Genomic DNA, 55,715 nt, shown 5'->3' with positions numbered 1-55,715 from the left:
ACGGGCTGGGCCGCCCCATGGACGGCGGCCCGCCGCTGCGAGGCGACCTGGTCAGCGTCGACGCGGCGCCGCCGTCGGCGATGGAACGCCAGCTCGTCGACGCGCCGATGCCGCTGGGCGTACGGGTGCTCGACACCCTCGTACCGTGCGGCCGCGGCCAGCGCATCGGCATCTTCGCCGGGTCCGGCGTCGGCAAGAGCACCCTCCTGTCGATGATCACCCGGGGCACCACCGCGGAACTGAACGTCGTGGCCCTGGTCGGCGAGCGCGGCCGCGAGGTCCGCGAGTTCATCGAGCACGACCTGGGACCGGAGGGCCTGGCCCGCTCGGTGGTGGTGATCGCCACCTCGGACACCCCACCCCTGGTCCGGCTGCGGGCCCCGCTGGTCGCGACCCGCATCGCCGAACACTTCCGCGACGAGGGTCAGGACGTCCTGATGCTGATGGACAGCGTGACCCGGGCGGCGATGGCCCAGCGCGAGGTCGGCCTGTCGGTCGGCGAACCCCCGGCCACCCGCGGCTACCCGCCGTCGGTCTTCGCCATGCTGGCATCGCTGCTGGAACGAGCCGGCCCGGGCGCCCGCGGCAGCATCACCGGCCTCTACACGGTCCTGGTAGAGGGCGACGACCACAACGAACCGATCGCCGACGCCGCCCGCTCGATCCTCGACGGCCACATCGTCCTGGACCGCAAGCTGGCCACGGCCGGGCACTTCCCGAGCATCCAATCCCTCGACTCCATCTCCCGCGTGGCCAACAGGATCACCACCCCGGAGCAGCGCAGCGACGCGACCGAACTGCGCCGCATGATGGCCGCTTACCGCGAGATCCGCGAGCTGGTCGAGATCGGCGCCTATGTGCCGGGCACGAACCCGGATGCGGACCGCGCGACGGCGATCTGGCCGCAGATCACCGCGTTCCTGCGGCAGGGCCTGGATGAGCAGGTCACCGCGGATCAGGCTTGGGCGCAGCTGCGCGAGCTGATCGCGAGTTCCTGACCTTTTCAGGTACGGCCACAGCATAGCCGGCGTGACACAGCGGGCGCCTCGGCAACGAAAAGCATTCCCGTCGCCGTAGGTCACTTCTTTAACGCCGGGCTCACGAGCCCCGACGATGCGAGGACCTGCGGAATCGAGAGCACCGGAGTAAGCGATACGACCACCTTTCGGCGGTAGGATCGGCGGGCGCATCGTTCCGGTACCGAGAGTCGACCTTGGCGGTGAGAGATGGGGATCCGCTTACCTATCCTCTTCCGTGCCTCCCGGTGGCTACGAATTGACGTCAGCAAGGACGATGTCGGGTACCGCCGCTGCGCACGATACGAAGAACTCATCGTCACGCTGGAGGAAATGTACCCAGCGGCCGAGCAGGTTGCATACATAAGAACTCGGTGGGGTGATCGAACTGCCAAGGCAGAGGCGATCGCCAGGAGAAACAAGGCGTGGTACTACTGGCTGCGGGGATCATTCGTCTGCTTCGCGGCCCTTGCGCCTCCCGCGTCCGCCGGGTCCGCGTTCATCGGCGATTACCCGGCCATCGGAGGGTTGGCGGTCTTCATCAGCGTCATGGTCGTCATAATCGCCGCAGCAATAGAGCTTCGCAAGCCCGGTGAGCGATGGCGCTTGTACCAAAGGTTGAGATTCGATTTGGAAGCCGTCGGCTGGGCACTTGCCGAGAGTCGGCCTCCGGCACCGAGAGCTGCCAGTCGACGGAAGTTTCAACGGTTCGTCGATCAAACGGAACACCTGATGAGTCGATTCGGAAAAGACTATATCGCACAAATATCTGTCATCTCCGCGAGCGACTACGAATCGCGACACCAGGACAGGAGTACGCCGGCGATGCGCCGGAGGAGCGATCTCCCAAGTGGCGCATCAGCCAGGCTGGTGGCTCTGATAAGGCGCATCTGAAGACTTTCGCGTGGGTGTCGGCGTCCCGCCGCTCCGAGCCGATGGCGCCCTGCCGGGTGCAGGTCGGGTGCAGGGGCTCAGCGGACTTCCGGACAGGCCGACCGGACCAGTGAGAGTTCTTTTGGGAGGTCCCGTGAATCGCCTGTTCCGGCTCGGCCCCGTGCTGCGCGCCCGCAAGGCTCAGGAGGATGCCGCTCGCGGTGCGGTGAACCAGTCCCGCCAGGAGATCCGGGATGCCCAGGCAATGGTCAAACGCCGGCAGCTCGAGCTGACCGGTGCGGACGCGCCGTCCGAGGGCACCGCGCGGGCCATGGTCGCTTCGCTGGTCGCCCGGCAATCCATGGCCGCCACCCTGTCCGGCGCGCACCGGATGGTCGTCGACGCCGAGGACCGTACCCGCGACAAGGAGGCCGACCTGGCCGTCGCCGCGCGGCGCCGACGGGCGGTGGAGATGCTCGCCGAGCGGCACGCGGAGACCGTACGCCGGCACGACCTTGCCGTGGAGCAGGTGGCCCTGGACGAGATCGCGGTGACGTCGAAGGCCCGCAACGCCGCCCGGGGCGTCGACGCGACCATGGAGGAACGGGCCAGCTCCCTGCGGCACGGCGCCGGCACGATCGCGGACCGCCGCCGGTCCGCCGCCGCGCGGGAGGACGCCGCGCGGGACACCGCGAACTCGGTCGCCGCCCAGCGCCCGCTGATCGAGCTCGCGGACGCCCGGCAGGTCATCGAGGCCGCCCGCGCCCAGTTGTCGCTTGCCGCTAAGCGCTCCCCCGAACCCGCCGAACTCGAGGACGAAAGCAACGCCGACGACGACCACGGGAGCCGCGCATGATGGGTGTTCAGGGTGTTATGTCCCGCATCTCCGAGCTGCAGACGCAGCTGGGAGGCGCCCCTGCCACCACCGCCGCTTCCGGCACAGCGTTCGCCAGCGCCCTCGCCGACGCCACAGGCACCAGCTCCTCGGGCGTCACGGGGCAGGCGGTGGTCGACGCCGCCAAGAAGTACCTCGGCACCAAGTACGTCTTCGGCAGCACCGACCCGGCGAAGGGCCTCGACTGCTCCGCGCTGGTGCAGCGGGCGTACAAGGATCTCGGCATCGATCTGCCCCGGACGTCCGGGGAGCAGGCGCGGGCCGGCACGAAGGTGGACAGCCTCGCCCAGGCCAAGCCGGGTGACATCCTCGCCTTCGACTCACCCGTCGACCACGTCGCCATCTACCTCGGCAACAACAAGATGATCGCGGCGCCGAAGCCCGGCGACCACGTCAAGATCCAGTCGGTGTACGAAACCCCGACGCACATCCGGCGCGTGGTCGGCACAGCCGACGCCACCGCTGCGACCGGCGCGACCGCCGGGACCGCTGGGGCTGCCGCGGTGCGCCCGGCCAGCCTGCAGAGCGGCTCGTCGCTCGCGGGCGTCCCGTACGCGGACATGTTCATGAAGGCCGGCGCCAAGTACGGCGTCTCGCCGAAGCTGCTCGCCGCGGTCGCCAAGGTCGAGTCCGGCTACAACCCGAAGGCGGTCAGCAAGGTGGGCGCGCAGGGGCTCATGCAGCTCATGCCGGCCACTGCCCGCGGGCTCGGCGTGCACAACTCGTTCGACCCGCAGCAGGCCATCAACGGCGCCGCCAAGCTGCTCTCCAGCCACCTGAAGGAGTTCAAGTCGCTGCCGCTGGCGCTCGCGGCGTACAACGCGGGCGGCGGCAACGTGCACAAGTACGGCGGCATCCCGCCGTTCGCCGAGACCCAGGCGTACGTGCCGAAGGTTCAGAAGGCCCTGGCCGGCCTCGGCTGAGGCGGCTCGGCGACGAGGAGGCACCCATGACCAGCTCCGTCACCGGTCCCGACCGCAAACCAGCGGTCGACGCCGGGCGCCGTACGACCACCGGCTCCGACGACGGTGGCGAGGCCTTCGGCTCGGCCCTGTCCGCCGAGCTCGAGCGCGCGCCCGAAGAGCGTTCGCGCAGCGCGTCGGCAGCACGCGAGCGCGCCGTGGACAACCGTGCCGCCGGAACCCGCGAACGCTCCGACCGGGCGCTGGAAACCCGTGACCGCGCCGCGGAGAACCGCGACCGTTTCGCCGAACAGCAGCGCCTGTCGCAGGCCAGGGCCGCCGCACGCCGGACGACGGCCCAGCGGCCCCCGGCGAGCCGCCCCGAGAGCCGCCCCGAGAGCCGCCCGGAGAGCACCCGCCCCGAGGGGAAGAGGCCGGAGACCGGCCGTCCCGAGGTGCGCAAGCCCGGGCCGGCCCGCTCGGCGGCCCGGAGCCCGGAAAGCAGCCAGGCCTCATCGGACGACGCGGCATCGGTGCAGGAGACCGAAACCACCCCGGTCCCGGACGAGCGCGAGGCGCCCACCGCGGCCCCCACGACACCCGTGAACCCCTCCTTCCTCGTCGCCGGCGCGACGACGCCCACGACACCGGCAGCAGGAACGCCCGACACCGCCACCCCGGCGGCGTCCGGCCAGGTCGCCCGGGCGGCGAAGGCGACCACCGCCGTACCCGCAGCACCCGCCGCACCGGTTCCGCCGACGGGTGCCCCGCAGGTAGCGCCCGGGGCGCAGGCAGCCGCTGCGACGCCCGGCATCCCGATCGCGACGGACGGCGCGGCACAGGCACTGGCCCCCGCGGCCGACGCAGCGCCCACGCAGGCACCGCCGGGGCAGCTCCCGCCCGCGACGTCACAGACCACCCCGGCCGGGCAGACCGCCGCCGCGCCGGGCACCGACGCTCCGGCGGCCGGCGCCCCGGCCGGCACGGGCCCCGCCTTGTCAGCGCCTGCCCCGACGCAGCAGCCCACGCAGACTGCGGAAGGAACGAGCCCCGCGACCGCGGCACCGGCTCCCGGCGCACCGGTCGCAACAGCCCCGGCAGCCCCGGCCAGTACGGACACCACAGTGGCCGCAAGCACGGACACCACAGTGGTCGCACCGACCACGGAGGCAACTGCAGCAGCCGCAGCCACTCCCGCAACTGGCGCTGCGGAAGCAGGCGCTACGGCGACGGTCGACCGTACCGATGCACCGGCAGCCGGCACCGACTCAGGTCCCGCCACCACCGATCAGGCCGCGACCACCGGCGCGCAGACCGGCGGGGACACCGCCGACGCCGGCACGGGTGGCCAGGGCGGAAACACCGGCGGCCAGGACGGCACCGGCGCTTTTGCTCCACCTGCGAGCCAGAACCCGACGGCCACCCAGGACGTACCGGCGACCCTCGCCGGCATCGCCCCGGCCGGACCGGTGGGACCCGCCGCACCGGCGGCTCCGGTCGCCAACGCCGCGCCGCCGGCGGCGCCCCCGCTGCCGGGGCCCGTGGCGATGCAGCTCGCCACCCGGATCACGCCGCTGCGCCTGGACGCCGACGGTGTGCACCGGCTCACCATCAACCTGCACCCGGTCGACCTCGGTCCGGTGCAGATCATCGCGGAGATCCGCAACGGCGAGATCAACGTGCAGCTGGCGAGCTCGACCGACGCCGGGCACGAGTCACTGCGGGACGCGATGGACGATCTGCGCCGGGAGTTGCAGCAGTCCGGTTTCGGCAACACCACGCTGGATCTGCGGCAGAGCACGGGCCAGGACCAGGCACGGCAGCAGTTCGCCTTCATGAACGACGGCGGCGGGAACGGCAACGGGGGGAACGGCGACGGGCGGACCGGAAACGGTTCGGCGGCCGAACCGGCCGAGACCGCCCCACCGGTCCCTTCCCGTCCCGCCGACAACAGCCGTTTGGACGTCCAGGCTTAAGCTCCGAAACCTCGAAAATTGGGGCTAAGCGATTCCGCGAGTCCGCCGAACCTGAGTGCGAGGGTCACCCACCGAAGGTTCAGGAGGACCGATCGTATGACTTCCCCGATCAATGGTTTCGTGAGCAACGCGTACGACGACAAGAGCGCCGGCTCGACGTCGATGTACACCAACAAGACCAAGGTCGACGCGGGCAGCAAGTCGGTCGCCGACCAGGACACCTTCATGAAGCTGCTGGTGGCCCAGCTCAAGTACCAGGACCCCTCGAACCCGGCGGACTCCACCCAGTTCCTGGCGCAGACCGCCCAGTTCACCCAGGTCGAGAAGCTCGGCCAGATCGCCGACATGATGCAGGCCCAGCAGTTGATCGGCGCGAGCGCGCTGGTCGGCCGCACGGTCGCGTACCAGGACGCCAACGGCGTCAGCCAGACGGGCGTCGTCACCCGGACGAAGCTCAATGGAGACAGCGAACCGACGCTCGTGGTCGGGAACATGGATGTGCAGCTGTCAAAGGTCACGGAAGTCCAGCAGACGGCGGTCGCGCAGCCCGCGGCCGGCACCGGACAGACCGCTACCGAGAACACCGCCTCCGATTCCGCTACCACGAAGGACAACTGACCTATGCTGCGTTCCCTTTTCTCCGGCATCAGCGGCCTGCGCGCGCACCAGCAGATGATGGACGTGACCGGCAACAACATCGCGAACGTCAACACCACCGGTTACAAGTCGAGCCAGACCGTCTTCCAGGACACCCTGTCGCAGATGGTCAACGCCGCCGGTGCGCCGCAGAACCAGTCCGGTGGTACCAACCCGGCGCAGGTCGGCCTCGGCGTACGGACCGCGAGCGTCAACGCCAACTTCAGCCAGGGCGCCGCGCAGACCACCGGCAAGTCCGGCGACATGATGATCCAGGGCGACGGCTTCTTCATCGCCAAGAGCGGCGGTGAGTCGATCTACACCCGCGCCGGCTCGTTCACGTTCGACGCCAACGGCTCGCTGACCACGCCGAACGGCCAGATCGTGCAGGGCTGGAGCGCCGACGTGAAGGGCCAGGTCAACACGGCCGGCGCGCCGGCCAACATCAAGCTGCCGATCGGCATCAGCCTCGCGCCGGTGGCCACCACGTCCTTCACCCTGACCGGCAACCTCTCATTCGAGGCCGCCGTCGGTGCCACCAGCGCCAAGACGATCCCGATCCCGACGATCGACGCCAACGGGCAGTCGGGCACGCTCGAGGTGGTGCTCACCAAGGCGGCTCCGATCGCGGGCGTCGAGCAGTGGCAGATCAGCATGCCGAAGGTGGTGCCGGCCGTCCCGGCTCAGACGATCCCGTTCCCCGGCGGCAGGGCGCAGGGCACCATGGTCGGCGCGGTGGACACCGGCAAGATCACCATGAACGGCCTGGACATCGACATTCACGACCTCACCACGTACGCCGGCAACACCGAGGCCCGGGTGAGCGCGTCGGACGGTTCGGCGGCGGGCGTCCTGAGCTCGTACACGGTGTCGAACACCGGGCAGATCGTGGGCGTGTTCTCGAACGGCCTGAAGCAGACCCTCGGCCAGCTGGCCCTGGCGAACTTCAACAACGTCAACGGCCTGGAGAAGATCGGCGACTCGATGTTCCGCAGCACGGTGAACTCGGGCCTGGCCCAGGTCGGCTCCGCCGGCTCGGCCGGTCTCGGCCTCATCACCAGCGGCGCGCTGGAGATGTCGAACGTCGACCTGGCGCAGGAGTTCACCAACCTGGTCATCGCCCAGCGCGGCTTCCAGGCGAACAGCCGGATCATCACCACCTCGGACGAGATCCTCCAGGAACTCGTCAACCTCAAGCGCTGATAGCCGTACTGCCGGCGGAAGCCGGGACGGGCCACACGGCCCGCCCCGGCTTCTTCATTTCCGGCCCAGCTCGCACCCGTAAAGGAACCGGAGCGCGCTCATCAGCAACCACCGCTCCGCCGAATGGTCCAGTGACGGGCCACGGATGGCCCCACCAGCCGCTATGACGCCCCAAGGACGGATGTCGTGATCCTCGTAACCCGCCTCAACGGAGCTGTTTTCGCCCTCAACCCGGACCTGGTCGAGCGTGCCGATTGCACGCCCGACACGGTCATCACGCTGGTGGACGGCACCAAGTACGTCATCGCCGAATCCGTGCCCGAGTTCATCGACTCGGTGCGCCACTACCGCGCCTCGCTTATCGCCCAAGCGAGCCGCATCGAGGCCGAGCCGGCCTTCCTGACCCAGACCGAGGACGAGCAGGCGCCGCAGACCTCTGCGACCGTGCTGCCGCTGCACCGGAAGGACCGCTGATGGACCTCGCCACCATCATTGGTGTTGTCGTCGCCCTGGTGATCGTCTTCACCGTGCAGATCCTGGAGGGCGGCAGCCCCGCCTCCATCATCCTGATCCCCTCGATGCTGCTGGTCTTCGGCGGTGCGTTCATGGCCGGCATGGCCGGCGGCGTGATGAAGGACGCGATCGGCGTCGGCAAGCTGTTGCAGAAGGCCTTCCTGGCCAAGGTGACGCCGCCGAACAAGCTCGTCGACGACATCGTCAAGCTGGCCGAGCGGGCCCGTCGCGAGGGCCTGCTGGCGCTCGAGGACGCGGTCAAGACGGTCGAGCACCCGTTCCTGAAGCGCGGCCTGCAGCTCGCGATCGACGGCACGGACCCGGAGGAGCTGCACGACATCCTCCACGCCGAGGTCGCCGCGAAGAAGAAGGCCGACAAGGCCGGCACGAAGATCATCGAGAACATGGGCGGCTACGCGCCGACCATCGGCATCATCGGCACCGTCATGGGCCTCGTGCACGTGCTCGAGAACCTGAACAAGCCCGAGTCGCTCGGCCACTCCATCTCCGCGGCGTTCGTCGCGACGCTCTGGGGCGTTCTCTCCGCCAACCTGCTCTGGCTGCCCTTGGCGGCCCGCCTGGGCCGTCTCTCCGGCATCGAGGCCGAGGAGATGGAGCTGGTCATCGACGGTGTGCTGGCCATCCAGGCCGGCTCGAACCCGCGCCTGGTCGCGCAGAAGCTGCGCAGCCTGCTGCCGCCGGACGCCGCCAAGGCCGCCGAGGCCGCCGCCGCGAACAAGAAGGCTGCCTGATCATGAGTTCCGGGGGAGGATCGCGCCGCAAGAAGGGCGGCCACGAGGAGCACGAGGAGCACGTCAATCACGAGCGCTGGCTCGTGTCGTACGCCGACATGCTCACGCTTCTCTTCGTGCTGTTCGTCGTGCTCTACAGCATGAGCAACATCGACAAGGCCAAGTTCGCCGAGCTGGCCGCCGGCCTGTCCGAGGGCTTCGGCGCGACCAGCGCGGCGTTCCAGGGCAGCCCGGCGACCCTCGACGGCGCGGGCCAGGCGACCACGGTCGTGCCGATCGACCCGGGAATCAACCCGGGCGAGGGTGGCGACGGCACCCAGAACATGACCAAGGAGCAGAAGGAGGCCGTGGCCCGCGCGGTGCAGGCCGAGGACCGCAAGATGGCCTCGGCCAACGCGAAGGCGGCGACCAAGGAGGCGGAGAACCTCAAGGAGATCGAGCACCGGATCGCCGACGCGCTGGCCAAGGCGAAGCTGCTCAACCAGGTCAAGTTCACCATCAACGAACGCGGCCTGGTGGTCACCATCGTCACCAACGAGGTGGTCTTCGCCGGCAACCGCGCCGAGCTCAAGCAGGGCGGCAGGACGATCCTGAACGCGATCGCGCCGACGCTCGCCAAGCTGCCCAACAACATCGAGGTCGACGGCAACACCAACCAGCTCAAGGCGACGGTGACGTACTACCCGAGCGGGTGGGAACTGTCCGCCGCCCGCGCGTCGACCACGGTGCGCTACCTGGTCGGCCACGGCCTCGCCAAGGACCGGATGAGCGCGGTCGGCTTCTCCGACACCCACCCGCTCATCGACCCGAAGGACCCGCGGTCCGTCACGATGAACCGCCGGGTGGACGTCGTCGTCCTGACCACGCTCAACGCGGAGCAGGCGGCGCTGGTCCCGGCCGCCGCCGGCAACGACGCCAAGTTGCACACCGGCGAGACCACGGCCGAGGCCAACGCTAAAGCGAAGGCCGCCACGACCGAATCAAGCACCGGATCCACCCCGACCACCACCAACTGACACGACAGGAGGAGTTCCGATGGCGAAGGAAGACAAGAAGGACGGCGCGGCGGAGGCGCCGAAGAAGTCCAAGAAGCTGCTCATGATCATCGTGCTCGCCGTCGTGCTGCTCGGCGGCGGCGGCGCGGGCGCCTGGTTCATGTTCTTCAAGGGCGAGCCGGCGCAGGCCAAGGAGCCGGTCAAGGGCACGGTCGTGGCGATCGAGAACCCGCTCACGATCAACCTGGCCGACGGCCACTATCTGAAGATGGGCTTCGCCCTGCAGATGACCGAGGAGGCCGGCGAGGAGGAGGTCGACACCTCCGAGGCGCTCAACCTGGCGATCGACCAGTACACCGGCATGGCGATCGGCGAGCTGGAGACCGAGAAGGGCCGCGAGTCCGCGAAGACGGAGCTGCTCGAGAAGGTCGAGAAGGCGTACAACGTCGAGGACAAGCACCTCGTGATGGGCATCTACTTCACCTCGTTCGTCACTCAGTAGTACAGCGATTCCGGTGGGCGGGTCCGCAGCGTGCGGATCCGCCCATCACGCACATCCGGGGGCATAGCACTCCCCACGACTCAGCGGCCGCACAACCGAGCCGATGAGGACGACGTGACCATGTCTCCGACCCGCAAGATGTCCCGCCGTGGCGGGGGCACGGGACCCACGGCGTACGACTTCCGCAAGCCGATCAAGCTGTCCCGCGAGCACATCCGGACGCTGCAGATCTCCTTCGAGACGTTCGCCCGCAGCTGCGGCACCCTGCTGACCACGCGCCTGCGTACGGTCAGCAGCGTCTCGCTGATCTCGATCGAGCAGCTGACCTATGACGAGTACGTCGCCTCGCTGAACAACCCGACCGTGATCGCGGTCGTGGCGCTCGACCCGCTGCCCGGCACGGTGCTGCTGGAGATGGGCTCGTCGGCGGTGATGACCGCTATCGACCACATGCTCGGCGGCCCGGGCGGCCCCCAGCCGGAACGCCCGCTGACCGAGGTGGAGATGCCGCTGCTGCGCGGCCTGCTGGAGCGGATGCTGGGCGAGCTGCGGTACGGCTTCGAGTCGCTGATCGACATTCAGCCCAACCTGCGCGAGATCGAGTACAACGCCCAGTTCCTGCGCGCGCACCAGCCGGGCGATGCGGTGGTGGTCGCCTCGTACGAGATGAAGATCGGCACCGAGGAGTGCGTGGCCAGCATCCTCCTGCCGTTCAACACCATCCTGCCGGTGCTGGAGCGCCAGGATGCGATCGAGCTCACGCCGGCCGAGCGGCAGGTCCGGGCGACCTCGCTGCACCGCCTCACGGTGGGGCTTTCCGCGGCGCCGATTGACGTAGCTGTCCGATTCCAGCCCATCCGGATGCGTACCGATGACATCGTGGATCTACGCCCCGGAGACGTCGTGCCGCTGGGGCACGCGACCAGCGTGCCGCTCGAGGTGACCGTCAACGAGACCGTTTTCGCACATGCAGTCCCCGGTAACCAGGGCGCCCGGCTCGCCTGTCTCGTCGTGCCGCCGCCCAAGGAGGAAAAACGTCGATGACCGCTCCCACGATCACCGAGCCGCAGCTCGCGCTGGTCCGTACCGCCGCGGAGGCGGCGCTGGCGGTGCTCCCCACGAGCCGGGAGCTGACGGTCGGCGCGCCGGTCGCGGCGACCGCCGACATGCTGACCTCCGGCCAGGCGATCACCGCTAAATTCAGCGGTGCGGCCACCGGCGAGGTGGTCGTCGTGGTGGGCCAGGACCTGGCGGACGCACTCAAGGAGAGCCCGCTCGGCGAGCTGGACCTGACCGCGGCCGTACGCCCGGCGCTGGAGGCCGCCGCCCGCGCCTTCGGCCCGGTGGTGCTCGATCCGGGCCAGATCATGGAACCCGGGGTGGCGCTCAGCGCGATCGCCGCCAAGCCGGGCGCGGTCGCCTTGCCACTGCTGGACGGCGGCGATATCGGGGCCGTCCTCGCGATGACGCTCACCCCGTGGCCGGGGCTCCCGGAGCCCGGCGGGGTGGCGCGGCGCAGCGCCTCGGACGCGGCACCGCTGCGCGGCGGCCTGGACATGCTCCACGACGTCGAGATGGAGGTGTCGGCGGAGCTGGGCCGTACCCGGATGAGCGTGCGGGAGCTGCTGTCGCTGATCCCCGGCGCGATCGTCGAACTCGACCGCGCCGCCGGCAGCCCGGCCGACCTGCTGGTCAACGGCCGGCTGATCGCCCGCGGCGAGGTCGTGGTGATCGACGAGAACTTCGGCATCCGGATCACGGAGATCGTCACTCCTGGCAGCGAACGGGAGTAGACGTGTTCGAGCTCGTCCTGCGCATCGGCTTCTCCCTGCTGGTCGTCTTCGGCCTGATGTGGGGACTGGCCCGGGTCGCCCGCCGGGGCGGGATCGGCAAGCGCGGGTCGGGCAGCCTCTCGGTCCTCAACCGGCAGTCGCTCAGCCGCGGCTCGTCGGTGGCGGTCGTCCAGGTGGCGGACCGCGCGCTGATCCTCGGGGTCACCGACACGCAGATCAGCCTGCTCGGCGAGACGGAGCTCGACGCCTTCGCCCACGAACCGCATGTGTTCCCCGCGAAGCGCGACCCGATGGCCGTACCCCCGGACGACGCGCCGCCGGCGGCCCACCCGGTGGTGCTGCCGCACCACGGCGGCCGGCTCGAGGGCTCGGTCCTCTCCCCACGGACATGGACGTCGACCATCGACTTCCTGCGTGACCGGACGACGAGGCGCTGACATGGGGCGGCGTGCATCAGACAGGCCTTCAGTCCGCTTGTGGGCGGCCGCGGGGTGGCTAGCTGGGATCTTGTTTCTGGCGTTGGGCGCGCTTCTGCCCGCGGCGGCGGCCGAGGCCGCGCCTCAGCCCGCCCCGGCGGCGGTGGCGCATTACGCCCTGCCCCAAGCCCCGGGGCCCACGCCGCCCGTGGCACCGACCGTCAAACCGAGCGGCGGCTCGATCAACTTCAACATCAACGGTACGAACCCCGACGGCAGCAAACCGGCCACCTCCCTGGTCATCATGCTGGGCCTCACCCTGCTGTCGGTGGCGCCGGCGGTGCTGCTGCTCTGCACGTGCTTCACCAAGGTGTTCATGGTGCTCGGGGTCACCCGCAACGCGCTGGGGCTGACCAGCATGCCGCCGAACCAGGTCCTGGCCGGGCTGGCGCTGTTCATCAGCCTGTTCATCATGGCGCCGGTGCTCACCCAGGTGAACGAACAGGGCGTGCAGCCCTACCTGGCCGGCGACAAGAGCCAGTCGCAGGCGTTCCGCGACGGCGTGCAACCGCTGCGCGACTTCATGCTCAAGAACACCCGCGAGGACGAGCTGGCCCTGCTGATCAAGGTGTCCGGGCAGCCCAAGCCGGCGACCAAGGACGACGTGGAGCTGACCACGCTGATCCCCTCGTTCGTCCTGTCCGAGCTGCGCGCGGCCTTCATCATCGGGTTCGTCATCTTCATCCCGTTCCTCATCATCGACATGGTGGTCTCCGCGTCGCTGATGTCGCTGGGCATGATGATGTTACCGCCGGTAACAGTGGCGATGCCGTTCAAGCTCCTGCTGTTCGTGCTGGTGAACGGCTGGGGGCTGATCATCACGGCGCTCGTGGGCTCGTACAAATGAACCCCGACGTCGCCATCGGGGAGCTGGTCGCGATCTTCCTCGGCGCGACCCGGGCCGGCGCGTGGCTCTGGCTCTGCCCGCCCTTCAACTCGAAGCTCATCCCCAGCCAGATCAAGGTGCTGCTCTCGGTGGGTATCGCGCTGCCGATGATGCCGCACCTGACCAAGAGCGTGCCGTCCATCGAGACCTCGGCGATCATCGCCGCCGGCGCCCTGCAGATCTTCGTCGGGGCCGCGCTGGGCTTCATCACCTACCTGTTCTTCGCCGCGATCCAGGCGGCCGGCGACATGATCGACGTCTTCGGCGGCTTCACCCTGGCCACCGCGTACGACCCGCTGTCGCAGAACCAGAGCTCGATCTTCGGCCGCTTCTACAACCTCGTCGCGGCGACCCTGCTGTTCGCCAGCGACGGCCACCAGCTGGTGCTCCGCGGTTTCATGGAGTCCTACAAGACGATGCCGCTGAACGCGAGCTTCTCCATGGCGACCTTCAACCGGCTGCTGACCGAGGGCATCGGCGAGATGTTCGTCTCCGCGATCCAGATCGCCGGGCCGCTGATCGCCGTCCTGTTCCTCACCGATGTCGCCTTCGGCCTGCTCAACCGGGTGGCGCCCGCGCTCAACGCGTTCCAGCTGGGCTTCCCGGCGAAGATCTTCCTGGTGCTGACCCTGTCCGGTACGGCGATCGCCATCCTGCCCCGCGCTCTTGACGGCCTGATCGACGAGGCGGTCAGCGCGGTCGTCCACCTCACCGGCGGGGGGTGAGCGGTGTCCGGGGAGAAGACCGAACAACCGACAGCGCAGAAACTGAAGAAGGCCAAGCAGGAGGGCCAGATCGGCCGCAGCCAGGACGTGGGCGCATGGTTCGGGATGCTGGCCGCGAGCGTCATGCTGCCGCGGACGCTGAAGTCGACGATGAGCCACTCCCAGGAGCTGATGACCAAGATCCCGGAGATCATCGCCGACCCGGACCCCCAGATCGCGCTCGGCATCATGAAGGACGGCCTGATGAGCGCGGCCTGGGCGGTCCTCCCCCTGGCCTTGACGATGATGGCGGTCGGGATCGCGGCGGCGGGGGCGCAGGGCGGCATCCGGGTCGCCACCAAGCTCTTCATGCCGAAGTTCAAACGGCTCAACCCGCTGCCCGGCATCAAGAAGATGTTCGGGCCGCAGTCCCTCTGGGAGGGCACCAAGGCGCTGATCAAGACCGCGGTCCTGGGCGGCGTGCTCTACATGACGATGAAGGACATCGTCCCGTTGCTCATGACCGCCGGACGCCTGCAGATCGGCTCGCTGCTCGGGGTGGTGACCGACGCCGCTCTCGCCCTGATCCGGGCCGCGTCCCTCGCCGGGATCATCATGGCCGCGGCCGACTACTTCGTCGTGCGCCGCCGCACGAACAAGCAGCTGCGCATGTCGAAGGAGGAGGTCAAGCAGGAGTACAAGAACTCCGAGGGCGACCCGCACCTCAAGGGCCACATCCGGTCCAAGCAGATGGCGATGGCCCGAAATCGGCAGATGGCCGACGTGCCGACCGCGGACGTGGTGCTGGTGAACCCGACCCACGTGGCGGTGGCCCTGCGCTACGACCCGGAGAAGGGCGCGCCCCGCGTGCTCGCCAAGGGCCGGGGCGCGCTGGCGCAGAAGATCCGTGAGCTGGCCACCGAGCACCGCATTCCGATGGTGCAGGACGTACCGCTGGCCCGGGCGCTCGAGAAGAGCGTGGAGGTGGGGCAGGAGATCCCCGCCGAGTTCTACGGGGCGGTAGCGAAGGTCCTGGCGTTCGTGATGAGCCTGAAGTCTCGTGGGTCGGCCGCAGGTGTGCACCGCAATCCGAACCCTACCCCGGCGGCAGCATAGTCATAATCTGGGAGATTTCCTCACATCAAGGCCGACACTGCGGGACCATCAGCAGGTGGAAGGGGGGCCGTGAGGGACCTGAAGCTGAGCAAGTTCGCCGTGCCCTTCGGGGTCATCGGCATCATCGTCATGATGGTCGTGCCGCTGCCGACCTTCCTGCTCGACCTGCTGATCGCCACGAACATCACCGGCGCCCTGCTGATCCTGATGGTCTCGATGTTCGTCCAGAAGCCCCTGGACTTCTCGGTCTTCCCGGCCCTGCTCCTGGTCATGACGCTGTTCCGGCTGGCCCTCAACATCAGCGCGACCCGCCTGGTGCTGCGCGACGGCGACGCCGGCAAGGTCATCCACGCGTTCGGCGACTTCGTCGTCGGCGGCTCGCTCGTCATCGGCCTCGTGATCTTCCTGATTCTGATCATCGTGCAGATGGTGGTCGTGACCAAGGGTGCCGAGCGCGTCGCCGAGGTCGGCGCCCGATTCACCCTCGACGCCATGCCGGGTAAGCAGATGGCGATCGACGCCGACCTCAACGCCGGCCTCATCAACGAGACCCAGGCGAAGGCGCGCCGGGCCGAGGTGGCGGCGGAGGCCGACTTTTACGGCGCCATGGACGGTGGCTCGAAGTTCGTCAAGGGCGACGCCATGGCCGCCATCATCATCACCGTCATCAACCTGGTCGGTGGCTTCACGGTCGGCATCCTTCAGCAGGGCCTCTCCCCCGCGGACGCGATGAACCAGTACAGCCTGCTGACCGTCGGCGACGGCCTGGTCTCGCAGATCCCCGCCCTGCTGCTCTCGGTGTCCACCGGTCTCATCACCACTCGCTCGGCGACCTCCGGCGACATGGGCAGCAGCGTCACGGCCCAGCTCGGGCAGAACAAGCTCGCGCTGCGGATCGCCGGCGGCGCGGCCCTCGGCCTCTGCGTCATCCCCGGCCTGCCCAAGGTGCCGTTCCTGATCATCGGCGCGACGACGATGTTCATCGCCCAGCGGATTAAGGACCCCGAGCCCGAGGCCGAGGCGGAGGCCGCCGGCGGCGAGGCGGACCGGCCCGCGCCGGACTCCCCCGAGCAGCTGCTCGGCGAGATGCGGGTGGACCCCCTCGAGCTGGCACTCTCGCCCGACCTGGTGGACCTCGTCGACACCAACGGCGGCGATTTGCTCGACCGGGTCCGGGCGCTGCGCCGCAAGATGGCCCTGGAGCTCGGCATCATCATGCCGCCCGTGCGTACCCGGGACGACCTGGACCTGCCGCTGTCGTCGTACGCGATCCGCATCTCCGGGGTCGACGCGGGCGCCGGCCAGGCACCGCCCGGCACCGTCCTGGCGATCGGCGACGGCCTGCAGGCACTGCCCGGCAGGGCGGGTGTCGAGCCGGTGTTCGGCCTCGCCGGCAAGTGGGTGCCGGCCGAGCTGCACTACCAGGCCGAGCTCTCCGGCGCGACGGTGGTGGACCGGGCCTCGGTGATCATCACCCACCTCGCCGAGATCGTCCGGCAGAACGCCAGCCGCCTGCTCGGCCGCGAGGACGTGCGGTCGCTGGCCGAGATGGTCAAGCAAACCCACCCGGTGGTCGTCGAGGAGCTGACCCCGACGCTGCTCAGCCTCGGCCAGATCCAGCGGGTCCTGCAGGCACTGCTCGACGAGGGCGTGCCCGTCCGCGACCTTGTCCGGATCTTCGAGTCGCTGTCCCTGCGCGCCAAGGTCTCGTCCGACCACGACGGCCTGGTCGAGGCCGCGCGCGCCGCGCTGGGCCCGGCCATCGCCGCCCAGTACGCCGCCAACGGCCGCCTCACCGTGATCACCCTCGAGCCGATGCTCGAGCAGGGCCTGCTCGAGTCGCTGCGACCGAGCGACACGGGCGCGTTCATGGCGATCGACGGGATGCGCGCCGAGGCGATCGTGACCGAAGCCGGGCAGCTCGTGGAGACCGCGGAGCAGTCCGGCATTACCCCGGTCCTGGCGTGCTCCCCGCAGCTGCGGCTGCCACTCATGCGTCTCCTGCGCGCCGGCTCACGCCGGGTGCAGGTGCTGTCCTACTCGGAAATCTCAGGTTCCACGGCACAGATAGAAACCATGGGGGTGGTGAACGGTGCCTACGCGGGTGCTGCTTGAGGGTCCGGCCATCGAGCCGTTGCTGGCGCAGGTGCGCGACGAGTACGGCTCCTCGGTGCGGATCATCTCGGCGGACAAGGTCCGGACCGGGGGCTTCGGCGGGTTCTTCGCCAAGCAACACTACGAGCTGTCCGTCGAGGTCCCCGACCCCGACGAACGCAACGACGCACCGGCCCGCCGGCCCATGCCGGCCGACGACGGCCCGCAGACGCTGGAGCAACTGCTGGCCCGGGCCGAGTCACGGGACCGGATCGCGTCCGGGGACCGCCCGGGGGTCGGCGACCGGGTCGCCGGACGCGACGCCGGGATGGGTGACACCGACGCCGCGGTCCTCGGCCGGGGGCTGGAGACGGGTATGCCCGCGGGCGGCCGCGGCCTGTCCGACCCGAGCTCCGCCTTCGCCGAGCTGATGGCCAACCTCGACCGGGCGGAGGCGTTCAACCGCCCGCCGCCGCGGCCGCAGGACGGCGAGCCGGAGCGGCCGGAGAGCCCGACGGTGCGGCCCTTCCGCCCGGCGCAGGCCACCGGCTCACCGGTGAACGGCGGCGCGGCCAGCGCGGCGCCCGGCCCGGTACGGCCGCTGCCGCCCGTACCGTCGCTGGCGGAGTTGATGGGTGGCCTCGGGGTGAACGACGCCCCGGCGTTCCCGACCAGCGCGGCGGCGAACCGCGCCGCGCAGAGTCCGGTGCCGCCGCGCACCGCGGCCGCCGCGGCGGCGTACGGCATCGCGCCGACCTCGCCGGCACCCGCGCCGACCTCGCTGATCGAGTCACTCGGCGGTCTCGGCCTGGGGCCCACGTCCGGGCCGCCGACCGTGGCGCACGTGACCTCCGCGCCGCCGGCACCCATCCGGCCGCACCATTTCGACACCGTGCAGCAGAACCTGATGCGGGTCGGCATGCCGGAGGAGATGGCCTCGCAGATCGTCGGCGGCGACACCTACGCCGGCGTACTCAGCGTGGTGGCCTCCCGTCCCTCGGCACCCGGGGTGCCGGACGCCCCGGGTGAGATCCTGGTCCTCGCGGGCGACCTCGACCACGCCCTGCCGATCGCCCGGCAGCTGTGCGAGCAGGCCGGCCTGGACCAGGCGCACCTGCTGCTGGGCGGGCCGACCGCGGCCGGAACCGGCATGCACTCGTCCCGGGTCCTGGGCGACCCACCGGTCGCCGCCACCAAGGCCGACAAGCTGCAGAGCGCCGACCACGCCTGGATCGTGGTCGTCGACGCGGCAGTCGGGCGTACGGACCCGATCTGGGTGAACGACATGTCCGAGGCGCTCGGGGCCACGGCGCTGTGGGCGGTCGTCGACGCCACCCGCAAGACCAGGGACACCGCCCGGCACCTGCGGGCGCTCGGTGACGTCGAGGCGCTGGTGGTGCACAACGTGGACATCACGTCGGATCCGGCCACCGTGCTGGGCCTGGACGCGCCGATCTACTCGCTCGACGGCAAGCCGGCGACGCCGCACTCCTGGGCGGCACTGCTCTGCGCCCGGATCGCCGCCGACGTGGTGCCCATGGCAGCGCTGCCCCGCCGGCCGGCCCGCCGGGGCTGACCGTGATCCGGCCGTCCGTCATGCTGTTCGCGCTGCTGATGAGCGCGCCGGCGCTGTATCGCTACGTGCTCGACGAGATCGACATCACCGAGGTGCTGATCCGGTTCCTCATCGCCGTGCCGATCGCCGCGATACTGCTCGCCGCGCTGCGCTTCGTCACGGCGGGGTACGGCCGGGCGACGCAGCCGGGCACCCCGGTGACGCCCACCCCCGACAAGCGGGAGGCCGGTTCCGACACGCCTTGATACTTCTTTAACATTTGCCTGTTTTGCCAGTATGTTACCTCCGGTGAGCGACTGCCCACCGGAGGTGAACGGTGCCCACTGACCGTCCGATCATCGTCGTCGGCTGCCCGCGTTCGGGCACCACGATGCTGCAGCTGATGCTGCATGCCCATCCACGGATAGCCATCCCGCCCGAGACCCGGTTCGTACTGGCCGCGTACCGCGAATACCGCGAGTTCGGCGACCTGCGCCTGCCGGAGAACCGGCGCGCGCTGGCCCGGCGCATCGTGGACCGGGTCGAGACCCGCTTCTGCGACCTCGGCCTCGACCCCGAGGAGACCGTCGAGCGCATCGCCGCAGGGCCGGGCACGCTGGGCTCGGTGCTCGCCACGATCTTCCAGTCGTACGCGGCCCGCTTCGGCAAGCCCCGCTGGGGCGACAAGCGGCCGGCGTACCTGCACAACGTCGACATCCTGGTGCGCCTCTTCCCGGACGCCCAGTTCATCAACATCGTCCGCGACGGGCGGGACTGCGTCGCGTCACTGAAGGAGATGTCCTGGCACCGCAAGGACATCTACGCCACGGTGGCCGCCTGGGCCCGCGCGGTGGACGACGCTCGCCGTGCGGCCCGCAGCCTCGGCGGATCCCAGTGGTACGAGCTGCGCTACGAGGACCTGGTCGCCGACCCGCACGCGCGACTCACCGAGCTGTGCTCGTACCTCGGCGAGGAGTACCACCCAGCGATGGCCGAGCCCTCGGCGGTCGCGGAGGTGGCGGTGCCGTCGTTCAAGACCTGGCATGCGCGTACGCACACACCGGTCACCACCCAGCGGGTGCAGAGCTGGCAGACCCGGCTGACCGCGGAGGAGATCGCGCTCTGCGAAGCGGCCCTGGGCAGTCGCCTGGTGGCGAACGGCTACGAGCTGTCAGGAGCGGGCCGGCCGGCGTCCGCAGAGCTGATCCGCTACCGATGGACGGCGACGCCGCAGCAGTTCTTCCCCGCGCGCCGAGGGCTGAGCCGGGCGGCCGGCCGCCTGCGCCGCGACCCCGAGATCGCGCACCAGCCGACCACCGTGCTGGCTCAGCGTACGGCCTCGAGCACCGGCGAGGCGGACCGGCGGATCGACGCCGGCCAGGCCTGACGCCGGCGGCGCCGCATACAGTCGTGCCCTGGCCTCCGCATCGCGGGCCAGGGCATGACTTCGGGTCTCAGACCAGCGACAAAGAGAACTTGCCCTTGCCGTAGCGGGCGACCTCGACGAGCAGGTCCAGCCGCTTGCCGAGCGCCAGCAGCTGCGCCCGCGCGTCGTTGGGCAGTTCCGTTCCGGGGTAGATGACCTGGTAGAGCTTCACGTGCGGCGCCCCCTCCCGGTTGAGCAGGCTGGTGAACACGTTGCAGAGCTCGAAGACGTTCTCGGCCAGATTCGGGAAAAGCTTCTTCTCCTCGATGCTGTCCTCCGCGGCACCCACCGGGAGCAGGCCGAGGGCGGCACCCGCGTTGGCGGCGAGGCTCAGCGTCATGCCGAGCACCGCGTAGAGCTGCATCGACGTGTCCGTATAGATGGCGAACAGGCCGGTGGGCAAGTCTTCCGCGGTCATCGGATCACCGGAGGAGACGTTGACGTCCCGGCCGAGGAGGTCCTCGAAGAGGTTGCGAACGGCGAGCGAGGCGGGAATGACCGAGGTGTCAGACATGGCTATATCATCCCAAAATAGGAGAGAAGACCTCATCGAATTGCTCTGCAGTGAAGGGCTTCACGATGAAGAACGCCGAGCCGGCGCTCTCCGCGGCGGTCTTCATCTCGTCGGTGCACTCGGACGTCACGAAGCCGAACTTGACGTTGTTGCCGGCCGCGCGCAGCTTGCGGAGCACATCGATCCCGGTCATCTCGGGCATGTTCCAGTCCGAGATGATCAGGTCGGGGTTCTCCGCCTCGGCCTTCTCCACGGCCTCCGCCCCGTCCGACGCCTCCACCAGATCGTGCCCGTCGAAACCGGCCTGCCGCAGGGTGCGGGTCACGATCTGGCGCATGACCCGGCTGTCGTCCGCGATCAGGATCTTCATGCCGACGCCTCCTGCTGCTGCTTGATGCTCTGCCACATCGAGATGGAGACCGGTTCACCGTCCCACACGCCGTAGAGACCGCTGATCTGCTCGGCGGCCGGGTAGTAGGACGCGGTGTCCGGCGCCATCACGACGGTCGGCAGGGACAGGAAGCACCCCGCCGGGAGCATGGCCTTGACGTTGCCGCCGATGATGTTCGCCAGCTCGCCGAGGACGTCGGAGGTGTCCTCCTGACCGACCTCGTCCGACTCCATCGCCAGGAAGGCCGCGGCGGCCCTCCTGGCGGCCTTCAGCGAGCAGGCGTAGACGAGGTGGCCGTGCCACGAGCCGGTGATGGACACCGTCGAGTGCACCTCGGTCGGCTGCTTGGCGTCGCCCGTCAGAACCAGCGGGCTGACCCCCTCCGGGTCCACGTACGACACCCAGACCTGTTCCACCATCTCGGCGAGGTCATCCTGGGTTACCACGGTTTCGACGCTCATGAGTTCGCTCCGGTCGGTACCAGGCCCAACAGGGCCAACTTTTCGATCATCGCGCCCTCGGTGAAGGGCTTGATCACGTATTCGTGGGCGCCCGCGGCGAGTGCCCGGACGATCTGGCTCTGTTCGCTCTCGGTCGTGACCATGACCAGCGTCATCTCCCGCAGCCGAGGTTCGGAGCGGACCTTGGTCACGAACTCGAGACCGTTCATGTTCGGCATGTTCCAGTCGATGAGGGCCAGTTCCGGCACCTCGGTCATCGTGGCGAGCAGGTCGAGGGCCTCCTGGCCGTCACCTGCCTCGATCGCCTCGAAGTTCAGCTTCGCGACGATGCGCTTCAGAATCATGCGCATCGCCCGGGAGTCGTCGATCACCATCGCCCGCACCGCGGCTCACCCCTTCCTTGCGGCGCCGGCCGGCACCGCGCTGCGTACTCGGTAGGCAGAGGTCCTGCCGGCCGCCACCCGTTCGTAGTTGTCGTCGATCCCGATGGTCGTCTCGGCCGCGCCGAGGAAAAGCCAGCCGTCCGGGCGTAGCAGGCGTGCGACGTTGCGCAGCACTGTCTTCTTCGTCGCGACGTCGAAGTAGATGAGCACGTTCCGTAGGAAGATCACGTCGAACGGCGGCATGGAGGGCAGCGGCGCGGTCAGGTTCATGTGCTTGAACGAGACGTTGCGCCGCAAGTGTGGAGACACCCGCCAGTGCGCACCCGCCCGCTCGAAGTACTGGACCAGCTGGGTGGCCGGCAGTCCCCGGTTCACCTCCACCTGGCTGTACTCGGCGGCCTCGGCCCGCTTGACCATCTCGGTGGAGATGTCGCTTCCCATGATCTCGTACGACCACCCGGCGGGCAGCGTCTCCTGGAGCGTGATCGCCAGGCTGTACGCCTCCTGCCCGCTCGAGCTGGCGGCGGACCAGAGGCGTACCTTGCGCGCGGATCCCCGGTTCTTGACCAGATCGGGGAGCACCACGTCGGTCATCGCGGTGAAGGGCTCCCGGTCCCGGAACCACGACGTCTCGTTCGTCGTCAGCGCGTCGATGATCCGGCGCTGATCGTCCGGGTTCGGCTTGCGCTGGAGGTTGGCCAGGAACTCGCCGACGCTGCCGGCGCCCACCTGCCGGGCCACCGGAATCAGCCGGGCCTCGACCAGGTACTCCTTGCCGGGGGCGAGGACGATCGCCGCCTCCCGCCGGACCAGCGTGGACACGAAGGCGAAATCCGCCTGGGACAGGGTCATCGGGTCACCGCCGTCGCCCGGGGAGCGCGACCGACCTGGACCCGCTGGATCAGGGCGGAAGCGATCTTGTCGAGGGGCAGCACGTCGTCGGCCAGGCCCGCGCCGACCACCGCGCCGGGCATCCCCCAGACCACCGAACTAGCCTCGTCCTGCGCCAGCACCTCGGCGCCTGCGTCACGCAGCACCTTCGCACCACCCCGTCCGTCGTATCCCATGCCGGTGAGAACCGCCGCGTAGGCCGCCGCTCCGTAGAGCGAGGCCACCGAGCGGAACATCACGTCGACCGCCGGACGGCACGAGTTCTCCGGCGGCGCGCCGCTGAGCTGGGTCAGCGTCGCGGTGTTCCGGCGTTGCAGCACCAGGTGCTTGTCGCCGGGAGCGATGTAGACCGTGCCGGGCGCGAGCTCCATCCCGTCGCCCGCCTCGACCACGCGCAGCGGCGTGCTGCGGTCGAGGCGTTCGGCGAACATGCGGGTGAAGACCGGCGGCATGTGCTGGGTCACCACGATCGGGACCGGCAGGTCCGTCGGCAGTTTCGTCAGCACCTTGGTCAGTGCGTCCGGGCCGCCCGTGGACGAGCCGATCGCGAGGATGTCCACGCGCCCGGGCGAGGTGCGCCGGACGGGCCGCGCGGGGACAGCCGGCGCCTGGGCGCCTCGGCCGGCCGCCACGCCGGGTCGTCCCGGCAGGCCGGGGCGGTAGCCCGGCGGCGGGGCGAGCCCCGGCCGCTTCGCCGGGCCGAGGGCCGGCCGCGTCGGCGTACCCGGCCGGCGTCCGGCCAATGCGTGGATCTTCGGCACGAGCTGTTCGCGTACGGCGGCGATGGACTCGGCCACGGATCCGACGTTGCTCGGCTTGGTCACGTAGTCCGTGGCGCCGGCGGCCAGCGCCTCCAGCGTGGCGCTCGCGCCGGCCGCGGAGAGCGTGCTGAACATGATCACTGGCACGCGCTTGTGCCGCTTGCGCAGCTCGCGGACCGCCGCGATGCCGTCCATCTGCGGCATCTCGATGTCCATCGTGATGGCGTCCGGCTTGAGCTGGTCGATCTTCGCCTGGGCCAGCAGGCCGTTCGCGGCCGTGCCGACCACCTCGATGTTCGGCGCGCCGGTCAGCGAGTCCACGATGAGGCGACGGACGACCACGGAGTCGTCGACGACGAGCACTCTGATCATCGCTGTCCTCCGTCCCTCATCCGAGCCAGGCCGGGCCGAGCGCCGCAACGACCGGCGCCAGGAGCCGGTGCGCCGTGGCGGTGTCCAGCAGGTCCCGGACGACGAGCGCCTGGACCGCGCCGCTGAGCATGTTCCACACCCCGCCGGCCCGCTCGGCCAGCGGAATGGCGGCCGTGTCGATCGCCTGCACGAGCAGCATCTGCGCCGCCGCGGCGGTGCGTACGCGGTCCGACAGGTACGCCGCCCACGAGGCCGAGTGCACCGCCGGCGACCAGCCGCCGGCGTTCCGGCGCGCGTCCTCCGCCGACTGCGCCAGCCGCCCCAGGTCCTTGGGCGTGATCGAGCGCAGCCGGTCCAGCAGGGCCGACACCGCGTAGTGGTGCGGGCCCAGGTCGATCGGCTTGCCGACGGGCAGCTTGCGCACCGCCGCGACCCACCCGGCGCCGAGCATCCGGCGGGTCGTCTCGTCGAGGACCTCACGCAGGTAGCTGGCGACCGCGGCGTCGCAGAGCAGGGCGGTCGCCGCGGCGGCCGTCTCGGACTGCTTGGCGTCGCGGCCGGCCCCGTGCCAGGTCCAGGACATCACGTCGTAGCGCAGGCAGGTGAGCAGCGAGTCGACCGATCCGATCGGCGCCCGCTCGATCAGGGCGAGCGAGCTCGCCGGGTCGTCCGCCTTCATGCCCTTGAGCGACGGCAGCTTGCGCGCCGCGCTCTCCACCTCGACCCAGAGCGGGCCGCGAACCCCCTCGTCCGGCAACCGCTGGGCGAGGATGGGCAGGTCCCCGACGCTGAGGCGCAGGGCGCGCAGCAGCACCTCGGCAGTGGCCGACCCGCCTCCCAGGCGGGTCAGATCGAAGCCGAGAACGGGGGCGCTGACCAGGCTGTACATCAGGTGGTGACTCGATACGTGTCGACCGCCTGGGTGACGTCGAGGGCAAGCATCAGCCGCTCGTCCAGCTTGAACGTGCCCACCACCAGCTCGCGAGTCGGCCCGCTGAGCGTGTCCGGCGGCGGCTCGAACGCGTCGTCGTCGAGATCGACGACCTCGCCGATGCGGTCGACGAGCAGGCTCACCGGCTCGCCGTCACCGCGCAGGATCACGTTCATGACCGGGCCCTCCAGCGCCTGCCGGGCGAGGCCCAGCTGCACCCGCAGGTCGACGGCGGCGATCACCTGACCGCGCAGGTTGAACAGGCCGCCCACGGCCGGGGGCGCCAGCGGCACCGGGGTGTACTCGTTGTAGGACAGCACCTCCTGGACCGTGTGGACCTCGACTCCGAAGAGCTGGCCGGCCACCTCGAAGGTGGCGAACTGGCGGCTCGCCATCTCAGGCCTCCACCAGCTCGTCGGTGTTCATGTCGGCGTAGAAGTTCGGGTCGGCGGCGAGGATCGCGCGGCGCACGTCGAGCAGCTCGGTGACGCGCTGCTGGATGACCGCCGTACCGACCAGGCCGTCCTCTTCGGCGTCACGACGCGGCGCCGAGCTCTCGTTCTCGGCGATGTCGACGATGCGGTCCACGACCAGCGCCACGCTGCGCCCTCCCTCGCTGTAGACGACCACCGAGACGGTGTCGCTCTCCTCCACCTCGCTGTACGCCCCCAGCAGGTGCGACAGCCGTACCAGCGGAAGAATGTGACCGCGGTACTGCACGACCTCACGCGAACCGGCGTGCTCGATGCGGTCCCGCGGGAACTCCTCGAGCCGGGTGACCGTGTCGAGCGGAATCGCCACCCGGCGCTCCCCGACCGCGGTGATGAGCAGTCGCTCCCCGGTGCCGGCGGTGGTGGCGGCGCGCGACGTGCCGACCAGGTTCTCGCGGTCCGCGTCGGCCGTCAGGTGGGAACGCCGCGCCAGCGAGGAGGCGTCGAGGATGAGACCCACCTTGCCGTCGCCCAGGATGGTGGCGCCGGCGTACAGGCCGATGTCCTTGAACCTGCTGTTCAGCGCCTTGACCACGACCTCTTCGGTGTTCAGGACGCGGTCCACGACCAGGCCGAAGCGGCGGCCGTCGGCCTGCAGAACCATGATGTAGACGCCCTGGTCGCCGCTGGGCTCGAGGCCGAGGGTGCGGTCCAGGCGGACCAGGGGCAGGAGCTTGCCGCGCAGCCGGTAGACGGGCGCGCCCGAGGCGTACTCGATCTTCGTGGACTGGCCGTCGATGAAGACCAGCTCGAGCACGGCGACCTGGGGCACCACGTAACGCTGGTCGCCGCAGTCGACGGTCAGCGCCTGGATGATGGCCAGCGTCAGCGGGATCGTGAGGCGCCAGACCGTACCCTGGCCCAGCGTCGAGTCGACGCTCACCGCGCCGCCGATGCGCTCGATGTTGGTCTTGACGACGTCCATGCCGACGCCGCGGCCGGACACGTTGGTCACCTTCGCCGCGGTGGAGAACCCGGGCTGGAAGACCATCGCCATGATCTCGCGCTTGTCCATGTTCGGGATCTGCTCCGCCCGGAGCAGCCCCTTCTCCACGGCCTTCTGCGCGATGCGGTTCACGTCCATGCCGGCGCCGTCGTCGGCCACATCGACAGCGACGTGCCCACCCTCGTGGTAAGCCCGCAGCGTCAGCGTGCCCTCGGGGTTCTTGCCGGCCGCGATCCGCCTGTCGGGGTCCTCGATGCCGTGGTCGACGGCGTTGCGCACCAGGTGGGTCAGCGGGTCCTTGACCGCCTCGAGCAGGCTGCGGTCGAGCTCCGTCTCCTTGCCCTCCATGACCAGCTCGACCTTCTTACCGAGCGAGTTGGAGAGGTCGCGGATGACCCGGGGAAGCTTCGACCAGATGTGCTCGATCGGCTGCATGCGGGTCTTCATGATCCCCTCCTGCAGCTCGGAGGTGATCATGCCGAGGCGCTGGGCGCTCCGCACGAGGCCGGAGTCGCCGGTGTCCATCACGCCGCGGACCAGCTGATTACGGGCGAGCACCAGCTCGCCGACCATGTTCATCAGGCTGTCGAGCAGGTCGACGTCCACCCGGATCGCACTGTCGGCGACGCTGCGCTTCGGCGTCTGCGCCTGCAGCGCATCGCTGACGGCGGCCGGCTGGGTCTTGCCCTCCTCGAGCAGGATCGTGCCGAGCTTGCGCTCGTCGCCCTCGAGCTGCGACTGCAGCGCCGAGCCGACGTCCGCGGGGTTCGCCGCGCCGGTCTCGACGAGGATCTCGCCGAGCGGGCGCCGCTGGTTCTCGATCGGCTCGGGGGCCGGACGGGCCGGCCTCTCCTCGATCGGTTCGGGTGCCTCGGCCGGCTTCGCCGCGCTCGGCGCCGGTGCGGCCGGTGCGGCGGGGGCGGCGGCGGGTGCGGCGGAAGGGGCGGCAGCGGCGGCCGCGGGGGCGTCGCCCGGGGCGTTCATCTGCGCGTGGACGGCCGTGATGATGGTCTCGACATCGACCTCGCCCTCGACGCCGTTCTGCTCGATGGACTCCAGCAGGGCCCGGACGCCGTCGATCGTGGCCAGCAGCGTGGTGATCGTGGTCGGCGTGACCGGCTGGACGCCGTCGCGCAGCCGCGACAGCAGCGACTCGCCCGCGTGCGCGAGGGTCTCCAGCCGGGTGAAGGCCAGGAAGCCACTGGTGCCCTTGATCGTGTGGATCGCCCGGAAGATTCGGGAGATCAGGTCACGCGAAGCCGGACTCTGCTCCAGTGCGACGAGATCCCGGTCGATCTGGTCCAGGTTCTCGTGGCTCTCCATGAGGAACTCGCCGACGATCTCGCCAAGGTCTTCCAACGCCCTACCTCCTGCTCGTTTCCCAAATCCCTCATCGACCCACCGGGTCATCACCTGAGGACACCCGAAGTGCTACCGGTTGCGGCTCAGCTGTCACCGCCCGGACGCCGATAGCGGTAGCCGAATCCGCGTACGGACTCGATCGGGGATTCGTCGGGATCCGACCATCCGAGCTTGCGGCGCAACCGCAGCACGGCGAACTTGACGCGCTCCTGACCGATGCCCGTGGGGTCGTCCCACGCCTGGGTCAGCAGCTGGTTGGGGCTCAGCACCGCGCCGGCGTGCCGGACCAGGGCATTGAGCAATCGGAACTCGGTCGGGGTGAGGCGCTTCTCGTCACCCTTGACGTAGACCCGGCGCTTCGTCGGGTCCAGGTGGACCAGGCCGTCGTCGTAGATCTGGCTGGCCCAGCTGTTCTGGCCGCCGGAGGAGCGGCGCAGCAACGCCTCGACCCGGGCCAGCAGCTCGTTGTTGGCGAACGGCTTGGTCAGGTAGTCGTCCGCCCCGCCGCGCAGCCCGCGGACCTTCTCGGCCTCCTGGCCGTGCGCGGTCAGCACCAGCACGGGTACGTCGGACACGTCCCGCAGCCGCTCGAGCACCTGCCAGCCGTCCATCTCGGGCAGGCCGACGTCGAGCACGACCAGGTCCGGGTGCTCGGCGTACGCCTCCTTGAGGCCGGTACGCCCGTCACCGGCGTGTGCCACCTCGTAGCCGGCCCGGCTGAAGAGCAGCCGAAGGGCCAGTGCGATGTCCGGGTCGTCCTCGACCACGAGCAGCCTGCTCATGAGCTCGTCACCATGCCCTCCGCCTCCGCCCCCGCGCGTCGCCAGACGCGGCTGCCCGGCCGGCGCGGCACGCACCGGTCCCTGGTCAGCGTCTTGCTCACGCCCCCCGCGACTGCGGACGGCGAAGATGAAATGTCCAAAACCACGATAGCGTGACGTGTCTGTTCATATACGGAAAGTTATAGTTCAGCGTGCGAACCCCCACGAACCTCTTCGCGCTGCAGGCTCGCTTCCTCGCGGTCATCTCCCACGAGCTGCGGACGCCGCTGACCACGATCGCGTCCTTCACCGAGAGCCTCGACACCGACGACCTCGCGCCCGCCGAACGCTCGGTGGCGCTGGCCGCCGTACGGCGCAACACCGAGCGGATGCTCGCGCTCGTCGAGGACCTGATGGTCGTGAGCCGGCTGCAGACCGGCGATCTCGAGCTCTGGCCCACGGCCGTGGACCCCGCCGAGGTGATCCGCGAGGTCGCCGAACTGCTGGCGAGCCGGGAGCCGTTCACGGCGGCGACCGTCCGCGCCGAGCCCGGACCGCCGCTGTCCGCGGACGCCCCGCTGCTGCGCGACCTCTTCTATGCCGTGGTGGGCACGGTCGCGAGCGGCGCGGCCGACCGGTCCGCCACCGTGGAGGCGGAGGGCAGTGACACCGGCTGGCGGATCACGGTGACCGCCCGGCAGGCCGAGCGGCTCACCAACGAGCACCTGATGGCCGGCATGCTGGCGGACCCGGACCCGCCGAACCGGCGCCGCAGCACGGCCCTGTGGATGCTGCTCGCCGAGGCCATCGCGACCCGGCACGGCGGGTCGGTGGAGCTGACGTTCGACCCCGAGACGGGTGCGGGAGCCGAGATCCGGCTTCCGCCGACCATCCCCCCAGACTGACACGAACCGCCCGGCAGGCCACCGTAAACGCCCAAAGAAGGGACGTAACGGCAGATGAACGGTCCGATGTATGGTGCCGGGCGCACAGGGACCCGGCCGTGGACCGGGAGGCAAGCACCGTGTTCGAATCCGTACGCCGTATCGCGCTCGCCGCGGCCGCACCCGCGGCACTGCTCGCACTGACCGCGGCACCCGCGCACGCCGGCACCACCGTTCCGGGGGCGTCCCGGCTGGGCCCGGCGACCATCGGGATCCTCATGGACGACGTGGTCGCACGCACCAACGAGGTGCGGGTCAGCGCGGGCTGCGACCCGCTCTCGGTGGAGGACGAGCTCGTGGTCGCGTCCGTACGGCAGAGCCACTACATGGCCGCCACCGGCGACTTCGGGCACATCGGCTGGCGCGGCTCGACGTTCGAGACCAGGTCCCGGGCGGCGGGCTACGACGACGTCGCCGCCGAGAACATCGCCTGGGGCTTCTCCAGCGCCGACGAGGTGATGGAGGCCTGGCTGGCCAGCCCGGCGCACCGCGAGAACATCCTCAACTGCGACGCGCGGGTCTTCGGGGCCGGCGTACAGCGGGCGGCCGACGGCACCCTCTACTGGACCCAGGTCTTCGGCTGGCGCTGAGCTACAGCGAGCAGTTCACCAGGACCGGTTCGGGGTGCAGGACGACGCCGAACCGGTCCCGTACGCCGTCGCGGATCTCGCGGGCCAGGTCCAGCAGCGCCGCCGTCGTCGCCCCACCGCGGTGGGTCAGTGCGAGCGTGTGCTTGGACGAGATGGCGACCCCGTCGCGGCCGTACCCCTTGGCGAAGCCGGCCTTCTCGATCAGCCAGGCTGCCGGCACCTTGACCGTGCCGTTCGGCGCCGGCCAGCTCGGCGGCTCGCCGGCGTCGACCAGCCGGTCCTGCACCGCGGCCCACTCCTGCGCGGAGAGCACCGGGTTGGTGAAGAAGGAGCCGACCGAGCGGGTGTCCGGGTCCTCGGGGTCGAGCACCATGCCCTTGCTCGCCCGCAGCTTGAGGACGGTCTCGCGGACCCGCTCCGCGGCCACCCGGTCGCCGGCTTCGACGCCGAGGTGCCGGGCCAGTTCCGCGTACCGGATGGGGGCCGACTCGGCGGAGACCTCGAGCCGGAAGTCGACCTCCAGGACGAGCCACCGGTCGTTGTGCTTGAACACGCTGGACCTGTACGCGAACCGGCACTCCGGCAGCGACAGCACCTTGACCTCGTCGTCGATCCGGTCGTAGACGTGCACCGCCTCGACGGTCTGGGCCACCTCCTGGCCGTAGGCGCCGACGTTCTGGATCGGCGTCGCACCGGCCGAGCCGGGGATGCCGGACAGCGCTTCCAGCCCGGAGAGGCCCTCGGCCAGCGTCCGGGCGACGAACTCGTCCCACGGCTCGCCCGCCGCGACCCGGACGAGCGCACCCCGGGAGTCACGCTCGATGACGCGAACCCCGCGGGAGCGCAGCAGCAGCACCGGACCCGGGAACCCCTCGTCACCGATCACGACGTTGCTGCCCCCCGCGAGGACCAGCGTCCGGTCCCCCCTGCGGGCGGCCGCGCGCATCATTGCTACCGCTTCGTCCGTTTCGGACACCGCCGTCAGCGTGCCCGCCGGGCCGCCGAGGCGTAGCGTCGTGTACGCCCCCAGCGAACTGGCATGCGCAGCAGATGCGGTGGCGGGTGGATGAGCACTAACGTCAGGCACGACGTTCACCCTAGGCCGACGGGCCCAGGGGTACGCACAGGTGGTCCTCCTTGAGCGGGAGAAGCTGATGAACAGGCTCAACGCGACGAAGGACTTCTGGCTGGCGGCGCTGCGCGCCGACGGCCCGGCGCTCCAGGACGCCGTCGCCGAGACCGGCCCCGACGCCGCCGTGCCCTCGTGCCCGGGCTGGACCGTCGCCGACCTCACCGAGCACCTCACCGTGCTGCTGCGCTGGGTGCGTGAGACGGTTCCGCGCGGCGTGATCGACAAGCCTGCCGAGCGGGTCACCCCGGAGCCCCGGCCCGCCTGGCCGGACGCGCTGGACGGGCTGCGGCGCGAGCTGACCGGCACGATCGAGACGCTCGACGCGCTCGATCCCGACTTCCCGGCCTGGACCTGGCCCGCGCAGGCGAAGAAGGCCGGCTTCTGGCAACGCCGCATGGCCCACGAGATCTCCGTGCACCGCTGGGACGCCGAGACGGCCGCCGGCCGCGCGACGCCCATCGAGACGAAGCTGGCCGCGGACGGCGTCAACGAGGTGCTCGACACCTGGTTGCCGGCCGGCCGCCGCAAGGGCCCCACCGACCTGCACGGCGTCGTACACCTCGTCGCCACCGACGCAAGTTACGAGTGGTTCGTCCGGCTGCGCGGCGCGGGCCTGGCACTGCTGGACACCGGCACGATCCTCGACACGCACGATCACCACGCGCGCGCCGAGACGCGGGGCATGGCGAGTGACCTGCTCCTGGCACTTATGGGACGCGTGAAACAGGACAAGCTGGTCACGACCGGCGACCCACGCCTGATCAGCGCGCTTCGTGCGGGCTGAAGCGTCCCACGGTACGGGCGTGGTTCCGCAACTTCCAGCCGCTTCCCGAGATAGTGAATGGCCTTACGCTGTACCGGTTAAGTTCGGGCGGCCGCGGTCGTCCCGACAGCATTCACGCAGGGAGCGGTGAGGGCATGACGGCAACCGTCGAGGTGGAATCGAGCGGCGAACCACTGGCATCGGGGGTCCACTTCCCGGACGGCTTCATCTGGGGAGCCGCGACGGCGTCGTACCAGATCGAGGGAGCGGTCCGCGAGGACGGCCGGGGCCCGTCCATCTGGGACACCTTCTCCCGTACGCCGGGACGCGTGTACTCCGGCCACACCGGCGACGTCGCCTGCGACCACTACCACCGCTACGTCGAGGACGTGGCGATGATGGCGGACCTGGGGCTGGGGTCGTACCGGTACTCGGTCGCCTGGCCGCGCATCCAGCCCGACGGCACCGGCCCGGTCAACACCCGCGGCCTGGACTTCTACGACCGGCTCACCGACGAGCTCATCGGCAAGGGCATCAACCCGGTCGTCACGCTGTACCACTGGGACCTGCCGCAGACGCTGCAGGACCGCGGCGGCTGGACCGTCCGGGAGACCGCCGAGGCCTTCGCCGAGTACGCGGCCATCGTGCACGCCCGCCTCGGCGACCGGGTCCGCACCTGGACCACCCTCAACGAGCCGTGGTGCTCGGCATACCTCGGCTACGGCAGCGGCCGGCACGCCCCCGGCGTCCAGGACCCGGCCGCGGCGTTCCGGGTCGTCCACCACCTGCTGCTCGGGCACGGGCTGGCCGCGCGGGCGCTGCGCTCGGCCGGCGCGCAGAGCGTCAGCATCACGCTGAACCCGGCCGCCGTGTCGCCCCTCGACCCGCAGAACCCGGCCGACGCCGCCGCCGCGCGGATCGTCGACGGGCTGCACAACCGGATCTTCCTCGACCCGCTGCTGCGCGGGGCGTACCCGGAGGACATGCGCGAGCACATGGCGCGCTTCACCGACCTGAGCCACATCCGCGAGGGCGACGAGGCGATCATCAACGCCCCGATCGACGTGCTGGGGATCAACTTCTACACCCCCACGTACGTGTCGGCGAAGCCCGGCCAGCCCGCCTCGCCGGAGAACCCGGGAACCGAGGGCATCGCCTTCCGGGCGCCGGTCGGCCCGATCACCGACATCGGCTGGCAGATCGAGCCGGCGGCCCTGACCAGGCTGCTGGACCGCATCCACGCCGACTACGGCGTACCGATGATGATCACGGAGAACGGCGCGGCCTACCCGGACGGCCCGTCGGACGGCACCGGCGCGGTCCACGACAGCGACCGGATCGACTATCTCGACGGTCATCTGCGCGCGTGCCTGGAGGCCATTTCCCACGGCGTTGACCTTCGGGGATACTTCGCATGGTCGTTGATGGACAATTTCGAATGGGCCGAGGGCTACAAGATGCGCTTCGGGATCGTGCACGTGGACTACACCACGCAGCAGCGGGTCCTGAAGGACAGCGCCGAATGGTATCGGGAGGTGATCCGGCGCAACGGTCTGACCGACCGGGCCCGGATCGGGGAGTGAGCTGATGGTGACGCGGGAGCGGCCGACACTCGAGGCGGTGGCCAGACGAGCCGGTGTCTCGCGCGCGACCGTTTCTCGCGTCGTGAACGGCTCGACCACGGTCGCGGTCGCGATCCGCGACGCCGTCAACCAGGCCGTCGATGAACTCGGGTACGTACCCAACCAGGCGGCGCGCAGCCTGGTGACCCAGCGCACCGAGTCGATAGCGCTGATCCTGCCGGAGACGGCCAGCCGGGTCTTCTCGGACGACATGTTCTTCCCGGCCATCATCCGCGGCGTCAGCATGGAGCTGGAGGCCGCCGACAAGCAGCTCGTCCTGATGATGGCGGGCTCGACGGCCAGCCACGACCGGGTCGAGCGCTACGCGATGGCCGGGCACGTGGACGGCGTCATGTTCGCCTCCATGCACGGCGCCGACCCGCTGCCCGGCACGCTGGCCCGGCTGGGCATCCCGGTGGTGTGCAGCGGCCGCCCGATGACGCCGGCCGAGCTGCCGGTGCCCTACGTCGACGTGGACCACATCGGCGGGGTGGCGGTGGCCGTACGCCGCCTGCTCGCCCTCGGACGCCGCCGGATCGCCACGATCGCCGGGCCGCAGGACATGGTGGCGGGCATCGACCGGCTGACCGGCTACCGGACCGCGCTGGACGAGGCCGGGCTGGCCGAACACGTGGCGGTGGGCGACTTCACCCGCGACTCCGGCATCCAGGCGATGCGCCGCCTGCTCGCCGACGACCCGCAGCTGGACGCGGTCTTCGTGGCCTCGGACATGATGGCCCACGGGGCGCTGCAGGCCCTCAAGGACGCGGGGCGGCGCGTGCCGGAGGACGTGTCGGTGATCGGCTTCGACGACTTCGAGATCAGCCGGCTCAGCGACCCGCCGCTGACCACCGTCCGCCAGCCGATCGTCGACATGGGCCGGACCATGGCCCGCCAGATGCTGGGGCTGGTCGACGAGCGTACGGACGTCCCCTCCGTCGTGGTCCTGCCGACCGAGCTGGTGGTCCGCGCCTCCGCCTGACCGCTACAGCGAGGCGGTCGTGATGACTTCCGTGGGCAGGCCGAGCACCTTGCGCGACAGCAGAGCGCCGCCCGCCACCGCCGCCGGCATGAGCAGTACGGCGCCCAGCGGGATGAGGAAGCACGCGAACACCGCCACGCCGAAGCCCAGCGCGAGTGGCCGCCGCGCGCGCAGCGCCGCCCGCCGGTCCCGCAGCCGCTTGCCGCGCCGCTGGAACGGCACCCCGGTCAGTTCCACGGCGAGCAGCCAGCCGCCGACCGCACCGCCGACCACCGGCACCACCGTCTGGCCCACGACCGGGATGAAGCCGGCCACGAAGAGCGGGATGCCGAGCAGGATCGACAGGCCGATCAGCCGCAGCGAGTCGCGCAGGCTGCGGCCGAGCGAGGCGAGCAGCGGCACCTCCACCTCGTCCGGTACGCCGCCGTAGCGCCGCTCGACCAGGCCGGAGATCTTCTCGTAGAACGGGTCGCCGATCAGCAGCGTCACCGCGGTGAACGTCAGCACCAGGAGCAGGCCGCCGAGCCCGAGCACGGCGGCGCCGGCCAGCAGCCGGATGAGGTCGCGCCACAGCGTGGACCAGTCGTCGGCGAACCAGGTGACCGCCGACGCCAGGTCGCCGACCAAGGCGACGAGGGTGAACACCGCGGCGCAGTACAGCAGGCCGGCGATGATCGCGGGCACCAGGCCCAGGGCGAGCAGCCGGGGGCTGCTCAGCACGAGGCCGAGCCCGCGGCCGAGCAGTCCCGCACCGGTGAGGAAATCGCGGACCGCTCCGCCTGGACCGTGCTGAGTCTCTCCCACGGTTCGCGAGCTTAGGGCCTGCGGAAAAGCCCGTCACCCGCGAGGCCGGAGGGTTCCGGGCCGGCGTCCGAGGTCTCCGTCGCGGCGGGGCTCGACGGCGGATCGACGATCGACGTGGGCGTCGGCACCGGCGGCATGGTCAGTGTCGGCGTCGCGGACCCGGAGGCGGATGACGACGGTACGCCGGAACTCGGCGCGACACTCGGCGCGCTCGGGGCGACGGACTCCACCACGGAGACCGGCTCGGTGGCGCGGGGTACCCAGTCGGTGATGGAACCGGACGCCGGGGTGGTCGCCCTGAGGGGTGCGGTGCCGAAGGCCCCCGCCCCGTCCGGCGCGCTCACCGGCGGCGGTGCGGTGCCGGGCGTACCGAGCGTCCAGCCGGCGGCGACGGCGAACGGGAGACCGAAGGCCACGATGCCGAAAAAGACTGATCTGGGGGATAGCCGCACGCCCTGAACACCGGTCGAGCGGCCAAAAGGTTACGGCGTACGCCGATACATCGGGGAATCCGCCGCTCACCGGCTTGATCAGCCGAGTCCGGACCCGGTACTGTCCACCGGCTCGCATTCACTGCGACCACTTTCACGGGGAGACCAATGAACACCGGACGATCGCGCGGTCTCGCCGCGATGCTGACCCTCGCCCTCGGAGCCGGCACGGTGGCCGGGGCCGCCCTGCTCGGCTCGCCGGCCTGGGCCGCGGGTACGGGCACCTACAGCCTCGACACCACGGCGATCGCGCCCGGCCAGCAGGTCACGCTGACCCAGACGGCGTTCGAGGACAGCACCCCCGACACCGCCCCCACCGTCACGGTGACCTGGGGCGACGGCAGCTCGTCGACGCTGGAGAGCGGCTCGGACAGCGTGCAGCACACGTACTCGGCCAGCGGCACGTTCACGGTCGCCGTGACGATCGCCGACGACGGCGCCTCCACCGCCGGCACCCTCACCGGCGCGAGCGTCACGGTGGCGGCCACGACGTTCGCGTTCAACCCCACCTGGAACTGGACCTGGACGGCCGGCGGCCACGAGGCCACGCTCCAGCTCGCCGGTGTCCCGCGCAACACGACCCGGGTGTGGGTCAACTGGGGCGACGGCGAGACCAGCTTGGTGAACCGGGCCAACACGGTGGTCCAGCACTACTACACGTGGGGCGCCTCCGGCGTGCACTCCGCCACAGTCACGCTGGAGAGCCCGCAGGGCAAGGTCACGAAGCCGGCGGGCACGTACACGCTGAAGGCCGACACGTTCAAGCCCACCGCCACACTGACGGTGCCGGCCAGCCCGTCGAAGGCTTCCTCGTGGAAGACGATCCAGGGCACCGCCAAGGACGCGCAGAGCGGCCTGGACGTGGTCGGCGTGCAGCTCTTCAAGTGGAACAGCACGACGGACTGGTACTACAACTTCTCGACCAACAAGTGGGTCAAGTACAACTTCGACAACCCGAACATCCCGCAGGCCGCCGTGAAGTACGTCAAGGCGGACTCGGCCGGCAAGTGGAAGGTCACCGGCGTGGCGGGTCTCGCGAAGGGCTACCACCTCGAGGTCGACTACTTCGCCTACGACAAGGCCGGCGTCGGTAGTGACCGGAAGTACCGGGTGCAGAACCTCACGAGCTGACGCGGCAGGCTATTTCTCGTTCAGGAACGAGGAGATCCGCGCGCGCAGCTCGCCGCGCTGCGTCCAGAGCACCGCCGGCCGGTCGTAGACGTGCAGCTGCGCGCCGGGCAGCAGCCCGGCCAGGCGCTCCGCCCACGCTGCCGGATGCAGCTCGTCGCCCACGCAGCCGATCACCAGCGCTTTTCCACGGTACGCCCGGAGCACGCCGACATCCGCAACGGCGGGAGTCCGCCACAACGTCTCCAGCTGCGGCGCAAGCCCGTCGCGCAGCAGCTGCTCGACGCGCTGCCGCAGGAAGCTCCAGCCGGCGGGCGTGTTGCGCACCGACGGGGGCAGCTCGGGCTCGACCGCCGCCGCCACCGCGGCCGCCTCGCCGGACTCGACCGCGGCGATGAGGCGGTCGAGCCGCTCCTCGGCCGCCCGGGGCCGTACGCCGTCCAGCGGCGCGGGCAGGTAGCACACGATGCGCTCGAACCGGCCCGGGTCGTCGGCGAGCAGCCGGCAGAGGGCACCGGCGCCCATGCTGACCCCGAGCGCCCGGGTGGCGCCGGCGTGGTCGGCGACGGCGCGCAGGTCCGCGGCCAGGTCGGCGAAGGTCCACGGCGCTGAGGGCGCGTCGGAGCGGCCGTGGCCCCGGAAGTGGAAGAACACCCGCCGGCCGGACACCGCGCTGCCCAGCGGCCGGGTGCCGGCCAGGTCGCCGGCGAGGCCGTGGGCGAAGACGGTCACCGGGTCGCCGACGCCGGTGACGAGCTGCTCGAGGCGTACGCCGTGCGGGGTGTCGATGAGCTCGGTGGGCGGGGCCGGCAGGGTGGGCCGCCCGGCTCGGGGGCCGGTCGGGCCCGGGCCCGGGGTCCGCGGGCCGCCGGCGGGAGGGGGCGGCCGGCGGAGTCTCACCAGAAGCCCTTGCCGTCCGAGAGGTCACGCAGGCCGGGACGGACGTCGAGCAGGTAGATCAGGGCGGCCGCGACGCCGATCAGGCCGAACAGGCCGGTGGCGCCGAACAGCAGCGTCAGTGCCATGCAGACTGCGAGGATGGCGAGCCAGGCGCCCTTCGGCAGCGTGCCGATCGCCTGGAAGCCGTCTCCTCGCTGAGTGACGCAGTGAATGAAGGCCACCGCTTGCACGATCATCGAGGCGATGACCACGAGCACGTCGATGTAGAACCTGACTTCGTGGAAGAACAGCGGCGCGCTGGAGACCATGGCAGAGAGTCTATGCCGCGGGCCCCGGCTTGCACCGGGGCCCGCGGATCATCACAGCCGTGTCGACCGGGTCAGGAGGCGATCGGGCGGGAGGCGCGCTTGCGCGGCTTCGGGGCCGGCGTCGCGGCCTCGGCGGCCTCGACGGCCTTCGGCTCCTCGGTGGTGACCATGTCGGCGTTGACCACGTCGGCGGCCTCGATGACGCCGGTGCCGACGACGCGCTCACCACGAGCGACGAGCGAGGTGTAGACCGCGAGGGCGCGCTCCTGCGCCACCTGCGCGAAGGCGAGGGCGCCGGAGGTGGCCTCGTTGCGGAGCTTGTCGAAGTCCGTCGTGGAGGCCTTGTCCTTCAGCGACGTGGCGGTGGTGCCGGCGGCGTCGTTCGCGATCTTCAGCGAGGCGACGGCGCGGTCGCTGAGCTCGCTCACCACGGCGGGCAGCTTGCGCAGCTCCCGCCAGGCCAGGTCACCGGCGCCGGCGGCGGCGTACAGCGGGGCGGGGATACGGGTCTTGGTCTGCTCGGGCATGTCTTCTCCTCAAGTCACTGTTCGGGCTTGGTGGCGGGCGGCGGAGCCCCACCGTCCTCGGCGACGGCGACGTCACGCATCATGGCCCTGAGCGCCTCGTCCTCGTCCGGAACCTCGACCTCCAGGACGGGGTCGGGCTCGGCGTCGGCGGCCGCTTCGGGCTTCGGGGCGTGACGTGCGTTCTCGTTGCGGAACGTCTCGTAGATCTGCGTCAGCGACTGCTTCTGCGCGATCGTCAGATCGGGGTCCACCGCGATGGCGGCCAGCACGCCCTGCTGGCCTTCACCGTCGAGCAGGCCGGCGCGCAGGTACATCGCGGGCGTCGACACCCGCAGCGCGCTGGCGAGTTGCTGCAGCACCTCGGCGCTGGGCTTGCGCAGGCCACGCTCGATCTGGCTCAGGTACGGGTTGCTCACACCCGCCCGGTCGGCGAGCTGCCGGAGCGAGATCTTCGCGGTCTGTCGCAGGTCTCGGATGAAAGAGCCGATGTCCTGCGGCAGGTCCTTGGGGGTGGCCATGACACGACCCTAGCCGGGGGTGCTAGCTGTTGCAAGCAAAACGCTAGCAATAGTTAGCGTGAACCGGGTCACCAGACCGCGCGTACCTCGCCGACGCGGGCGCCGCCGCCCAGCACCGGCACCATGGCCAGCTCGTCCAGCACCGGCGCGTCCGCGCCCAGGCGGCGCAGGGCCGAGACCAGTACGGGCATCCGCGCCCGCATCGCGCCGTCGGCCACCTTGATCGCCACCGCGCCCACCCCGGGGACGGCCACCGCAACGACCCCCTCGGCACCTCCCTTGGCGAGCAGCCCGGGCACGCCGTGCATGAGCAGGGTGTCGTCCTGTCCGGTGCCGGCGACCAGCTCCGGAGTCGCCCGGATGGCGTCGGCCACCTGGCGCTCGTACCCGTCCGGGGCGGAGACCAGCCGGTGGAAGCCGCGAGCCAGGGCGGTCAGCGAGAAGGCGAAGACCGGCGCGCCGCAGCCGTCCACCCCGGTCGCGGCGATCGGCTCGCCGACCAGGTCGGTCACCGCGGCGGCGACGGCCACCTGGAGCGGGTGCTTGGCGTCGCGGTAGTCGTCGAGCGGCCAGCCGTTGGCGACACAGGTGGCCAGCATCCCGGCGTGCTTGCCGGAGCAGTTCATGTAGATGCGCTCGGCGCCGCCGCCGGCGCGGAGCACGGCGTCGCGTTCCTTCTCGGAGAGCGGAAGGTCGACGGGGCAGAGCAGGTGCTCCTCGCCCACCCCGGCCGCCCGCAGGATCGAGCGGGCCCGATCGACGTGGAACGGCTCACCGAAGTGACTTCCGCTGATCAGCGCGAGGTCGGCCGGGTCCGCGACCGGCAGCCCGGAGCGCAGCATGCCCACGGTCTGCAGCGGCTTGTTCGACGAGCGGGGGAAGACCGGGCCGGTCACGTCCCCCGCCGCGGCGACCACGGCCCCGGCGGCGTCCAGCACCACCACGGAGCCGTGGTGCACGCACTCGACGAAGCCCGAGCGGACGACCTCGGCGAGGATCATCGGGCCGGCACCCCGAGCAGCTCGCGGGCCTCGGCGGTGGTCAGCGGCGGGCGCTGGGCGAGCTGCGCGAACCCGACCGCCCGGGCCACGAGCTGCATGTTCGACTCGACGGCGCGGCCTCTCGCGTACGTGGTGGTGTCCTCCATGCCGACCCGCAGGTGCCCGCCCGCCGACAGCGACGCCAGCATGACCGGGATCGTGCTGCGGCCGATGCCGGTCGCGGAGAACGTGGTGCCCTCGGGCAGGTCCCGGATCGCGCGGTGGCACGCCACCAGCGCCTCAGCGGTGCCCGGCATCCCGCCCGGCACGCCCATCACCAGGTCCACGTGGACATGGCCGCCGGCGGGCAGCCCGTGCTGGGCGAGGAGCCGTTGCAGCGTGGCGAGCTGACCAAGGTCGAAGATCTCGTACTCGGGGACGATGCCGCGCTCCTGCATCCGTGTGTGCAGGTCGACGATGAAGTCCCAGCGGTTCATGAACACGCTGTCGCCGAAGTTGACCGTACCCATCGTGCAGGAGGCCATCTCCGGCCCGGCGTCGAGCACGGCGAGCCGGTCCGACTCCGGGTCGGTGACCGAGCCGCCCGAGGAGAGCTGGACGATCAGGTCCGTGGACTGCCGCAGGGCGGCGACCGTCTCACGCAGCCGGCCCTGGTCCAGGGTCGGCTCGGCCGCGTCGTCGCGGATGTGGACGTGGATGATCGCGGCGCCGAGCGCCTCGCACTCCTTGGCGGTGGCCACGAGCTCATCGATCGTCACGGGCAGCGCGGGTACGGCCGCCTTGTTGTTCTCCGCGCCGGTGGGCGCGACGGTGATCAGGGTCCCGGTCATAACCGTGATCCTGCCATGAGGAATCGTTCAGGGACCGCCGCCCGGGGAGGATCAGCCCACGTCGATGGCGGCGGCGGACTCGGCGACCGTCAGCCGCGCGTCGTCGGGAACGTTGCGCTTGAGCACCGCGAGCGCGACCATGCCGAGCTCGTGGTGGCGCACCGCGGTGCCGACGAAGCCCACCTGCCGCCCGTCCAGGGTGACCGGGGTCCCCTTGGCCGGCGGCTGGTCGGTCGCCACCCCGTCCAGGTGCAGCAGCACGAGCCGGCGCGGCGGGCGGCCCAGGTGGTGCACCCGGGCGATGGTCTCCTGACCGCGGTAGCAGCCCTTGTCGAGGTGGACGGCCGGGGCCACGAACTCGGCCTCCGACGGGATGGTCCGGTGATCGGTCTCCCAGCCGAGCCGCGGGATCCGGTGAGCCACCCGCACCGCCTCGTACGCCCACAGCCCCGCCCGGGGCACGTCGGCGAGCCGCTCGAGCACCCCGGACAGATTGCCGCGGGGCACGAGCAGGTCGACGCCGAGCCGCCCGCGCCGAGCCAGTCCGCCCTCGAACCGCCGCACGTCGTACAGCGCGGTCGGCTCGGCGGGCACGGAACCGGCGGCGAACTTCGGCCCCGGCACGTCGAAGACGCGGGGTGCCGCCAGATCGATGTCCAGCAGCCGCGCGACGGCGGCGGGGGCGTCCGGGCCCACCAGCGACAGCACGGCGACCTCGGCGGAGGCGTCCCGGGGCTCGACGCGGGTGAAGAACCGCATCGACTCCAGGTATTTGAGCAGGCCCTCGCCCGCCCCGGGCTCGGTGTCCAGCCAGGCGGTGCCGCCGTCCTCGGCGACGAGCGCGTGCTGCTCGACGTGCCCGTGCGGGGAGAGCACCAGCAGCTCGGTGCCCTGGCCGGCGCGCAGGTCGCTGAGGTGCTGGGTGGTGAGGGTGTGCAGCCAGCTCGCCCGCTCCTCGCCCGGCACGGCGATCACGTCCCGGTGAGACCGGTCGACGAGGCCGACGGCGGTCTCGAGGGTGCGCTGCTCCCGCATCGGGTCACCGAGGTGGGCCGGCACGCCGGCGTCGGCCGAGTCCGGCTGGAGATCCTCGACGAGGACCGTGGTCATGAAGGCTCCTTGCAGTCGCCGCAGACGCCGAAGAGGGACACGTGGCCGACGTCCACCCGGAAGTCGCGCTCGTCGCGCAGCCGGGCCGTCACGGGTTCCATGATCGAGGGGTCGACCTCGTCGATCGAGCCGCAGGTCCGGCACACGAGGTGGACGTGCTGGTCCTCACCGGCCCGGTGGTACGTCGGCGAGCCGTGCGACAGGTGGGTGTGGCTGACGAGGCTCAGGTCCTCGAGCAGCTCGAGGGTGCGGTAGACGGTGGTGATGTTGACGCCGGCGGCGCGCTCACGCACGGTCTGATGAATCTGCTCCGGCGTGGCGTGGCCGAGCTCGTGGACCGCCTCCAGGATGAGCTGGCGCTGCGGGGTCAGTCGCAGGCCGCGCTCCCGGAGCATCTCGGCGAGGGATGTGGCGGACACGGTATGAGCATAGTTCGCGCGGCGATACCCTCCGCGTCGTGAACGTGCCGATCATCGTGATTCCGGGCTCAGGGCAGCTGACCCCCACCGACCGTGGGCTCCTCTACGGCGAGGGCGTCTTCGAGACCGTGCACGTCCGCCCCACCGGCCCCTGGCTGCTCGACGCCCATCTGGCGCGCCTGGATCGCTCCGCCGCGGCGCTGGGCATCGATGTCCCGCCGGAGGTGGCGCGGCTGGCGGACGGCGTCACCCACGACGACGGCGCCCTGCGGCTGGTGGTGACGCCTTCGACCTCGTTCGCCACGCTGTCGCCGGTCCCGGAGTCGATCCGGCGGGAACGCCGGGAGGGGATCAGGCTCATCACGCACGAGGTGGGCACCGAGCGGCCGCCGTGGTCACTGTCGGCGGCCAAGACCCTCTCCTACGCCGAGAACCTGGCGGCCAAGCGCTGGGCGGCCCGGCAGGGGGCCGACGACCTGCTGTGGCTGGCCGGCGGGTGGGCGCTGGAGGGCCCGACGGCGAACGTGGTCTGGCTCGCGGGCGACACGCTGTGCACCGTCCCGGCCGGCACGACGGGCATTTTGCCCGGCACGACGGCCGCGCACCTGCTCGAGCGGGCCGCCGAGGTGGGCCTGCGCGCCGAGGAACGCATGATCACCGCGGCTGACCTGCCGGGCGTCGACGCGATCTGGCTGGCCAGCTCGTTACGCGGCCTCGCCGAGGCGCGGTCGCTCGACGGGCGGCCGCGCGCGGCGTCGCCGTGGACGCCGCGCCTGCTCGCACTGCTGGGCTTCAGCCGCCCACCCGCATGAGCCGGGCCGACAGGTGGGGCTTGAGCTTCTCGCCGCTCGCGGACATCTCGTGGGCGTACAGCAGGGCACCCTCGACGATGCCGAAGAGCCGGTGGCTGCCGGTGACCGCGAGGCCCGAGGCGGTGTGCCCGACGCCGGCCGTCGCCATCTCCAGCCGGGTGCCGGTGGCCTCGCCCTCGTACAGCTCGATGACGCCGTGCTGGGTGGTCAGCGTGGCTTCCATCTCGTCGGTGGGCCGGCCGTCGGCGTTGAGCACCGGGCGCCAGAAGCCCACCTCGCGGTCGCCCATGCCGATCGGCTTCGAGTCGTCGTCGAGCAGCCAGATGCGCGACTCGTACGCCAGGAACGGCCGCCCGTCGTGGCTGATCCGGAGCTCCTGCGCGAAGTTGTAGTCCTCCGGCTGCGGGAACCCGCCCTGGCCACGGCCCCGCCACAACCCGATGAACGGCAGCAGCCCGAGCAGCGACGGGTGCAGGTCCGGGCCCTGGCGCAGATCGTGCGTGTCCTCGTACGGGTAGTCCTCGACCGGCGGGGCGTTCAGCCAGGGCGGTGGGCCCAGCGGATTCTCCGTCTCACTGCTCACCAGCGTCCCCTTGCAATGCGCATCGCCAGATAGCCCAAACCGCCGGCCAGTCCGCCCATACCGGCGACCAGCAGGCTCACGTACCCGATCTCCGTAACCATGACCAAGCCATCCTATGCTGACCGGCATGGCCCGCCTTCTCGTCGTCAAGACCACCGCCGGCGCCGACGCCCCGGAGCGCTGCTCGCAGGCGTTCACGGTGGCGAGCACGGCGGCCTCCGCCGGCGTGCCGGTGTCCTTCTGGCTCACCGGCGAGTCGGCGTGGTTCGCCCTGCCCGGCCGGGCGGCCGAGTTCGAGCTGCCGCACGCCGCTCCCCTGCCCGACCTGCTGGAACTGCTGCTGGAGGCGGGCACGGTCACGCTGTGCACGCAGTGCGCGGCCCGCCGCGGCATCGGCCCGGACGACGTGCTGCCGAAGATCCGGATCGCCGGGGCCGCGGTCTTCGTCGAGGAGATCACGGGCGAGGGCGCCCAGGCGGTCGTCTACTGAGGGATGATCCGCCACTTCTGGTTGGCGAGGTTCAGGTCGCCCCACTGGGTGACGATCGCCCCGTCCGCCGTGGACCCGCCGGAGACCTCGAGCAGCTTCCCGCTGTGCCGGGCGATCACCTTGAACACGCCCGCCCCGGCCCACGCGAGCCGCCACTGCTGGTTGGCGCCCCCGGCGTAGCTCCACTGGACGACGCGGGCGCCGTCGGCCGTCGAGACACCACTGACGTCGACGCACTTGCCCGTGAGGTTGCTGACGATCCGGAAGTGGCCGTCGCCGGCGTCCTCGAACCGCCAGACGTGGTCGGCCGTGCCGGTGGCCGGCCACTGGGTCAGCTGAGCGCCGTCGGCCTGCGACATGTCCTGGATCGCGAGGACCTTGTTCGTATGGGTGACCTGCAGCCGTACCCGGCCGTCCGGGATCAGTCGCCAGTTGTGGTCGGCGGTGCCGTTGTCGCCGAACTGGACCACGTTCGCCGAATCCGCGGTCGACATGCCGGCCACGCCCAGCACCTTGCCGGAGTTCTTGTTCCTGATCCGGGCGTATCCGGTGCCGTTGTCGACGATCTGCCACAGGTGGTCCGCGGTGCCGTTGTCGTCGAACTGCACGACCTGCGCCGAGTCGGCCGTCGACATGAGATCGACGCCGAGGACCTTGCCGGAGTTGACGCAGCGGATGCGGACGTACCCGTCGCCGTTGTCGACGATCTGCCATAGGTGGTCCGCGGTGCCGTTGTCCGCGTACTGCACCACCCGCGCGCTGTTCGCCTGGGACATCTGGTCGACGCCGAGCACCTTGCCACTGTTCTGGTTCTGGATCCGGAAGGCGGCACCGAGCGGCACCCACGGCTTGCCGGCCCCGATCCGCGGGAATGACGTGATCCTCAGCCGGGCCGCGCCCATCGGGATCAGGGTGACGTTCTCGACCGGCTCGGTGGAGGGGGTCGGGCTGTCCTGCAGCGGGGTGACGATCTGGTCGGAGTCGGCGTTCCACGCCGGCACCTTCCGCGCCGGCGTGGTGATCCGGATCGGGGCGTTCGCGGGCGTGAACGGGTCGTCGGCGTTGCCCAGCCCGGTGGTGACCGCGAAGGCCGTCGCGCCGTCCAGGCCGTAGTTCCACGGCGAGCCCGGGCGCACCTCCTGGGTCGGCCAGGCGTCCGTGCCGCCCGTACGGGACCAGTTCTCGGTGATGGCCGGCGCGAACGTCAGCGGGCCGAGATGCACCGACACCGCGTTGTGATTCGCGGGCCAGGACCGGGCACGCGCCTGCATGGGCAGGCGCAGGACGACCCGGTCACCGTTCGCCCAGGTCCGGCTGATCTTCGCGTACGCCGGGCCGGCCGCGACCGCCACCACGTTGCCGTTGACGGTGACCGTGGGCGCCGAGCACCACGCCGGGATGCGCAGGTACAGCGGGAAGGTCAGGGACTTGGGCGTGGTGAGCGTGTACGTGATCGTGTCGCCGAACGGATACCTGGTGTCGGCGGCGATGCTGATCCCCGTACCGTCGGCGACCTCGGCTGTGACCAGCGACGGGCCGTGCAGGTTCGCGACCAGGCCCGCGTCCGGGGTCGCCGCCCACATCTCCTCGACGTAGTACGGCCAGCCCATGCCGTAGTTGTGCGGGCAGCACCGGTAGTTGTCGATGCCCAGCATGTACGCCTGCATCGCGAAGCCGTTCTGGAACTGCCCCTGGCTGCCGGGGCGGTCCAGCAGCGCGATGCTGTTCGCGCTGGTGATGTAGTGGATGCCGGTGTGCTTCTGGTCGAGCGCCGCGGGCAGCGAGTTGAACGCGAGGTCCTCGACGCGGTCGGCCCAGACGGGGTCGCCGGTGATCCGGCCGAGCATCTCGTGGCTCGCCATGAACTCGACGATCCCGCACGTCTCGAAGCCCTGCCGGGGGTCGCCGAAGCCGGGCCGGACGTTCTCGTCGCCGGCGAACCCGCCGCCCGGGAACTGCCCGTACGCGTTCATGATCGCGTCGTAGTCCTGGTAGCTGGCCTGCCGGTGCGCCGCGTCGCCGGACAGCACCGAGTAGACCGCGGGCTCCCGGAAGCCCTGCGCGAGGTTGACGTTGTGCGGCGTCGGGAGGTTGTTCACGTAGTTCGCGGAGTGCGCGTGGATCTTGCGCGCGAGGTCGAGCAGGAACGCCTCGCCCGTACGGTTGTAGGTCCAGAACACCACCTCGAGGGTGTCCGCCCACCGGAAGCTGCCCCAGCTCTGCGAGAAGACGCTGGTGTTCTGCGCGTCGACGAAGCGGAAGAAGCGTGTCAGGAACGGCAGGATCCGGCCGTCGCCGGTGAACTCCTGGTACGTCCGTACGGCGTGCAGCATCGGCATGTGCGGCCAGAAGTCGGGGCCGCCGCCGAGGCTGGTCCGCAGCCCGCGCGGGCCGAAGAAGCCGTCGGCGGCCTGGGTGCCGAGCACCCCGTCGATCCAGCGCTTCGTCTCGGCGATCACCCGGGTGTCGCCGGTGACGTAGCCGAGGCTGCTGAAGCCCTTGAGCCAGTACGGCAGCTCCTCCCACCCGCCGAGGTCCGGGTTGGTCCAGCCGGTGCTGTCGTAGCGGAGGAAGTGCGAGATCTCGGTCATCCGCCCGTTGATCCCGCCGAGCTGGTAGCGCAGCTGGGTGGCGAGCCATCCCGCGGCCTTCGTGCGACCGGGTGCCAGCCGGATGAACGCGTCCGGACGCAGCGGGGCGCGGTTGACCACGTAACCCGGTGCGGCGGCGCCGGCCGCGGTCGCGGTGAGCAGGTTCGTGACGGCCGCGACGGCGGGTGCGGCGACGGTTCCGGCCAGGAAGGTACGACGATCCACAGCGGCCTCCGGGTGACGCCAGGGCGTGCGCTCATGGTGGAATATGTGCGATTGCTTGCGTTACAGGATCGTAAATCACTGATTCACGCAAGTAAATGGATCGGCGCTCGTCAATCTCAGCGGTCTTTCCAGCGGCCTCTCAGCGGCATGAAGTGGTGGCGCTGACCCGCGCGACACCCGCACTGTCGCTGACCATCACCGACACCTCGCCGGACCGGTACGCCCACGCATGCGGGTCCGCCTGCACCACCAGCCCGCCCGCCACGGCGTCACGCAGCGTCCCGCCCAGGTTCGCCGGCGCGGCCAGGCCGGTGGCCACCACCGTCGCAGCCGTCTTCCCGTTCGGGCAGGCGACCTCCACGCTCGTAGCGGGAGCGCTCGCGCCCAGAGCTTTCATCGCCGTGGTGAACGCCGCCGGGGGCGCGGTCGCCGACCGGGGCGCCGGAGCCAGGTCCGCCCCGTCCGCGAGCGGGCGGCATCCGGTCGACACCCGCAGGGCGAACACGGTCGAGTCGTCGTCGGCCGTGGCGTCCACCCCGACGAACTCGCCGGCATCGGCGCGCAGCACGTGCCGGGTGTTCTCGGCGTTGTGCCGGATCGCCGGCGCGTACGTCTTCGGCAGGGCGCGGGCGATCGAGTCCAGCACGGTGGGCGCCTGGTCCGCGCGGACCCGGACGGTGACCTCCTGGCTCGCTTCGACCCCGTCCCGCACCGGCGTCAACGCGCAGTCCCGGTCGAAGCGCAGCGCGCCGATCTCGACCGCACGGTCCGGGCCGTCCGCCGCGGCGATGACGGCCCCGGCGGCCTGATGGAACACGGGCAGGGCGTCGGCGATGTCCCGTTGCTCGGGGACCGTCGGCGGATCGTGGCGCACCGACCAGACGGCCAGCCCGGCGAGCAAGACCGCCCAGGCCGCCACGACCGCGACCAGCCACCACCGCTTCTTCACGGCGCCATGCTCGCACGGCCCGACCAGGGACAGCACGAAGGGCGGGACCCTCTCGGATCCCGCCCTCCGTCGACAGAGCGTGGGTCAGGCGGCGACGCTGAGGCCGACCTCGTTAACCCCGCGGGCCGCGTCCACGGCGAGGTCGCCGTTGCCGTGGCGGGACAGGGCGCGCAGCGTCCACGAGCCCGGGGCCGCGAAGAAGCGGAAGACTCCCTCGGGGGACGTCACCACCTCCGCGGTGAACTCACCGGTCGAGTCGAGCAGGCGGACGTACGCGCCACCCACCTTCTCGCCTTCGGCGTTGGTGACGACGCCGGTGATGACGGTTTCCTTCTCGAGATCGACACTGGCCGGGATGGGAGCCGACTGGTCGGGCGCGGCGCAACCGTCCGCGATGTGGGGAGTCGTCATCGAAGTCACGCCTTTCCGGGCTCGTCGCCGAGCGCGATCGGCACGCCGATGAGCGAGCCGTACTCGGTCCACGAACCGTCGTAGTTCTTGACGTTCTCCTGCCCGAGCAGCTCCTTGAGCACGAACCACGTGTGCGAGGAGCGCTCGCCGATGCGGCAGTAGGCGATCGTGTCCTTGCTGCCGTCGAGACCGGCCTCGCCGTAGATCTTGGCGAGATCCGCGTCCGACTTGAACGTGCCGTCCTCGTTCGCGGCCTTGCTCCACGGCACGCTGATCGCCGTGGGGATGTGGCCGGCGCGCTGCGACTGCTCCTGCGGCAGGTGCGCCGGCGCGAGCAGGCGGCCGGCGAACTCGTCGGGGCTGCGCACGTCGACCAGGTTCTGCACGCCGATGGCCTGCACGACCTCGTCGCGGAAGGCGCGGATCGTCAGGTCCGGCGCCGACGCCTGGTACTGCGTCGCGGCACGCTGCGGCAGGTCCTTCGTGTACGGCCGGGCGTCCAGCTCCCACTTCTTACGGCCACCGTCGAGCAGCTTCACGTCGCCGTGGCCGTACAGCTTGAAGTACCAGTACGCGTACGCCGCGAACCAGTTGTTGTTGCCGCCGTACAGGATGACGGTGTCGTCGTTGCTGATGCCCCGCTCGGAGAGGAGCGCGGAGAACTGCTCCTGGTTCACGAAGTCACGGCGGACCGGGTCCTGCAGGTCCTTCTTCCAGTCGATCTTGATGGCGCCCGGGATGTGCCCGCCGTCGTAGGCGGTGGTGTCCTCGTCGACCTCGACGAAGACGACACCCGGGCTATCCAGGTTCTTCTCGGCCCAGTCGGCAGAGACGAGTGCGGTGTCGCGACTCATCGCGTTACTCCCTTGTCAGGTGAGAGATGGGGGTGAGTCGACGCGCGGGAGGAAAAGAGGTCGCACGCGCGCCGACCCGATGGAACGGATCACGCTTTGCGTACGGCGCCACTGCCGGGCGAAGGAAAAGCCGGATGGCCCCGTCAGATGACAGGGCGACACAGGCAGGCGGCCACGCGGCACAGGTCGACCGCGCGCCTCTTGGTGAGCAACAGGCTCATGGGATCCGACCCTACCAGCGGTTCCACAGCCCGGAACACCACCGACCACCATCCGGGAACGAGTCAGCCGTCACAGCCCGGCCGTCACAGCCCGCCGGAGCTGAGCGACACGTCGCTGGCGCCCGCGGTCACCACCAGGCCGTCGGGCCGGGGCTCGACCTTCTGCACCTTCAGGCCCAGCGGCAGCGCCGGCACCTTGAGGTCGAGGGCCAGGCTCTTCACGTAGTTGTCGATGAGGCCGCGCACCAGCGGCACGTTCGGCAGGCCGTCGGCGGTGACGTCGGCGAAGCGCACCTGCACCACGCCGCCCTTGACCGCGAGCGTGGCCGTACCGGAGACGTTCCAGGTCTGGCCGAGCGCCTTGACCGGCGACGTGCCGATCAGCTTGCCGTCCCGCTCGCTGAGCTTCAGCCCGTCCTGATTGATCAGGTCCACCAGGTCGGCGTACGCGATCGTCCCGGTCCCGGTGACCGTGCCCGCCACGATGTCGCCGTTGCCGGAGCGGATGGTGTCCAGCGGCGCGGTCACGTCCTTCGCCCGGATGTCGAGCACCGGCATCTTGATGGTCTCGCCGTTGCCCGCCGGCCCGGCGAAGTTCCGGAGCAGGATCTTGATCTCCTGGTACTTCCCGCGGGCCACCTGGGTCAGGAACGGCACTCCCTCGACCGTCACGTCGGGCTGATCCGAGGTCGCCTTCTGGTCGGCGACCTGCTGGGCCACCCGGTCGCCGATCTCCCGCTCCGCGTACGACGCGGCGAACCGGTCCGCGACCAGGAGCGCCCCGGCGATCAGGAGCAGCAGGACCAGGAACGTGATCAGCAGCCGCCGGCCCCGGCGCTTGCGGGGGCGTGCCGATCCGTGAGCCTCAGTCACCCGTTCCTCCTAGTCCGACCCTCGACGGTGGGGCACGGTATATGCCCAGTGCCAGCGCGCCCTACGCCCTACCCCAGGAACAGGACGGTCAGCGCGTACGTGGCCGGCAGGGTCAGCGAGAACGCCCCGAGCGGACCCTGCATGTGCCGCGCCACCCAGAACGTCGGCGCGTCACCCGCCATGCTCCGGCCGGCCTCCGAGTAGTTCACCGCGAGGTCGACGAGCCCGGCGATCCCCGCGACGGCGAAGCCCAGCAGCGCACCCTTGGCGGGGGTGAAGGGCAGCACCAGCACGCTGCCCAGCCCGGCCGCGGCGAGTGTGCCGAGCATCGCGCCGAGGACGATGCCGGCGGCGCCGCGCGGCACCTGCGCGGCGATGCGCGGCTTGGGCCAGGCCGCGTCGGTGAGGTGCGCGACGAGCAGCGACAGGGCCACCGCGGTCAGGCACACCAGGATGGCCTGGGTGCCGACCGGCTCGCGGGTGAGCACGATCAGCAGCGCGAACGACACCACGCCGAGGACGATCAGGAAGGTGCCACCGAGGCCGTCCCGCAGGCGCGACCGGTCCCCGGCACGGATCGCCTGGCCGGCCAGGGCCGCCACGAAGGCGCCCGCGGTCACGAAGACCAGCGGCAGCACGCTCACCGGCTCGGTGGTCACCGCCAGCCGGTCGGCGTAACCGCCGGCCACCGCACACACGCCCGCCACGATCCCGGCCGCGGGCGGCCGGATCGCCATGGTGAAGGCCAGGACGTAGAGGAGCTGCACCCCGAAGATCACGATCGCGTACGGCAGCCGCGCGTCCGGCCCCGACGTCTGCGCGCCGAGGATCAGGCCGACCCCGAGCAGGGCCGCGAAGCCGGCGACAGCCACCGACAACTCCCGGCGCACCGGGGCGACCGGGATCTCCTCATCGGGCTCCTCGTCCTCGGACGCCTCCCGGCGCGGCGGGCCGGGGTCCTTCTCCGGGGCACCCGCGTAGAAACCGGACGACGACCGTCCCGGCGCGGACCGGGCGATCTCCCGGGAGACGTCGTCGTCCCAGGCTTCGCTGTCACGCGGGGTGGAGGGGAACACGCCTGCGATGGTGCCAGACCCGGGCGCCCGCGTCCCCATCGCGTGCCGAACGGCCGCGGAAACGGTCGGGTAAAAGGTTGATGACAATGGGGCCGTTCGGCCACCCGGGGAGTGTTCAACACATCACCCGGCGATGCTGGCGGGGTGATCGAGCACATGCTTCGGTTAAGGTGAACCCAGCCACCCGTCGGTGACGCCGGGACGAGACCCTCCGGTTGCGTGCGCCCTGAGCTGCGCAGACCGGGTCACCCGAAGGCGGCTCCACGCCGCGAGGATCGAGGTGAGTGTGGAAATCCTCCTGTTGGTCACCGCGCGTGCGGGAGAGACCTCCGCCGTGCTTCCCGCGCTGGACCTGCTGCCCCACTCGGTGCGCACGGCGCCGCGCGACGTTCGCACCCTCGTCTCCGGACCGAGCCCCGACGCCGTGCTCGTCGACGCCCGCTCGGAGCTCTCCGAGGCTCGCGCCACCTGCCGCATGCTGCACGCGACCGGCATCGGTGTGCCGCTGATGGCAGTGGTCACCGAGGCGGGACTGATCGCCCTCAACGCCGACTGGGGTGTCGACGACGTCATCCTCGCCACCGCCGGACCGGCCGAGGTGGAGGCCCGCCTGCGCCTGGGCGTCGGCCGCCTGAACAACGCCACCGCGGGCGCCGGCGGTTCCGTCCGGGCCGGCGAACTGACCATCGACCCCGACACGTACGCGGCCAAGCTCAAGGGCCGGCCGCTCGACCTCACGTACAAGGAGTTCGAGCTGCTCAAGTTCCTGGCGCAGCACCCGGGCCGGGTCTTCACCCGCGACCAGCTGCTGCGCGAGGTCTGGGGCTACGACTACTTCGGCGGCACCCGTACGGTCGACGTGCACGTGCGGCGGCTGCGCGCCAAGCTGGGCTCGGAGTACGAGTCGATGATCGGCACCGTGCGCCAGGTCGGCTACAAGTTCGTGCTGCCCCCGACCGGCCGCCAGCTGCCCGACAACGAGCCCGTCTCGATCCCGGTCTGAGCCCGGCCACCATGACGGACGTCCGGTCCACGGACCGGCTCACCCCCGCCGAGGCGGCCGCCGTGCTCGCGTTGGCCGCGGCGGCCGACGAGGCCGACGGCGTCCAGCCCCTGTCCGAGGACGGCGTGCTCGGCCTGCGCGGCGACGCGCACCGGCATCTGCTGTCCACCGCCGACGACGGCGACCTCGCGGGCTACGCCTATCTGTCCGGCACGTCCGGTGAGCTGGTCGTGCACCCGAAGCACCGGCTGCGCGGGCACGGCACCGCCCTGCTCGCCGCGGCGGGCGCCCTGCTCGGGGGCGACGGGGGGCTCCAGTTCTGGGCGCACGGCGACGAGCCGGCCGCACGCGCGTTCGCGGAGAAGGCCGGCTTCACCCGCTCGCGGGTGCTGTGGCAGATGCGCCGCCCGCTCGCCGACCTGCCCGACGTGCCCCTGCCTGCGGACGTACGGGTGCGGGCCTTCGTGCCCGGCCAGGACGACGCCGCCTGGCTGGGGGTCAATTCGCGGGCCTTCGCCCACCACCCCGAGCAGGGCCGGTGGGCCGAGGGGGATCTACGGCTCCGCTTCGCCGAGCCGTGGTTCGACCCGGCCGGCTTCCTGCTCGCGGTCGATCCCGCCGACGACCACCTGCTCGGCTTCCACTGGACGAAGGTGCACCCGGCGGAGGGCGGCGAGCCGGCGATCGGCGAGATCTACGTGCTCGGCGTCGACCCGGGTGGCCACCGCCGCGGCCTCGGCGCCGCGTTGAGCGTGGCCGGCCTGCGCCACCTCGGCGGCCGGGGCCTGAGCCACGCGCTGCTCTACGTGGACGAGTCGAACACCGCGGCGGTGGCGCTCTACCGCCGCCTCGGCTTCGAGATCCACTCCACCGACGTGCAGTACACGAGGGCTAGCTAGACGCCAGCTTCTCGTCCGCGCCCAGCAGGAACACCGGGCAGTCAGCTGCGTCGGTGAGGGCCGTGGTGAAGCTGCCTTCGGCGAACTGGACCGCGGGCGTATGAGCCGAGCGGCCCACCGCGACGGCCCGCGCCCGCAGGACCGCAGCGTGCTGGGCCAGCACCCGCCCGGCCGCCGCATGGTCGCCCACGCTGGTCAGGATCTGCCCGGTCGCGGCGACGCCGTGCCCGGCCAGCCGCTCCAGGTGCTCGCGGACCGCCGCGCGGGCGTGCTCCGCGTCCTCGGGCTCGATGGCGAGCTCCTCCACGATCACGGTCTCGCGGATCCGGACCACTTGCAGCGCGCAGCCCTGGTCCCGCGCCAGAGCGGCGGCAGCGTCGACGATCTCCGCCGCGTCCGGCGTCGCGCCGACGGCCACCAGGACCGGACGGGATTCCGGGGACGCCGCGGCGCCGACCGGTTCCAGGGCCGATCCGACCGGCTCGACCGCCCCGGACTCGGCGGCGGCCACCAGCCGATGCCCGGTCGCCAGCACGGGGATAGCCAGCAGGAACGCGACGCCGCCCACGTAGAACGGCACGCCGAGGTCGGTGGCGTCGGCCAGCTTGCCGGCGGCCAACGGGGCCAAGCCGCCGCCGATGAAGCGGACGAAGCCGTACGCGGACGAGGCGACCGACCGCTCGACCGGCGCCACCAGCATGACCGCCTGGGTGGTGAGCGTGTTGTTGATGCCGATGAAGGCCCCACTGACGATCACGGCGACGATGACGGTGGACGGCGTCGTGACCCCGGCGGCGATGACGACCATGACGACCGCGAGGGCCGCCAAGTTCACATACAGGACCGGTGCGGTGCCGAAGCGGGCCTGCAGGCGCGGCGCGACGAAGACACTGAAGATCGCGACCAGCAGGCCCCAGCCGGTGAAGACGAGTCCCAGCTCGTGCGCGTGCAGCTCCATCGGGTACGGCGCGTAGCCCAGCATCGTGAAGAAGCCCCAGTTGTAGAGCAGCGCCATGATGCCCATGGTCAGCAGCCCGCGATGCCGCAGGGCCCGCAGCGGCGCCCCCAGCGAGGTGGGGCGCTCGGGCCGGGGCAGTGCGGGCACGAAGAGCAGAGTCGCGATCATGGCGATGGCCATCAGCACGGCGACCCCGTAGAACGGGCCGCGCCAGCTGATGCTGCCGAGCTCGCCGCCGAGCAGCGGGCCGACCGCGATCCCGAGGCCCAGCGCGGTCTCGTACAGGATGATCGCCCAGGCGAAACCGCTGGTCGCGGAGGCGACGATGACAGCGAGGCTGGTGGCGATGAACAGGGCGTTGCCCAGCCCCCACCCGGCCCGGAAACCGACGATCTGCCCGACGGTGTCGGACGTACCGGCCAGGGCCGCGAAGACGACGATGATCGCCAGGCCGACGACCAGGGTGCGCTTGGGGCCGATCCGGCTGGCGACCGCGCCGACCACGAGCATCGCCACCGCGGTGACCACCAGGTAGCTGGTGAACAGCAGCGAGACCTGGCTCGGCGAGGCGTGCAGGTCATCGGCGAGCGCGGGCAGGATCGGGTCGACGAGACCGATGCCCATGAACGAGATGACGCAGGCGAAGGCGACCGCCCACACGGCACGGGGCTGCTTGAACGGATTCGTAGCCGGCTGGTGAGGCACTGTCATATCTGTATTATGCAGCTATTTTGACGCCGCCGGCATCGTGTCGCACGCCACTCCAGGGCCGGCCAGGTTAACGGAAATGGTTGGACAACCCGGACACCGGCCCCCCGGTTCACGTAACGGACAACCGCGCCTCAGCCAAAGGCAACGAACAAGGGTCGAACCGTTCACCCTTCGTTCATTTAGGCCCGGGAAGCCGGTCACCTGGCCCTCCTAACTTTCCGGGTGTGCCGATGAGACCTCGGCCGGCCGGGACCAGGGAGCCCGGAGATGTATCTCCATCCGAAGGGAAAACCGTGAAGCTCCAGCGGTACTACGTTGCCGGCATTGCCTTGACGACCGCGCTCGCGCTCGCCGCGTGCGGCTCTGACAACACCGACAGCCCGGCGGCCGGCGCCTCCGCGGCCTCGAGCAAC

General features: G+C 70.8%; 63 protein-coding genes (2 of these 63 cut by a window edge). 33 read left to right on the top strand and 30 right to left on the bottom strand.

Annotated features, from left to right (window positions below):
- From AB0368_RS21340 to AB0368_RS21240, 21 genes are all read left to right on the top strand, one after another.
- On the top strand, positions 1-998 hold the 3' portion of the coding sequence (locus AB0368_RS21340; RefSeq protein ID WP_366155654.1) for a FliI/YscN family ATPase. Its footprint begins 310 nt before the window's first position; 998 of the gene's 1,308 nt are visible here — the last part of the coding sequence; the start codon falls outside the window, past its left edge; the stop codon is at positions 996-998.
- Positions 999-1,226: 228 nt separating this feature from the next.
- Positions 1,227-1,910, top strand: a complete 684-nt coding sequence (locus tag AB0368_RS21335) for a DUF4231 domain-containing protein (RefSeq protein ID WP_366155653.1) — start codon at positions 1,227-1,229, stop codon at positions 1,908-1,910.
- Positions 1,911-2,043: 133 nt separating this feature from the next.
- On the top strand, positions 2,044-2,745 hold the full coding sequence (locus tag AB0368_RS21330; RefSeq protein ID WP_366155652.1) for a hypothetical protein: 702 nt from the start codon (positions 2,044-2,046) through the stop codon (positions 2,743-2,745).
- A 17-nt stretch (positions 2,746-2,762) separates the two neighbouring features.
- Entirely contained in the window at positions 2,763-3,707 is a 945-nt protein-coding gene (locus AB0368_RS21325) for a transglycosylase SLT domain-containing protein (protein WP_366155651.1), read from the top strand.
- A gap of 26 nt (positions 3,708-3,733) precedes the next feature.
- Positions 3,734-5,662 (top strand): flagellar hook-length control protein FliK, encoded by a 1,929-nt coding sequence (locus AB0368_RS21320; protein WP_366155650.1) that lies wholly within the window; start codon positions 3,734-3,736, stop codon positions 5,660-5,662.
- A 96-nt stretch (positions 5,663-5,758) separates the two neighbouring features.
- Positions 5,759-6,280, top strand: a complete 522-nt coding sequence (locus tag AB0368_RS21315) for a flagellar hook capping FlgD N-terminal domain-containing protein (protein ID WP_366155649.1) — start codon at positions 5,759-5,761, stop codon at positions 6,278-6,280.
- 3 nt (positions 6,281-6,283) lie between these two features.
- Positions 6,284-7,501 (top strand): flagellar hook protein FlgE, encoded by a 1,218-nt coding sequence (locus tag AB0368_RS21310; RefSeq protein WP_366155648.1) that lies wholly within the window; start codon positions 6,284-6,286, stop codon positions 7,499-7,501.
- Positions 7,502-7,687: 186 nt separating this feature from the next.
- Positions 7,688-7,975, top strand: a complete 288-nt coding sequence (locus tag AB0368_RS21305) for a flagellar FlbD family protein (protein ID WP_366155647.1) — start codon at positions 7,688-7,690, stop codon at positions 7,973-7,975.
- Positions 7,975-8,766, top strand: coding sequence for a motility protein A (locus tag AB0368_RS21300; RefSeq protein ID WP_366155646.1), 792 nt, complete (start codon positions 7,975-7,977; stop codon positions 8,764-8,766). Before AB0368_RS21305 ends, AB0368_RS21300 begins: the two co-directional genes overlap by 1 nt.
- Positions 8,767-8,768: 2 nt before the next feature.
- Entirely contained in the window at positions 8,769-9,782 is a 1,014-nt protein-coding gene (locus AB0368_RS21295) for a flagellar motor protein MotB (RefSeq protein ID WP_366155645.1), read from the top strand.
- Positions 9,783-9,801: 19 nt separating this feature from the next.
- Positions 9,802-10,263, top strand: coding sequence for a flagellar basal body-associated FliL family protein (locus tag AB0368_RS21290; protein ID WP_366155644.1), 462 nt, complete (start codon positions 9,802-9,804; stop codon positions 10,261-10,263).
- 120 nt (positions 10,264-10,383) lie between these two features.
- Entirely contained in the window at positions 10,384-11,307 is a 924-nt protein-coding gene (locus tag AB0368_RS21285; RefSeq protein WP_366155848.1) for a flagellar motor switch protein FliM, read from the top strand.
- A complete protein-coding gene (gene fliN, locus AB0368_RS21280) occupies positions 11,304-12,056 on the top strand; it encodes a flagellar motor switch protein FliN (RefSeq protein WP_366155643.1) in 753 nt (250 codons plus the stop codon). Before AB0368_RS21285 ends, fliN begins: the two co-directional genes overlap by 4 nt.
- Positions 12,057-12,058: 2 nt before the next feature.
- Complete coding sequence (fliO, locus tag AB0368_RS21275; RefSeq protein WP_366155642.1) at positions 12,059-12,493, top strand: flagellar biosynthetic protein FliO; 435 nt, start codon at positions 12,059-12,061, stop codon at positions 12,491-12,493.
- Positions 12,494-12,563: 70 nt separating this feature from the next.
- On the top strand, positions 12,564-13,379 hold the full coding sequence (fliP, locus tag AB0368_RS21270; protein WP_366155641.1) for a flagellar type III secretion system pore protein FliP: 816 nt from the start codon (positions 12,564-12,566) through the stop codon (positions 13,377-13,379).
- A complete protein-coding gene (gene fliR / locus AB0368_RS21265) occupies positions 13,376-14,143 on the top strand; it encodes a flagellar biosynthetic protein FliR (RefSeq protein WP_366155640.1) in 768 nt (255 codons plus the stop codon). Before fliP ends, fliR begins: the two co-directional genes overlap by 4 nt.
- Positions 14,144-14,146: 3 nt before the next feature.
- Complete coding sequence (locus tag AB0368_RS21260; RefSeq protein ID WP_366155639.1) at positions 14,147-15,238, top strand: EscU/YscU/HrcU family type III secretion system export apparatus switch protein; 1,092 nt, start codon at positions 14,147-14,149, stop codon at positions 15,236-15,238.
- Between the two features lie 69 nt (positions 15,239-15,307).
- Positions 15,308-17,353, top strand: a complete 2,046-nt coding sequence (locus AB0368_RS21255; RefSeq protein ID WP_366155638.1) for a flagellar biosynthesis protein FlhA — start codon at positions 15,308-15,310, stop codon at positions 17,351-17,353.
- A complete protein-coding gene (locus AB0368_RS21250) occupies positions 17,331-18,908 on the top strand; it encodes a hypothetical protein (RefSeq protein ID WP_366155637.1) in 1,578 nt (525 codons plus the stop codon). The genes AB0368_RS21255 and AB0368_RS21250 overlap by 23 nt, the downstream gene beginning before the upstream one ends.
- Before the next feature lie 2 nt (positions 18,909-18,910).
- The gene (locus AB0368_RS21245) at positions 18,911-19,153 is read left to right on the top strand and encodes a hypothetical protein (protein WP_366155636.1); all 243 of its coding nucleotides are present in this window, start codon (positions 18,911-18,913) and stop codon (positions 19,151-19,153) included.
- Between the two features lie 71 nt (positions 19,154-19,224).
- The gene (locus tag AB0368_RS21240) at positions 19,225-20,274 is read left to right on the top strand and encodes a sulfotransferase (protein ID WP_366155635.1); all 1,050 of its coding nucleotides are present in this window, start codon (positions 19,225-19,227) and stop codon (positions 20,272-20,274) included.
- Positions 20,275-20,341: 67 nt separating this feature from the next.
- On the opposite strand, the gene AB0368_RS21235 is transcribed toward AB0368_RS21240, so the two are convergent.
- The 10 genes from AB0368_RS21235 to AB0368_RS21190 all read right to left on the bottom strand — a co-directional run bounded on the left by AB0368_RS21235 (position 20,342) and on the right by AB0368_RS21190 (position 28,598).
- On the bottom strand, positions 20,342-20,827 hold the full coding sequence (locus AB0368_RS21235) for a hypothetical protein (protein WP_366155634.1): 486 nt from the start codon (positions 20,825-20,827) through the stop codon (positions 20,342-20,344).
- Between the two features lie 7 nt (positions 20,828-20,834).
- On the bottom strand, positions 20,835-21,197 hold the full coding sequence (locus AB0368_RS21230; RefSeq protein ID WP_366155633.1) for a response regulator: 363 nt from the start codon (positions 21,195-21,197) through the stop codon (positions 20,835-20,837).
- The gene (locus AB0368_RS21225; protein WP_366155632.1) at positions 21,194-21,679 is read right to left on the bottom strand and encodes a chemotaxis protein CheX; all 486 of its coding nucleotides are present in this window, start codon (positions 21,677-21,679) and stop codon (positions 21,194-21,196) included. Before AB0368_RS21225 ends, AB0368_RS21230 begins: the two co-directional genes overlap by 4 nt.
- Positions 21,676-22,053, bottom strand: coding sequence for a response regulator (locus AB0368_RS21220; protein ID WP_366155631.1), 378 nt, complete (start codon positions 22,051-22,053; stop codon positions 21,676-21,678). Before AB0368_RS21220 ends, AB0368_RS21225 begins: the two co-directional genes overlap by 4 nt.
- 15 nt (positions 22,054-22,068) lie before the next feature.
- Positions 22,069-22,914 (bottom strand): protein-glutamate O-methyltransferase CheR, encoded by an 846-nt coding sequence (locus AB0368_RS21215; RefSeq protein WP_366155630.1) that lies wholly within the window; start codon positions 22,912-22,914, stop codon positions 22,069-22,071.
- Positions 22,911-24,086 carry a chemotaxis response regulator protein-glutamate methylesterase gene (locus tag AB0368_RS21210; RefSeq protein ID WP_366155629.1) on the bottom strand — a complete coding sequence of 392 codons (1,176 nt, stop codon included), beginning with the start codon at positions 24,084-24,086 and terminating at the stop codon, positions 22,911-22,913. Before AB0368_RS21210 ends, AB0368_RS21215 begins: the two co-directional genes overlap by 4 nt.
- Positions 24,087-24,102: 16 nt before the next feature.
- Positions 24,103-24,975 carry a hypothetical protein gene (locus tag AB0368_RS21205; RefSeq protein WP_366155628.1) on the bottom strand — a complete coding sequence of 291 codons (873 nt, stop codon included), beginning with the start codon at positions 24,973-24,975 and terminating at the stop codon, positions 24,103-24,105.
- A complete protein-coding gene (locus AB0368_RS21200) occupies positions 24,975-25,412 on the bottom strand; it encodes a chemotaxis protein CheW (protein ID WP_366155627.1) in 438 nt (145 codons plus the stop codon). Before AB0368_RS21200 ends, AB0368_RS21205 begins: the two co-directional genes overlap by 1 nt.
- Position 25,413: 1 nt before the next feature.
- The gene (locus AB0368_RS21195; protein WP_366155626.1) at positions 25,414-27,813 is read right to left on the bottom strand and encodes a chemotaxis protein CheA; all 2,400 of its coding nucleotides are present in this window, start codon (positions 27,811-27,813) and stop codon (positions 25,414-25,416) included.
- Between the two features lie 86 nt (positions 27,814-27,899).
- On the bottom strand, positions 27,900-28,598 hold the full coding sequence (locus AB0368_RS21190) for a response regulator transcription factor (protein WP_366155625.1): 699 nt from the start codon (positions 28,596-28,598) through the stop codon (positions 27,900-27,902).
- A 191-nt stretch (positions 28,599-28,789) separates the two neighbouring features.
- On the opposite strand from AB0368_RS21190, the gene AB0368_RS21185 reads away from it, so the two are divergent.
- Together AB0368_RS21185 and AB0368_RS21180 are read left to right on the top strand one after the other, a co-directional pair.
- Positions 28,790-29,482 carry a HAMP domain-containing sensor histidine kinase gene (locus tag AB0368_RS21185; protein WP_366155624.1) on the top strand — a complete coding sequence of 231 codons (693 nt, stop codon included), beginning with the start codon at positions 28,790-28,792 and terminating at the stop codon, positions 29,480-29,482.
- A 98-nt stretch (positions 29,483-29,580) separates the two neighbouring features.
- A complete protein-coding gene (locus AB0368_RS21180) occupies positions 29,581-30,111 on the top strand; it encodes a CAP domain-containing protein (protein WP_366155623.1) in 531 nt (176 codons plus the stop codon).
- A 1-nt stretch (position 30,112) separates the two neighbouring features.
- Here the strand turns inward: AB0368_RS21180 and AB0368_RS21175 are convergent, their stop codons facing one another.
- Complete coding sequence (locus tag AB0368_RS21175) at positions 30,113-31,198, bottom strand: UDP-N-acetylmuramate dehydrogenase (RefSeq protein ID WP_366155622.1); 1,086 nt, start codon at positions 31,196-31,198, stop codon at positions 30,113-30,115.
- Positions 31,199-31,265: 67 nt separating this feature from the next.
- Here AB0368_RS21175 and AB0368_RS21170 point away from each other — a divergent pair, with 67 nt between their 5' ends.
- The 3 genes from AB0368_RS21170 to AB0368_RS21160 all read left to right on the top strand — a co-directional run bounded on the left by AB0368_RS21170 (position 31,266) and on the right by AB0368_RS21160 (position 34,610).
- Entirely contained in the window at positions 31,266-32,027 is a 762-nt protein-coding gene (locus tag AB0368_RS21170; RefSeq protein ID WP_366155621.1) for a maleylpyruvate isomerase family mycothiol-dependent enzyme, read from the top strand.
- Positions 32,028-32,161: 134 nt separating this feature from the next.
- Positions 32,162-33,589, top strand: a complete 1,428-nt coding sequence (locus tag AB0368_RS21165) for a GH1 family beta-glucosidase (protein WP_366155620.1) — start codon at positions 32,162-32,164, stop codon at positions 33,587-33,589.
- Between the two features lie 4 nt (positions 33,590-33,593).
- A complete protein-coding gene (locus tag AB0368_RS21160; protein WP_366155619.1) occupies positions 33,594-34,610 on the top strand; it encodes a LacI family DNA-binding transcriptional regulator in 1,017 nt (338 codons plus the stop codon).
- A 3-nt stretch (positions 34,611-34,613) separates the two neighbouring features.
- Here the strand turns inward: AB0368_RS21160 and AB0368_RS21155 are convergent, their stop codons facing one another.
- Positions 34,614-35,414 carry an EI24 domain-containing protein gene (locus tag AB0368_RS21155; RefSeq protein WP_366155618.1) on the bottom strand — a complete coding sequence of 267 codons (801 nt, stop codon included), beginning with the start codon at positions 35,412-35,414 and terminating at the stop codon, positions 34,614-34,616.
- 114 nt (positions 35,415-35,528) lie between these two features.
- Between AB0368_RS21155 and AB0368_RS21150 the strand changes: the two genes are divergently transcribed.
- Together AB0368_RS21150 and AB0368_RS21145 are read left to right on the top strand one after the other, a co-directional pair.
- The gene (locus AB0368_RS21150; RefSeq protein WP_366155617.1) at positions 35,529-35,873 is read left to right on the top strand and encodes a hypothetical protein; all 345 of its coding nucleotides are present in this window, start codon (positions 35,529-35,531) and stop codon (positions 35,871-35,873) included.
- Positions 35,874-36,013: 140 nt separating this feature from the next.
- Entirely contained in the window at positions 36,014-37,036 is a 1,023-nt protein-coding gene (locus AB0368_RS21145; RefSeq protein ID WP_366155616.1) for a PKD domain-containing protein, read from the top strand.
- A 9-nt stretch (positions 37,037-37,045) separates the two neighbouring features.
- Here the strand turns inward: AB0368_RS21145 and AB0368_RS21140 are convergent, their stop codons facing one another.
- From AB0368_RS21140 to AB0368_RS21105, 8 genes are all read right to left on the bottom strand, one after another.
- Positions 37,046-37,936 (bottom strand): alpha/beta fold hydrolase, encoded by an 891-nt coding sequence (locus AB0368_RS21140; RefSeq protein ID WP_366155847.1) that lies wholly within the window; start codon positions 37,934-37,936, stop codon positions 37,046-37,048.
- Complete coding sequence (locus AB0368_RS21135) at positions 37,930-38,241, bottom strand: DUF2516 family protein (protein ID WP_366155615.1); 312 nt, start codon at positions 38,239-38,241, stop codon at positions 37,930-37,932. The genes AB0368_RS21140 and AB0368_RS21135 overlap by 7 nt, the downstream gene beginning before the upstream one ends.
- Before the next feature lie 71 nt (positions 38,242-38,312).
- A complete protein-coding gene (locus AB0368_RS21130; protein WP_366155614.1) occupies positions 38,313-38,768 on the bottom strand; it encodes a hypothetical protein in 456 nt (151 codons plus the stop codon).
- Positions 38,769-38,782: 14 nt separating this feature from the next.
- Positions 38,783-39,286 (bottom strand): helix-turn-helix domain-containing protein, encoded by a 504-nt coding sequence (locus AB0368_RS21125; protein WP_366155613.1) that lies wholly within the window; start codon positions 39,284-39,286, stop codon positions 38,783-38,785.
- 68 nt (positions 39,287-39,354) lie between these two features.
- Positions 39,355-40,287 (bottom strand): asparaginase, encoded by a 933-nt coding sequence (locus AB0368_RS21120; RefSeq protein WP_366155612.1) that lies wholly within the window; start codon positions 40,285-40,287, stop codon positions 39,355-39,357.
- Positions 40,284-41,117, bottom strand: a complete 834-nt coding sequence (locus AB0368_RS21115; protein ID WP_366155611.1) for a 3-keto-5-aminohexanoate cleavage protein — start codon at positions 41,115-41,117, stop codon at positions 40,284-40,286. The genes AB0368_RS21120 and AB0368_RS21115 overlap by 4 nt, the downstream gene beginning before the upstream one ends.
- Before the next feature lie 51 nt (positions 41,118-41,168).
- Entirely contained in the window at positions 41,169-42,227 is a 1,059-nt protein-coding gene (locus AB0368_RS21110) for a folate-binding protein (protein ID WP_366155610.1), read from the bottom strand.
- Positions 42,224-42,622 carry a Fur family transcriptional regulator gene (locus tag AB0368_RS21105; RefSeq protein WP_366155846.1) on the bottom strand — a complete coding sequence of 133 codons (399 nt, stop codon included), beginning with the start codon at positions 42,620-42,622 and terminating at the stop codon, positions 42,224-42,226. The genes AB0368_RS21110 and AB0368_RS21105 overlap by 4 nt, the downstream gene beginning before the upstream one ends.
- 62 nt (positions 42,623-42,684) lie before the next feature.
- Between AB0368_RS21105 and AB0368_RS21100 the strand changes: the two genes are divergently transcribed.
- Positions 42,685-43,458, top strand: a complete 774-nt coding sequence (locus tag AB0368_RS21100) for an aminotransferase class IV (RefSeq protein WP_366155609.1) — start codon at positions 42,685-42,687, stop codon at positions 43,456-43,458.
- On the opposite strand, the gene AB0368_RS21095 is transcribed toward AB0368_RS21100, so the two are convergent.
- Both AB0368_RS21095 and mtfM read right to left on the bottom strand, forming a co-directional pair.
- Complete coding sequence (locus tag AB0368_RS21095; RefSeq protein ID WP_366155608.1) at positions 43,439-44,041, bottom strand: FABP family protein; 603 nt, start codon at positions 44,039-44,041, stop codon at positions 43,439-43,441. The genes AB0368_RS21100 and AB0368_RS21095 overlap by 20 nt on opposite strands.
- A complete protein-coding gene (mtfM, locus tag AB0368_RS21090; protein WP_268245086.1) occupies positions 44,038-44,142 on the bottom strand; it encodes a small membrane protein MtfM in 105 nt (34 codons plus the stop codon). Before mtfM ends, AB0368_RS21095 begins: the two co-directional genes overlap by 4 nt.
- 14 nt (positions 44,143-44,156) lie before the next feature.
- Here mtfM and AB0368_RS21085 point away from each other — a divergent pair, with 14 nt between their 5' ends.
- Positions 44,157-44,531 (top strand): DsrE family protein, encoded by a 375-nt coding sequence (locus AB0368_RS21085; RefSeq protein ID WP_366155607.1) that lies wholly within the window; start codon positions 44,157-44,159, stop codon positions 44,529-44,531.
- On the opposite strand, the gene AB0368_RS21080 is transcribed toward AB0368_RS21085, so the two are convergent.
- The 7 genes from AB0368_RS21080 to AB0368_RS21050 all read right to left on the bottom strand — a co-directional run bounded on the left by AB0368_RS21080 (position 44,525) and on the right by AB0368_RS21050 (position 51,731).
- A complete protein-coding gene (locus AB0368_RS21080; RefSeq protein WP_366155606.1) occupies positions 44,525-47,347 on the bottom strand; it encodes an RICIN domain-containing protein in 2,823 nt (940 codons plus the stop codon). The genes AB0368_RS21085 and AB0368_RS21080 overlap by 7 nt on opposite strands.
- Positions 47,348-47,486: 139 nt before the next feature.
- Complete coding sequence (locus AB0368_RS21075) at positions 47,487-48,296, bottom strand: hypothetical protein (protein WP_366155605.1); 810 nt, start codon at positions 48,294-48,296, stop codon at positions 47,487-47,489.
- Positions 48,297-48,380: 84 nt separating this feature from the next.
- Positions 48,381-48,707: a DUF1416 domain-containing protein gene (locus AB0368_RS21070; RefSeq protein WP_366155604.1), complete on the bottom strand. Its 327-nt coding sequence runs from the start codon at positions 48,705-48,707 to the stop codon at positions 48,381-48,383.
- Positions 48,708-48,712: 5 nt separating this feature from the next.
- Complete coding sequence (locus AB0368_RS21065; protein ID WP_366155603.1) at positions 48,713-49,561, bottom strand: sulfurtransferase; 849 nt, start codon at positions 49,559-49,561, stop codon at positions 48,713-48,715.
- A gap of 143 nt (positions 49,562-49,704) precedes the next feature.
- Positions 49,705-49,782: an Ms5788A family Cys-rich leader peptide gene (locus AB0368_RS21060; protein ID WP_311772860.1), complete on the bottom strand. Its 78-nt coding sequence runs from the start codon at positions 49,780-49,782 to the stop codon at positions 49,705-49,707.
- An 84-nt stretch (positions 49,783-49,866) separates the two neighbouring features.
- Positions 49,867-50,655, bottom strand: coding sequence for a DUF2993 domain-containing protein (locus AB0368_RS21055; protein ID WP_366155602.1), 789 nt, complete (start codon positions 50,653-50,655; stop codon positions 49,867-49,869).
- 68 nt (positions 50,656-50,723) lie between these two features.
- A complete protein-coding gene (locus tag AB0368_RS21050) occupies positions 50,724-51,731 on the bottom strand; it encodes a hypothetical protein (RefSeq protein ID WP_366155601.1) in 1,008 nt (335 codons plus the stop codon).
- Between the two features lie 286 nt (positions 51,732-52,017).
- Here AB0368_RS21050 and AB0368_RS21045 point away from each other — a divergent pair, with 286 nt between their 5' ends.
- Together AB0368_RS21045 and mshD are read left to right on the top strand one after the other, a co-directional pair.
- A complete protein-coding gene (locus AB0368_RS21045) occupies positions 52,018-52,734 on the top strand; it encodes a response regulator transcription factor (RefSeq protein WP_366155845.1) in 717 nt (238 codons plus the stop codon).
- Positions 52,735-52,745: 11 nt separating this feature from the next.
- On the top strand, positions 52,746-53,633 hold the full coding sequence (gene mshD / locus AB0368_RS21040; RefSeq protein WP_366155600.1) for a mycothiol synthase: 888 nt from the start codon (positions 52,746-52,748) through the stop codon (positions 53,631-53,633).
- On the opposite strand, the gene AB0368_RS21035 is transcribed toward mshD, so the two are convergent.
- Complete coding sequence (locus tag AB0368_RS21035) at positions 53,626-55,302, bottom strand: MFS transporter (RefSeq protein WP_366155599.1); 1,677 nt, start codon at positions 55,300-55,302, stop codon at positions 53,626-53,628. The genes mshD and AB0368_RS21035 overlap by 8 nt on opposite strands.
- A gap of 293 nt (positions 55,303-55,595) precedes the next feature.
- Between AB0368_RS21035 and pstS the strand changes: the two genes are divergently transcribed.
- Positions 55,596-55,715, top strand: the 5' portion of a protein-coding gene (gene pstS, locus AB0368_RS21030; protein WP_366155598.1) for a phosphate ABC transporter substrate-binding protein PstS. The gene runs 969 nt beyond the window's last position; only the first 120 of its 1,089 coding nucleotides appear in the window; the start codon lies at positions 55,596-55,598; its stop codon lies off the right edge, out of view.

Origin of the sequence: Actinoplanes sp. NPDC051475 (assembly GCF_040689425.1) — a bacterium.
Classification (GTDB): domain Bacteria; phylum Actinomycetota; class Actinomycetes; order Mycobacteriales; family Micromonosporaceae; genus Actinoplanes.
The sequence above is the reverse complement of the archived record's forward strand: the minus strand, read 5'-3'. Positions and strand labels throughout refer to the sequence as shown.

Bases quoted from the DNA above. Each gene is read 5' to 3' on its own strand.
- mshD (WP_366155600.1), top strand. From the start codon at position 52,746: ATGACGGACGTCCGGTCCACGGACCGGCTCACCCCCGCCGAGGCGGCC.
- fliN (WP_366155643.1), top strand. From the start codon at position 11,304: ATGACCGCTCCCACGATCACCGAGCCGCAGCTCGCGCTGGTCCGTACC.
- AB0368_RS21065 (WP_366155603.1), bottom strand. From the start codon at position 49,561: ATGAGTCGCGACACCGCACTCGTCTCTGCCGACTGGGCCGAGAAGAAC.
- AB0368_RS21105 (WP_366155846.1), bottom strand. From the start codon at position 42,622: ATGCTCCGGGAGCGCGGCCTGCGACTGACCCCGCAGCGCCAGCTCATC.
- AB0368_RS21315 (WP_366155649.1), top strand. From the start codon at position 5,759: ATGACTTCCCCGATCAATGGTTTCGTGAGCAACGCGTACGACGACAAG.
- AB0368_RS21290 (WP_366155644.1), top strand. From the start codon at position 9,802: ATGGCGAAGGAAGACAAGAAGGACGGCGCGGCGGAGGCGCCGAAGAAG.
- AB0368_RS21135 (WP_366155615.1), bottom strand. From the start codon at position 38,241: ATGGTCTCCAGCGCGCCGCTGTTCTTCCACGAAGTCAGGTTCTACATC.
- fliR (WP_366155640.1), top strand. From the start codon at position 13,376: ATGAACCCCGACGTCGCCATCGGGGAGCTGGTCGCGATCTTCCTCGGC.
- AB0368_RS21320 (WP_366155650.1), top strand. From the start codon at position 3,734: ATGACCAGCTCCGTCACCGGTCCCGACCGCAAACCAGCGGTCGACGCC.
- AB0368_RS21130 (WP_366155614.1), bottom strand. From the start codon at position 38,768: ATGCCCGAGCAGACCAAGACCCGTATCCCCGCCCCGCTGTACGCCGCC.
- AB0368_RS21230 (WP_366155633.1), bottom strand. From the start codon at position 21,197: ATGAAGATCCTGATCGCGGACGACAGCCGGGTCATGCGCCAGATCGTG.
- AB0368_RS21170 (WP_366155621.1), top strand. From the start codon at position 31,266: ATGAACAGGCTCAACGCGACGAAGGACTTCTGGCTGGCGGCGCTGCGC.
- AB0368_RS21190 (WP_366155625.1), bottom strand. From the start codon at position 28,598: ATGAGCAGGCTGCTCGTGGTCGAGGACGACCCGGACATCGCACTGGCC.
- AB0368_RS21210 (WP_366155629.1), bottom strand. From the start codon at position 24,086: ATGATCAGAGTGCTCGTCGTCGACGACTCCGTGGTCGTCCGTCGCCTC.
- mtfM (WP_268245086.1), bottom strand. From the start codon at position 44,142: ATGGTTACGGAGATCGGGTACGTGAGCCTGCTGGTCGCCGGTATGGGC.
- AB0368_RS21200 (WP_366155627.1), bottom strand. From the start codon at position 25,412: ATGGCGAGCCGCCAGTTCGCCACCTTCGAGGTGGCCGGCCAGCTCTTC.
- AB0368_RS21285 (WP_366155848.1), top strand. From the start codon at position 10,384: ATGTCTCCGACCCGCAAGATGTCCCGCCGTGGCGGGGGCACGGGACCC.
- AB0368_RS21145 (WP_366155616.1), top strand. From the start codon at position 36,014: ATGAACACCGGACGATCGCGCGGTCTCGCCGCGATGCTGACCCTCGCC.
- AB0368_RS21160 (WP_366155619.1), top strand. From the start codon at position 33,594: ATGGTGACGCGGGAGCGGCCGACACTCGAGGCGGTGGCCAGACGAGCC.
- AB0368_RS21070 (WP_366155604.1), bottom strand. From the start codon at position 48,707: ATGACGACTCCCCACATCGCGGACGGTTGCGCCGCGCCCGACCAGTCG.
- AB0368_RS21205 (WP_366155628.1), bottom strand. From the start codon at position 24,975: ATGTACAGCCTGGTCAGCGCCCCCGTTCTCGGCTTCGATCTGACCCGC.
- AB0368_RS21085 (WP_366155607.1), top strand. From the start codon at position 44,157: ATGCTGACCGGCATGGCCCGCCTTCTCGTCGTCAAGACCACCGCCGGC.
- AB0368_RS21335 (WP_366155653.1), top strand. From the start codon at position 1,227: ATGGGGATCCGCTTACCTATCCTCTTCCGTGCCTCCCGGTGGCTACGA.
- AB0368_RS21165 (WP_366155620.1), top strand. From the start codon at position 32,162: ATGACGGCAACCGTCGAGGTGGAATCGAGCGGCGAACCACTGGCATCG.
- AB0368_RS21215 (WP_366155630.1), bottom strand. From the start codon at position 22,914: ATGACCCTGTCCCAGGCGGATTTCGCCTTCGTGTCCACGCTGGTCCGG.
- AB0368_RS21125 (WP_366155613.1), bottom strand. From the start codon at position 39,286: ATGGCCACCCCCAAGGACCTGCCGCAGGACATCGGCTCTTTCATCCGA.
- AB0368_RS21110 (WP_366155610.1), bottom strand. From the start codon at position 42,227: ATGACCACGGTCCTCGTCGAGGATCTCCAGCCGGACTCGGCCGACGCC.
- AB0368_RS21120 (WP_366155612.1), bottom strand. From the start codon at position 40,287: ATGATCCTCGCCGAGGTCGTCCGCTCGGGCTTCGTCGAGTGCGTGCAC.
- AB0368_RS21235 (WP_366155634.1), bottom strand. From the start codon at position 20,827: ATGTCTGACACCTCGGTCATTCCCGCCTCGCTCGCCGTTCGCAACCTC.
- AB0368_RS21115 (WP_366155611.1), bottom strand. From the start codon at position 41,117: ATGACCGGGACCCTGATCACCGTCGCGCCCACCGGCGCGGAGAACAAC.
- AB0368_RS21325 (WP_366155651.1), top strand. From the start codon at position 2,763: ATGTCCCGCATCTCCGAGCTGCAGACGCAGCTGGGAGGCGCCCCTGCC.
- AB0368_RS21295 (WP_366155645.1), top strand. From the start codon at position 8,769: ATGAGTTCCGGGGGAGGATCGCGCCGCAAGAAGGGCGGCCACGAGGAG.
- AB0368_RS21310 (WP_366155648.1), top strand. From the start codon at position 6,284: ATGCTGCGTTCCCTTTTCTCCGGCATCAGCGGCCTGCGCGCGCACCAG.
- AB0368_RS21060 (WP_311772860.1), bottom strand. From the start codon at position 49,782: ATGAGCCTGTTGCTCACCAAGAGGCGCGCGGTCGACCTGTGCCGCGTG.
- AB0368_RS21220 (WP_366155631.1), bottom strand. From the start codon at position 22,053: ATGGTGATCGACGACTCCCGGGCGATGCGCATGATTCTGAAGCGCATC.
- AB0368_RS21035 (WP_366155599.1), bottom strand. From the start codon at position 55,302: ATGACAGTGCCTCACCAGCCGGCTACGAATCCGTTCAAGCAGCCCCGT.
- AB0368_RS21225 (WP_366155632.1), bottom strand. From the start codon at position 21,679: ATGAGCGTCGAAACCGTGGTAACCCAGGATGACCTCGCCGAGATGGTG.
- AB0368_RS21300 (WP_366155646.1), top strand. From the start codon at position 7,975: ATGGACCTCGCCACCATCATTGGTGTTGTCGTCGCCCTGGTGATCGTC.